This window comes from Paenarthrobacter nicotinovorans (genome assembly GCF_007670255.1).
GTDB classification, from domain to species: domain Bacteria; phylum Actinomycetota; class Actinomycetes; order Actinomycetales; family Micrococcaceae; genus Arthrobacter; species Arthrobacter nicotinovorans_B.
In genome coordinates this window covers 1-56,524 of record NZ_SZVS01000003.1, presented here as the reverse complement: position 1 = coordinate 56,524, position 56,524 = coordinate 1, and the positions used below count along the sequence as shown (strand labels likewise).

Annotated in this window: 55 protein-coding genes, 1 pseudogene and 1 riboswitch (1 of these 57 cut by a window edge); of the genes and pseudogenes, 25 read left to right on the top strand and 31 right to left on the bottom strand. The window is 63.7% G+C overall.

The window, feature by feature from the left end; genetic code table 11:
* The 3 genes in view from FDP28_RS05635 to FDP28_RS05625 are tightly spaced (each overlapping or abutting the next) and all read right to left on the bottom strand, a layout consistent with a single transcriptional unit that may run on beyond the window.
* A protein-coding gene (locus tag FDP28_RS05635; RefSeq protein ID WP_144659745.1) for an ATP-dependent helicase crosses the window boundary here: on the bottom strand, positions 1–804 show its beginning. 2,703 nt of this gene lie to the left of the window's left edge; the window shows 804 of its 3,507 coding nt (coding positions 1–804); it begins with the start codon at positions 802–804; its stop codon lies beyond the left edge, outside the window.
* Complete coding sequence (locus tag FDP28_RS05630; RefSeq protein ID WP_144659744.1) at positions 801–4,130, bottom strand: ATP-dependent helicase; 3,330 nt, start codon at positions 4,128–4,130, stop codon at positions 801–803. The genes FDP28_RS05635 and FDP28_RS05630 overlap by 4 nt, the downstream gene beginning before the upstream one ends.
* Complete coding sequence (locus tag FDP28_RS05625) at positions 4,127–4,543, bottom strand: MGMT family protein (RefSeq protein ID WP_144659743.1); 417 nt, start codon at positions 4,541–4,543, stop codon at positions 4,127–4,129. Before FDP28_RS05625 ends, FDP28_RS05630 begins: the two co-directional genes overlap by 4 nt.
* Before the next feature lie 66 nt (positions 4,544–4,609).
* Between FDP28_RS05625 and FDP28_RS05620 the strand changes: the two genes are divergently transcribed.
* The 4 genes from FDP28_RS05620 to FDP28_RS05610 all read left to right on the top strand — a co-directional run bounded on the left by FDP28_RS05620 (position 4,610) and on the right by FDP28_RS05610 (position 8,101).
* Entirely contained in the window at positions 4,610–5,320 is a 711-nt protein-coding gene (locus FDP28_RS05620) for a 3'-5' exonuclease (protein WP_144659742.1), read from the top strand.
* Between the two features lie 316 nt (positions 5,321–5,636).
* On the top strand, positions 5,637–6,590 hold the full coding sequence (locus tag FDP28_RS20650) for an ABC transporter substrate-binding protein (protein WP_222120617.1): 954 nt from the start codon (positions 5,637–5,639) through the stop codon (positions 6,588–6,590).
* 12 nt (positions 6,591–6,602) lie between these two features.
* Entirely contained in the window at positions 6,603–7,367 is a 765-nt protein-coding gene (locus tag FDP28_RS20645) for an amino acid ABC transporter permease (protein WP_222120616.1), read from the top strand.
* Positions 7,364–8,101, top strand: coding sequence for an amino acid ABC transporter ATP-binding protein (locus FDP28_RS05610; RefSeq protein WP_144659741.1), 738 nt, complete (start codon positions 7,364–7,366; stop codon positions 8,099–8,101). Before FDP28_RS20645 ends, FDP28_RS05610 begins: the two co-directional genes overlap by 4 nt.
* A 95-nt stretch (positions 8,102–8,196) precedes the next feature.
* Here FDP28_RS05610 and FDP28_RS05605 read toward each other — a convergent pair whose 3' ends face one another.
* The 10 genes from FDP28_RS05605 to hemE all read right to left on the bottom strand — a co-directional run bounded on the left by FDP28_RS05605 (position 8,197) and on the right by hemE (position 19,466).
* Positions 8,197–9,465, bottom strand: a complete 1,269-nt coding sequence (locus FDP28_RS05605; protein ID WP_144659740.1) for a glycoside hydrolase family 3 N-terminal domain-containing protein — start codon at positions 9,463–9,465, stop codon at positions 8,197–8,199.
* 120 nt (positions 9,466–9,585) lie between these two features.
* Positions 9,586–10,899, bottom strand: a complete 1,314-nt coding sequence (hemL, locus tag FDP28_RS05600) for a glutamate-1-semialdehyde 2,1-aminomutase (protein WP_144659739.1) — start codon at positions 10,897–10,899, stop codon at positions 9,586–9,588.
* Between the two features lie 59 nt (positions 10,900–10,958).
* Positions 10,959–12,035 (bottom strand): LLM class flavin-dependent oxidoreductase, encoded by a 1,077-nt coding sequence (locus FDP28_RS05595; protein WP_144659738.1) that lies wholly within the window; start codon positions 12,033–12,035, stop codon positions 10,959–10,961.
* Positions 12,035–13,015, bottom strand: a complete 981-nt coding sequence (gene hemB / locus FDP28_RS05590) for a porphobilinogen synthase (protein WP_144659737.1) — start codon at positions 13,013–13,015, stop codon at positions 12,035–12,037. The genes FDP28_RS05595 and hemB overlap by 1 nt, the downstream gene beginning before the upstream one ends.
* Entirely contained in the window at positions 13,012–13,935 is a 924-nt protein-coding gene (locus FDP28_RS05585; RefSeq protein ID WP_313955641.1) for a uroporphyrinogen-III synthase, read from the bottom strand. Before FDP28_RS05585 ends, hemB begins: the two co-directional genes overlap by 4 nt.
* Positions 13,922–14,905 carry a hydroxymethylbilane synthase gene (gene hemC, locus FDP28_RS05580; RefSeq protein ID WP_144659736.1) on the bottom strand — a complete coding sequence of 328 codons (984 nt, stop codon included), beginning with the start codon at positions 14,903–14,905 and terminating at the stop codon, positions 13,922–13,924. The genes FDP28_RS05585 and hemC overlap by 14 nt, the downstream gene beginning before the upstream one ends.
* Entirely contained in the window at positions 14,902–16,125 is a 1,224-nt protein-coding gene (locus FDP28_RS05575; protein WP_144659735.1) for a ferrochelatase, read from the bottom strand. The genes hemC and FDP28_RS05575 overlap by 4 nt, the downstream gene beginning before the upstream one ends.
* The gene (gene hemQ, locus FDP28_RS05570) at positions 16,122–16,823 is read right to left on the bottom strand and encodes a hydrogen peroxide-dependent heme synthase (RefSeq protein WP_144659734.1); all 702 of its coding nucleotides are present in this window, start codon (positions 16,821–16,823) and stop codon (positions 16,122–16,124) included. The genes FDP28_RS05575 and hemQ overlap by 4 nt, the downstream gene beginning before the upstream one ends.
* A 72-nt stretch (positions 16,824–16,895) precedes the next feature.
* Positions 16,896–18,344: a protoporphyrinogen oxidase gene (hemG, locus tag FDP28_RS05565; RefSeq protein ID WP_144659733.1), complete on the bottom strand. Its 1,449-nt coding sequence runs from the start codon at positions 18,342–18,344 to the stop codon at positions 16,896–16,898.
* Positions 18,345–18,350: 6 nt separating this feature from the next.
* Entirely contained in the window at positions 18,351–19,466 is a 1,116-nt protein-coding gene (gene hemE / locus FDP28_RS05560) for a uroporphyrinogen decarboxylase (protein ID WP_144659732.1), read from the bottom strand.
* A 158-nt stretch (positions 19,467–19,624) separates the two neighbouring features.
* On the opposite strand from hemE, the gene FDP28_RS05555 reads away from it, so the two are divergent.
* Positions 19,625–20,947 (top strand): glutamyl-tRNA reductase, encoded by a 1,323-nt coding sequence (locus tag FDP28_RS05555; RefSeq protein ID WP_144659731.1) that lies wholly within the window; start codon positions 19,625–19,627, stop codon positions 20,945–20,947.
* Positions 20,948–20,959: 12 nt separating this feature from the next.
* Here the strand turns inward: FDP28_RS05555 and FDP28_RS05550 are convergent, their stop codons facing one another.
* Together FDP28_RS05550 and moeB are read right to left on the bottom strand one after the other, a co-directional pair.
* On the bottom strand, positions 20,960–21,949 hold the full coding sequence (locus FDP28_RS05550) for an SDR family NAD(P)-dependent oxidoreductase (RefSeq protein ID WP_144659730.1): 990 nt from the start codon (positions 21,947–21,949) through the stop codon (positions 20,960–20,962).
* A gap of 39 nt (positions 21,950–21,988) precedes the next feature.
* Positions 21,989–23,191 (bottom strand): molybdopterin-synthase adenylyltransferase MoeB, encoded by a 1,203-nt coding sequence (gene moeB, locus FDP28_RS05545; protein ID WP_144659729.1) that lies wholly within the window; start codon positions 23,189–23,191, stop codon positions 21,989–21,991.
* A gap of 6 nt (positions 23,192–23,197) precedes the next feature.
* Between moeB and FDP28_RS05540 the strand changes: the two genes are divergently transcribed.
* From FDP28_RS05540 to FDP28_RS05530, 3 genes are read left to right on the top strand one after another with little or no spacing between them, the layout of a single operon-like run.
* Positions 23,198–23,932, top strand: coding sequence for a TetR/AcrR family transcriptional regulator (locus FDP28_RS05540; RefSeq protein WP_144659728.1), 735 nt, complete (start codon positions 23,198–23,200; stop codon positions 23,930–23,932).
* 50 nt (positions 23,933–23,982) lie between these two features.
* Positions 23,983–24,207, top strand: coding sequence for a DUF3107 domain-containing protein (locus FDP28_RS05535; RefSeq protein WP_144659727.1), 225 nt, complete (start codon positions 23,983–23,985; stop codon positions 24,205–24,207).
* A 33-nt stretch (positions 24,208–24,240) separates the two neighbouring features.
* Positions 24,241–24,543 (top strand): hypothetical protein, encoded by a 303-nt coding sequence (locus FDP28_RS05530; RefSeq protein ID WP_144659726.1) that lies wholly within the window; start codon positions 24,241–24,243, stop codon positions 24,541–24,543.
* An 86-nt stretch (positions 24,544–24,629) separates the two neighbouring features.
* Here FDP28_RS05530 and FDP28_RS05525 read toward each other — a convergent pair whose 3' ends face one another.
* From FDP28_RS05525 to thiO, 3 genes are all read right to left on the bottom strand, one after another.
* A complete protein-coding gene (locus FDP28_RS05525) occupies positions 24,630–25,427 on the bottom strand; it encodes a thiazole synthase (RefSeq protein ID WP_144659725.1) in 798 nt (265 codons plus the stop codon).
* Positions 25,428–25,430: 3 nt separating this feature from the next.
* On the bottom strand, positions 25,431–25,667 hold the full coding sequence (gene thiS, locus FDP28_RS05520; protein WP_144659724.1) for a sulfur carrier protein ThiS: 237 nt from the start codon (positions 25,665–25,667) through the stop codon (positions 25,431–25,433).
* Positions 25,668–25,734: 67 nt separating this feature from the next.
* Positions 25,735–26,946: a glycine oxidase ThiO gene (thiO, locus tag FDP28_RS05515; RefSeq protein WP_144659723.1), complete on the bottom strand. Its 1,212-nt coding sequence runs from the start codon at positions 26,944–26,946 to the stop codon at positions 25,735–25,737.
* Positions 26,938–27,058, bottom strand: a riboswitch (TPP riboswitch). Its footprint overlaps the gene before it by 9 nt.
* Before the next feature lie 27 nt (positions 27,059–27,085).
* Here thiO and thiE point away from each other — a divergent pair.
* The 5 genes from thiE to FDP28_RS05490 all read left to right on the top strand — a co-directional run bounded on the left by thiE (position 27,086) and on the right by FDP28_RS05490 (position 33,278).
* The gene (thiE, locus tag FDP28_RS05510) at positions 27,086–27,769 is read left to right on the top strand and encodes a thiamine phosphate synthase (RefSeq protein ID WP_144659722.1); all 684 of its coding nucleotides are present in this window, start codon (positions 27,086–27,088) and stop codon (positions 27,767–27,769) included.
* Positions 27,770–27,859: 90 nt separating this feature from the next.
* On the top strand, positions 27,860–28,810 hold the full coding sequence (locus FDP28_RS05505) for a TM2 domain-containing protein (RefSeq protein ID WP_144659721.1): 951 nt from the start codon (positions 27,860–27,862) through the stop codon (positions 28,808–28,810).
* A 117-nt stretch (positions 28,811–28,927) separates the two neighbouring features.
* Complete coding sequence (locus FDP28_RS05500; RefSeq protein ID WP_144659720.1) at positions 28,928–30,418, top strand: RNB domain-containing ribonuclease; 1,491 nt, start codon at positions 28,928–28,930, stop codon at positions 30,416–30,418.
* A 275-nt stretch (positions 30,419–30,693) separates the two neighbouring features.
* The gene (locus tag FDP28_RS05495; protein ID WP_144659719.1) at positions 30,694–32,385 is read left to right on the top strand and encodes a DEAD/DEAH box helicase; all 1,692 of its coding nucleotides are present in this window, start codon (positions 30,694–30,696) and stop codon (positions 32,383–32,385) included.
* Positions 32,386–32,393: 8 nt separating this feature from the next.
* A complete protein-coding gene (locus FDP28_RS05490) occupies positions 32,394–33,278 on the top strand; it encodes a DNA-methyltransferase (RefSeq protein WP_144659718.1) in 885 nt (294 codons plus the stop codon).
* Between the two features lie 49 nt (positions 33,279–33,327).
* Here the strand turns inward: FDP28_RS05490 and FDP28_RS05485 are convergent, their stop codons facing one another.
* Both FDP28_RS05485 and FDP28_RS05480 read right to left on the bottom strand, forming a co-directional pair.
* A complete protein-coding gene (locus FDP28_RS05485; protein ID WP_144659717.1) occupies positions 33,328–33,936 on the bottom strand; it encodes a MarC family protein in 609 nt (202 codons plus the stop codon).
* Between the two features lie 31 nt (positions 33,937–33,967).
* Positions 33,968–34,813, bottom strand: coding sequence for a PHP domain-containing protein (locus FDP28_RS05480; protein WP_144659716.1), 846 nt, complete (start codon positions 34,811–34,813; stop codon positions 33,968–33,970).
* 80 nt (positions 34,814–34,893) lie between these two features.
* Between FDP28_RS05480 and FDP28_RS05475 the strand changes: the two genes are divergently transcribed.
* Positions 34,894–36,468, top strand: coding sequence for an aminopeptidase P family protein (locus tag FDP28_RS05475; RefSeq protein ID WP_144660003.1), 1,575 nt, complete (start codon positions 34,894–34,896; stop codon positions 36,466–36,468).
* Positions 36,469–36,552: 84 nt separating this feature from the next.
* On the opposite strand, the gene FDP28_RS05470 is transcribed toward FDP28_RS05475, so the two are convergent.
* Positions 36,553–37,356 carry a YflT domain-containing protein gene (locus FDP28_RS05470; RefSeq protein ID WP_186313519.1) on the bottom strand — a complete coding sequence of 268 codons (804 nt, stop codon included), beginning with the start codon at positions 37,354–37,356 and terminating at the stop codon, positions 36,553–36,555.
* A gap of 76 nt (positions 37,357–37,432) precedes the next feature.
* Between FDP28_RS05470 and FDP28_RS05465 the strand changes: the two genes are divergently transcribed.
* From FDP28_RS05465 to FDP28_RS05455, 3 genes are read left to right on the top strand one after another with little or no spacing between them, the layout of a single operon-like run.
* On the top strand, positions 37,433–38,716 hold the full coding sequence (locus FDP28_RS05465; RefSeq protein ID WP_144659714.1) for a magnesium transporter MgtE N-terminal domain-containing protein: 1,284 nt from the start codon (positions 37,433–37,435) through the stop codon (positions 38,714–38,716).
* Positions 38,697–39,428, top strand: coding sequence for a DUF1003 domain-containing protein (locus FDP28_RS05460; protein ID WP_144659713.1), 732 nt, complete (start codon positions 38,697–38,699; stop codon positions 39,426–39,428). The genes FDP28_RS05465 and FDP28_RS05460 overlap by 20 nt, the downstream gene beginning before the upstream one ends.
* Positions 39,429–39,433: 5 nt before the next feature.
* Positions 39,434–40,561, top strand: a complete 1,128-nt coding sequence (locus FDP28_RS05455) for an Mrp/NBP35 family ATP-binding protein (protein WP_144659712.1) — start codon at positions 39,434–39,436, stop codon at positions 40,559–40,561.
* 44 nt (positions 40,562–40,605) lie between these two features.
* Here FDP28_RS05455 and FDP28_RS05450 read toward each other — a convergent pair whose 3' ends face one another.
* The 3 genes from FDP28_RS05450 to sigE all read right to left on the bottom strand — a co-directional run bounded on the left by FDP28_RS05450 (position 40,606) and on the right by sigE (position 42,575).
* Positions 40,606–40,998: a twin-arginine translocase TatA/TatE family subunit gene (locus FDP28_RS05450; protein ID WP_144659711.1), complete on the bottom strand. Its 393-nt coding sequence runs from the start codon at positions 40,996–40,998 to the stop codon at positions 40,606–40,608.
* Between the two features lie 31 nt (positions 40,999–41,029).
* On the bottom strand, positions 41,030–41,857 hold the full coding sequence (locus FDP28_RS05445) for a hypothetical protein (protein WP_260842349.1): 828 nt from the start codon (positions 41,855–41,857) through the stop codon (positions 41,030–41,032).
* A gap of 94 nt (positions 41,858–41,951) precedes the next feature.
* On the bottom strand, positions 41,952–42,575 hold the full coding sequence (gene sigE / locus FDP28_RS05440) for an RNA polymerase sigma factor SigE (RefSeq protein WP_144659710.1): 624 nt from the start codon (positions 42,573–42,575) through the stop codon (positions 41,952–41,954).
* 235 nt (positions 42,576–42,810) lie between these two features.
* Here sigE and FDP28_RS05435 point away from each other — a divergent pair, with 235 nt between their 5' ends.
* Positions 42,811–43,443, top strand: a complete 633-nt coding sequence (locus FDP28_RS05435; protein ID WP_144659709.1) for an O-methyltransferase — start codon at positions 42,811–42,813, stop codon at positions 43,441–43,443.
* Positions 43,444–43,512: 69 nt separating this feature from the next.
* Here the strand turns inward: FDP28_RS05435 and FDP28_RS05430 are convergent, their stop codons facing one another.
* The 4 genes from FDP28_RS05430 to FDP28_RS05415 all read right to left on the bottom strand — a co-directional run bounded on the left by FDP28_RS05430 (position 43,513) and on the right by FDP28_RS05415 (position 46,357).
* Positions 43,513–43,680 (bottom strand): DUF3117 domain-containing protein, encoded by a 168-nt coding sequence (locus tag FDP28_RS05430; RefSeq protein ID WP_064721643.1) that lies wholly within the window; start codon positions 43,678–43,680, stop codon positions 43,513–43,515.
* 227 nt (positions 43,681–43,907) lie between these two features.
* Positions 43,908–45,083 carry a hypothetical protein gene (locus FDP28_RS05425; protein ID WP_144660001.1) on the bottom strand — a complete coding sequence of 392 codons (1,176 nt, stop codon included), beginning with the start codon at positions 45,081–45,083 and terminating at the stop codon, positions 43,908–43,910.
* 77 nt (positions 45,084–45,160) lie between these two features.
* The gene (locus tag FDP28_RS05420) at positions 45,161–45,502 is read right to left on the bottom strand and encodes a DivIVA domain-containing protein (RefSeq protein WP_144659708.1); all 342 of its coding nucleotides are present in this window, start codon (positions 45,500–45,502) and stop codon (positions 45,161–45,163) included.
* Positions 45,503–45,520: 18 nt separating this feature from the next.
* The gene (locus FDP28_RS05415; protein ID WP_186313518.1) at positions 45,521–46,357 is read right to left on the bottom strand and encodes an LOG family protein; all 837 of its coding nucleotides are present in this window, start codon (positions 46,355–46,357) and stop codon (positions 45,521–45,523) included.
* Between the two features lie 163 nt (positions 46,358–46,520).
* Between FDP28_RS05415 and FDP28_RS05410 the strand changes: the two genes are divergently transcribed.
* The 4 genes from FDP28_RS05410 (at position 46,521) to FDP28_RS05395 (ending at position 49,811) form a co-directional block, all read left to right on the top strand.
* Positions 46,521–47,276 (top strand): amino acid ABC transporter ATP-binding protein, encoded by a 756-nt coding sequence (locus tag FDP28_RS05410; protein WP_144659707.1) that lies wholly within the window; start codon positions 46,521–46,523, stop codon positions 47,274–47,276.
* A gap of 54 nt (positions 47,277–47,330) precedes the next feature.
* Positions 47,331–48,209 carry a glutamate ABC transporter substrate-binding protein gene (locus FDP28_RS05405; RefSeq protein ID WP_144659706.1) on the top strand — a complete coding sequence of 293 codons (879 nt, stop codon included), beginning with the start codon at positions 47,331–47,333 and terminating at the stop codon, positions 48,207–48,209.
* Positions 48,210–48,303: 94 nt separating this feature from the next.
* Entirely contained in the window at positions 48,304–48,954 is a 651-nt protein-coding gene (locus FDP28_RS05400) for an amino acid ABC transporter permease (RefSeq protein ID WP_144659705.1), read from the top strand.
* Positions 48,951–49,811, top strand: a complete 861-nt coding sequence (locus FDP28_RS05395) for an amino acid ABC transporter permease (protein ID WP_144659704.1) — start codon at positions 48,951–48,953, stop codon at positions 49,809–49,811. The genes FDP28_RS05400 and FDP28_RS05395 overlap by 4 nt, the downstream gene beginning before the upstream one ends.
* Positions 49,812–50,879: 1,068 nt before the next feature.
* Here the strand turns inward: FDP28_RS05395 and dapE are convergent.
* The gene (gene dapE, locus FDP28_RS05390; protein ID WP_144659703.1) at positions 50,880–52,010 is read right to left on the bottom strand and encodes a succinyl-diaminopimelate desuccinylase; all 1,131 of its coding nucleotides are present in this window, start codon (positions 52,008–52,010) and stop codon (positions 50,880–50,882) included.
* A gap of 85 nt (positions 52,011–52,095) precedes the next feature.
* On the opposite strand from dapE, the gene dapD reads away from it, so the two are divergent.
* A complete protein-coding gene (gene dapD, locus FDP28_RS05385; protein ID WP_144659702.1) occupies positions 52,096–53,121 on the top strand; it encodes a 2,3,4,5-tetrahydropyridine-2,6-dicarboxylate N-succinyltransferase in 1,026 nt (341 codons plus the stop codon).
* 13 nt (positions 53,122–53,134) lie between these two features.
* Positions 53,135–53,977, top strand: coding sequence for a transglycosylase SLT domain-containing protein (locus FDP28_RS05380; RefSeq protein WP_144659701.1), 843 nt, complete (start codon positions 53,135–53,137; stop codon positions 53,975–53,977).
* Between the two features lies 1 nt (position 53,978).
* On the opposite strand, the pseudogene FDP28_RS05375 reads toward FDP28_RS05380, so the two are convergent.
* Together FDP28_RS05375 and FDP28_RS05370 are read right to left on the bottom strand one after the other, a co-directional pair.
* Positions 53,979–54,590 (bottom strand): annotated as a pseudogene (locus FDP28_RS05375) (hypothetical protein).
* 131 nt (positions 54,591–54,721) lie between these two features.
* Positions 54,722–55,345: a TetR/AcrR family transcriptional regulator gene (locus tag FDP28_RS05370; RefSeq protein ID WP_144659700.1), complete on the bottom strand. Its 624-nt coding sequence runs from the start codon at positions 55,343–55,345 to the stop codon at positions 54,722–54,724.
* An 80-nt stretch (positions 55,346–55,425) separates the two neighbouring features.
* Between FDP28_RS05370 and galE the strand changes: the two genes are divergently transcribed.
* A complete protein-coding gene (gene galE / locus FDP28_RS05365; RefSeq protein ID WP_144659699.1) occupies positions 55,426–56,442 on the top strand; it encodes a UDP-glucose 4-epimerase GalE in 1,017 nt (338 codons plus the stop codon).
* Positions 56,443–56,524: the final 82 nt, after the last annotated feature.

The window sequence follows — 56,524 nt, the reverse complement described above, 5'->3', positions numbered from 1 at the left end:
GGCTTCCTGGTACCGGACCACCATGTCCGCCACGCTGGCGCGGGTCCGCAGCATGGCGGACAGATCTCCCGCCGCCTGGGTGGGATTCTTCTTGGCCCCCGCCGTATACGGAAGCTCTTCAAAGCCCTGGACCCGTTCAAGTACCCATTCACGCACCAGCGCTGGATCCTGGAGATGTTCGGCGCACTCCCCCGCCAGCTGGATAACACCATTGACCAAAGTGGACTTCGCCGCGGTGAAGTGCTCGTAATCGCCGTCGTAGGCCTCCACCACCTCGCTGGCCAACTGCCAGGACTGCGCGCCACCCAGCAATACGACGTCGCGCTCGATCCCCAACCGAAGGCCGTAGTCGGACACGATTCCGCTGGCGTAGGAATGGTAGGTGGACACCCTGGGCTCCAGGTCATCGGCACCAAGCAGTCCCTCCGGGAATCCGATCCTGCCATCGTCCTCCGCGGCCACGCGCTGCAGCGTTGCAAGCTTGCTCCGGATGCGGCTGGCCAGCTCTCCTGCGGCCTTGCGCGTGAACGTTACGCCCAGCACTTCTTCCGGGCGAACCCAGCCGTTGGCCACAAGCCACACCACTCGGTCGGCCATCGTGGCAGTCTTGCCCGAACCAGCCCCAGCAATGACCAGGCGCGGCGTCAAAGGAGATGCAATGATGTCGGACTGTTCGGCGGTGGGACGGTTCTTCTCGCCCAGGATGCCCGCCAGTTCCGAGGGGCTGAAGCGGGGTTCCGGGAGGTCCGCGGCAACGACCGAAGAAGTAAGGCCTCCAAGTCCGTCAAGAACTTCGGTACTCATTCGGTGACCTGCTTTCCTCGGGCGCACAGCGGGCAAATGTCCGGCAGCCGGCAACCATGCCCGCCGTGGCTTCCCTTGCCGGGGTCGTGCCTTGCCTCGAACGTTGCCCCGGCCATCAATATGGCAGCCTCATTGACGAGGCCTTCTGCCCAGTTGTCCTCGGGGTCCAAGGGATCCTGCTGCTGAACAGCGGGACTCTTGGTCTTGGTCCCCAGCTGGGCCAACACGGCACCGCCAGGGACAAGGGATGTGCCGGGCTGAGCGCCTGCATCTTGCTCCGCGGGCAAGGCGTCCCTGAACGCCCCCTTCAAAACCGCAGCCTGGTAGGCCCCCAGCTGGGGATGGTTGGCGACCTCCGCCTTGCCAGGCTGCCTCTTGCCTGTTTTGAGATCGACAATGACAAGTCTTCCCTCGTTGTCGATCTCCAGGCGGTCCACCTGGCCGCGCAGGACGGCATGGCGCCGAGGAGTTTCAGAATCAGCGTCTCCGGCGCCCGTTTCCAGGTCCACGTCGGGAAGTTCGACGTCGAAGTCGTGCTCAACCGCCAACAGGCTCCTACCCTCGCTGCGCATGATGATGACATACTGGGCCAGCTTTCGGACCATCAACTCAGCCCGCTGGTAGTCCAGCTTCCCCTCCCAGTTGTCTTTCATGCCCAACGTGGGCCAGCGGCGGACCAGCTCGGCCACGTACTCTGCACCCGAGGCTTCAGGCAGGTCCTGTGCGATGCTGTGGACCAACGTGCCCAGGCTTCGGGCGAAGTCTGTGGCGGCTTCACCTCCGGCTGCCTGGACAAACCAGTCCAGCGGGGATTTGTGCACGGCCTCGACCTTGGACGGTGAGACCGAGACTGTACCTCCGGGCCGTACCACTGGCTCGGTGGAACTCAGGGGGGCCAGTCCCCACCACGTATCCGGGTTTGCCCCCGGCACCGGAGGCTCCGTACTGGCAAGCCTGGCCAGAATCCTCGCAGCCTCTTGGGTGGTTTGGAGCTCCTGGCCCGAAGAATCATCCAACTGGACATGCTGACGGAGTTCGGCCACCAGGGCGCGCAGCGTCATGGGGCGGTCCACGGGGGTGTAGCCGCGCTTGTACTCCCCCTGGTCCAAGGGAGCCACGTAGTCGAGGAACGCAGACGGTTGCTCATCCTCGGAGGAAACAGCAGTGCAGACCAGGACTTCGCGTGCGCGGGATACCGCGGTGGAGAAACTCCGGAGTTCGTCGTAGCGAATGTCCCGGAGCCTGCTGAGCGGCCCCCGGCCCAGGGCATACCCCACGCCGTGTTCGACGGCATCCGCATACACCGTGCTGCCCAGCAGTTCACCGCGCAGGCGGGTATTCGGCCAGACACCTTCCTGAAGGCCGGCGACAATCACCATCGGCCATTCGCGTCCGGCTGCGCTGGCCGGAGTCATGATTTCCACACAATCCTCAAGTTGGGCGCGCGCTGCCAAGGTGTCCATGGGCAGCTCTTGGTTCAACAAATAATCCAGGAACTGTTCAGGGCCGGAACCTGGTAGCTGGTCCACGTACCGCTCTGCGGTGTGGAACAGCGCCATCATGGCATCAAGGTCCCGATCAGCGCGGGCCCCGCCGGCACCGCCTTCCAAAGCTGCTTCAGCCCATCGCGAGGACAAACCCGTTGCCTGCCACAACGCCCAGAGGACGGACTCGGCGTTGGCCCCGGGCTCCGCCGCGGCTGCAGCGCCGGCCGCAATCATGCGGGCAAGCCTGCGCGCCGCGCTCCCCTCTATTCCCAGTGAGGCCAATGCCCCGGGTTCCAGCAGCGCCTCGACCAGCAGTGAGTCACTGGACCGGCCGCCACCACCGAGGAGTTCCTCACGCCGCAGGGACTGCCGGAGTCGTCGCAACTCGATGGCGGTGGCCCCGCCGATGCGTGAGGTCAGGAGGGAGACAGCCGTCTCGGGAGTGAGCTTGGCTGGATCCAGAACCACGGCAAACGCTTCAAGGAGGGGTCGGACGGCAACTTCGTCGCGAACCGCGGAGTCGGCCACGGGAACCCGCACCGGTATGCCTTGTCCGCCGAGATAACGCTGCAGCTGCGAGATTTGCCCGCCATTGCGGACAATCACCGCGATGTCGCTGAACTCGCGGCCTTCCCGCAGCTGCGCTTCGAGAATCCGCTGGGCCACATAGCGCAGTTCATGGACGGCAGAAGGCAGTACATGCCCTTCAACCCGCCCTTGAGCCACCGGGGTCGGGCTGGCATCGGCGGAGTGCACAGGCTGTTCCATTTGCCGGGCCAGCTGACCCCCGGAACGCTGGGAAATGCGCGCCGCCACCCGTGTCCAGGCTTCAGCGATTGCAGGGGCGTGGCGGTGGGTAATGGACAAGGGACGCTCCAGGACCACGCGCTGCGGACCGCCCAGCAGGGACGGCAACTCCGCAACGAGATCGGGCCGTGCGCCACGGAAGCCCTGCACGACGGTATCCGGCGAGTAGGTCACCACGGCGTCCTTGCCCTCAGCCACGTCAGCCAGGAGTTCGAACACGGCCGGATTGGCCTCCTGGGCGTCGTCCACCAGGAACAGCTGGAGGCGTTGCCTTTCCGCCGCCAGGAAGTCCGGAGATTCCTGGAAGATCTGCCGCGCGGTGGTGATGATTCCGGCGGGGTCGAACGCCTCCGGCATCCGCAGGTCAAGAACGTCCCTGTACTCACTGTAGAGTTCGGCAGCAGCCATCCAGTCGGGCCTGCCGCATTCGTAGGCCAAGCCAACGAGATCGTCCGCTGTGCGTCCGGATTCGATGATGCGGTCGAACAGCTGGCGGATCTCATGGCGGAAACCGCGGGTAGGAAGGGCTGCGGCGAGGTCGTCCGGCCATGGCAACTGAAAGCCCGGACGGGCGTGACCCTCCAGCAGCTCCTTGATGATCAGGTCCTGTTCAGGTCCCGACAGCAGCTTCGGTGGCCGCGCGAGCGGCAGGACACCTTCTGCTTTGGCGCGTCGGATGATATCGAAAGCGTACGACGCCCAGGTGCGGGCCGGCGTCGTACTGAGGCTGCGGTCCAAGCGACCCGTAAAGGTGTCCCGCAAGGCCGCCGCGGCGTGGCGCCCGGGGGCAAGAATGAGTATTTGTTCAGGGTTCAGGCCATCGCGGACACGGCGGACAGCAGACTCCACGAGGACAGTGGATTTGCCGGTTCCCGGGCCACCGGGAACGAGGATCGGTCCACTGCCCTGGGGCAGCGAGACCACAGCGTCCTGGTCGGGCGAGAGGATGGGGGCCGCGTAATGGGTTTCGCGCGGCGGCAGCAGCCGAAGGGCTGCGGATGCTTGGCGTATTTTTGCAGGAGTCGCGGTCACACAGTCATTTCATCATCGGGCACCGACAATATATGGAGTTGACGCTCCAACTGGTCGGAGATCACATCAAGTCGGTCAAAATCGTCGTCCGTGGGGGCCCACCGGGCCAGGGCAAGGTCCACGCGCCAGCGGCCTTCGCCGGTCAGCATGAAGGCCTGGTACGCGCCATGCAGCGGAGTGGCTTCTTCCAGATAGTGCCGCAGCGCGTCGGCCTCATGGCCAGCAGGTGCTTCACCGCTTGCGCGCAGGACGCGCCACCATGCAACGGCACTTCCGTAGTGACTCATGACGGCGCCAACCTGCCGGGGACCACCCGCGCCGAGGAGCTCGGCAACGTCGCCGTACGACACTGCCGCACCGGGCGGAACGAGGTCCACGACGGCCAGGACCGCCGTCACGTACTCCATCCGCATGTGTTCAGCCTAACGGCAGGAGTGTCGTACCCAATACTGTCGGAGCCAGCCGGTAGCGTGAAAACCATGAGCTCCTGGAACACCCTCTCCCGCGCCGCATTCGATCTCGAGACCACCGGGAAAAACTCCCGCTCGGCCCGCATCGTCACCGCGTCCATCACTGTCGTGGATGCCCAGGGGGAGCTCATCGCGGAGCACGAATGGTTGGCAGATCCCGGCGTCGAGATCCCCGCCGAAGCCAGCGAGGTCCATGGAATCACCACGGAAAAGGCGAGGGCCGAGGGGCGGCCGGCCGCGGAGGTAACGCGCGAGGTCGCGGGGGTACTTCAGGAACTGTTCGACGCCGGGACTCCGGTTATCGCTTTCAACGCCAGTTACGATTTCACGGTGTTGGCCGCTGAATCCGCCCGCCATGGCGTCCCGCAGCTGAGCCGCTTCCCCGTTCTGGATCCCTACGTCATGAACAAGCAGGTGGACCGGTACCGCAAGGGCAAGCGGACACTGACTGCCTTGTGCGAGGAGTACGGGGTCGATCTGACCAACGCGCACACCTCAGCCGCGGATGCCCTTGCCACCCTCCGGGTCCTGGATGCCATGGCCGGTAAGTTCCCCAAGCTCCAAATGCCCGCCTCCACGCTCCACCAGCTCCAAGTAGACTGGGCGGCGTCGCAGGCTGCCGATTTCCAGCAGTATCTGCGCCGCAGCAAGCCTACGGCCGTCATCGAAGGTGAATGGCCGGTGCTGCCTCCCGTGGACGCGAGCCGCGGCGGCTTCTAGGCCTCATCCCGGAAGGAATCCCTGCGACGCAAGTCACAGGATTTTCGGGAACCACGATTGCCCGGGGAGTTCAGGCGCGGATTTCCCCACAGCAGCGACTCCCGGAACACACAAGCCACCATACGACTTTCAATGGAACATAGTTCGGAAAAATTGAGGGTGGGCACCCATTTATTCGATTCACCCCGACTCAGTGGGCTGGTGACATAATTAAGTTTGGCGGGTTGAAGTCTGCTAGGACAGCCAACCTTTGTAGTGCTGCCGTTTCCCCGCCCACCGCGAAACGTCTCCATGACCCGATGAAAGTGATTTCTTCATGAAATTCAAAGCCCCTAAGTGGCTGTCTGTTGCCCCTGTGGCCGCAGCCTTGGTGATTTCCCTGGCAGCATGCGGCGGAGGAAGCTCGCAGCCCAGCAGCTCTGCTTCTACGGACGCCCTTGCGGGCAGCGACCAGCAGACGCTGGACAAGTACACCACCGCTGAGGTCACCCCGATCGACAAGATCGACAAGTCCAAGCTCGGCCTCATCACCGACGGCACCCTCCGCGTAGGCACCCTGTCCGACGCTCCCCCGAACATCTTCATTGACGGCTCGGGCAAGTTCACCGGCTACGACAACGAGCTCCTGCGCGCCATCGGCGACAAGCTGGGCCTCAAGGTCGAGTTCGCCTCCACCGACTTCTCCGCCCTGCTCTCCCAGGTGGCGAACAAGCAGTTCGACGTCGGATCCTCCTCGATCTCCACCACCGACGCCCGCCGCAAGACGGTTGGCTTCACCAACGGCTACGACTTCGGCTACATGGCTGTAGTGACCAAGAACGACGCGAAGGTCACCGGCTTTGCCGACCTCAAGGAAGGCGTTCGTATCGGCGTTGTCCAGGGCACGGTGCAGGACGACTACGTCACCAACACCCTCAAGCTTGAGCCGGTCCGTTTCCCCGACTACAACACCGTTTACGGCAACGTGAAGAACGGCCAGATTGACGCTTGGGTTGCTCCTTCCCAGCAGGCCAGCGGCCAGGTCAAGGATGGCGACAACACCAAGATCGCCGAAAAGGTCGTCAACACCCAGAACTTCACTGCCTACGCGGTGAACAAGGACAACCAGCCGCTGATCGATGCCCTGAACTCCGGACTGGACGCCGTGATCGCCGACGGCACGTGGGCAAAGCTCACCTCCGAGTGGTACAAGGACCGTCCGACGGCTGCCGAGCAGACCCCCCAGGGTTGGAAGCCGGGCAGCAAAGCCGTCCAGCTCCCGGCCAAGTAATCCGGAGGTTCCATGGATATCCTCAAGCAACTCTCAGATACCTTCCTTGACTGGGAGGCGATGGGCGAAGTCATCCCAAAGATGTTCGCCGTTGGCCTGCCGAACACGCTGGTGCTCGCTGTCATCTCCGGCATCATCGGGACATTGCTGGGCATGGCCCTTGCCCTCATGGGGATTTCCCGGAACCCAGTGGCGCGGTGGATCGCCCGTGTCTACACGGACATCCTCCGTGGCCTCCCCCCGGTATTGACCATCCTGGTGATCGGGTTCGGCTTTGGTCCCATCATCCGCGAACTCACCGGCTCAACCAGCCCCTATCCGATGGCCGTCGCCGCGCTGTCCCTGATGTCCGGCGCGTACATTGGAGAGATTTTCCGTTCCGGTATCCAAAGCGTGGACAAGGGACAGCTTGAGGCTTCCCGGGCCCTGGGGTTCGGCTATGGCGCTTCGATGCGCTTGGTCGTCGTTCCCCAGGGCATCCGGCGGGTGCTTCCGGCGCTGGTGAACCAATTCATTGCGCTGATCAAGGAATCGTCCCTGGTGTTCCTGCTGGGCCTTGTGGCCACCGAGCGTGAGATCTTCCAGATCGGAAAGGACGCGGCGGCCAACACGGGCAACCTCTCCCCGTACGTTGCAGCGGCAGTCTTCTACCTGGTCCTCACGATTCCTTTGACCCACTTCGTGAACTGGATTGATGCCCGCCTGCGTTCAGGCCGGCCGGAAAAGAAAGAACCGGACGACGCCGCGGCAGTCGTCGGGAAGGGAGCCCAGGCATGAGTGAATTCGCTTCAGGTTCGCTGACCGCCAAGAACATCCACTTGTCGTTCGGCAGCAACCACGTCCTGCGCGGAATCGACCTGCACGTGGAGAAGGGCACCACGGCCTCGGTCATCGGCCCCTCGGGCTCGGGCAAGTCGACGCTCCTTCGCGTGATGAACCGGCTCATCGAACCCGACCAGGGCGACATCCTGCTCGACGGCAAGTCCGTCCTGAAGGACAACCCTGACGAACTCCGCCGCCGCATCGGCATGGTGTTCCAGCAGTTCAACCTGTTCCCGCACAAGACCGTGGCCGAGAACATTTCCCTGGCGTTGCGCAAGCTCCGCGGCATGTCCAAGGATCAAGCCCGCGAGGAGGCCCTGGCGCAGCTTGACCTGGTGGGCCTGAAGCACAAGGCTGATTCACGTCCGGCAAACCTCTCCGGAGGGCAGCAGCAACGTGTCGCCATCGCCCGCGCGCTGGCCATGAAGCCCGAGGTCATGTTCTTCGATGAAGCAACGTCGGCCTTGGACCCTGAACTGGTCAAGGGCGTCCTCGCCCTCATGACCGATCTTGCCCAGGGAGGCATGACCATGGTGGTGGTAACCCACGAGATGGGCTTCTCCCGCAACGTCTCCGACGTCGTGACCTTCATGGACGCAGGTGTAGTGGTTGAATCCGGCCCCCCGGAGCAACTGTTCACCAACCCGCAGACGGAACGCCTTCAGGGCTTCCTCTCGGACGTTCTTTAGCTCTTAGGCAGTCTCGGCCCAAGGCTGCACAGAAGCCCCGCCCTCCCGGACGGTCATGTGAATGACCGATCGTGGGAGGCGGGGCTTTCTTACGTCTATTGTCCGTTCTTGACCCGCAGCACGGTAAGGGCCGCGGCATCGACCTTGGCACGGAAGGCCGGATCGGCCAGGGCCTTCTTCACCACTGCCTGGTGCATCGCGGGAATGCTGGTGGCATCAGCGCAGACCAGCATGGTTCCCCCGGCAGTGAAGAAGTTCACTGCACGATCGGCATCGGACCAAGCCTCCAATTGCGCGGCGCTGCAGACGTCATCGGAGAGGATAATGCCGGTGAATCCGGCATCTCCCCGCAGCATGGTGTCCATGATCGCGGGGGAAAAAGGAGCAATGTTGGCTGGATCGATTTTGTCGTAATAAGCATTGGAGACCATGACCCATTGAGCCCCCGACGTGATGGCCGCTTTGAAGGGCTCCAGCGCGGGATCCGTCCGGGTGGTGGCGGTGTCGCGCACGTGACTGGTGACATCGGTGTTGGGTACCACGCGCCCCAGGCCGGGAAAGTGCTTGACCACCGGGGCCACCCCCGCGTCCTTCATGCCTGCGGCGAAAGCATTTCCAAGTTCCGAGACCGTGTCAGGCGCAAAGCCGTACTCACGCTGGAAATGGCCGATTGGACCGTTGGAGGGTGCGAACTGCGCGCTGGTCACTGTATCCAGCACCGGGGCGAGGTTGACGTTGACCCCGACGCTGCGCAGTTCCTTGCCCCAGACGGCGGCATCTGAACGGAGCTTGGCAGCTCCCGATGATGCCTGGACCAGCGCGGCGGGGATGGTGGAGAATCCGGGTCCGGAGAGAACCTGGACAAGTCCTCCCTCCTGGTCTGTGGCCACGAACAGCGGCACACCGCCTGTTGTGGCAGGCGAAACCGTCCCGGTCAACGATGAAACAACCGTCGCAGTAGCAGTCGTTCCCGCCTTGCTTCGGCCGCTGAGGTACACATTTCCGATGTGGTACTTCTTCAGCGCCTCCATGGTCGCCGGCTCGGCGCCGGTCGCTTTGGCAGCCACCATGAACAGCTGCCCAACCCGCTGCTCAACGCTCAGGGCAGCGAGCTGTTGCCCTGCCGCGGACGCAGTGGACGTGGCAGGTGCAGGTACCGAAGGTGTCGAAGGCGCGGTAGCGGAAGGAGGGGTGCTCGCAGGCGCGGCGGACGCAGTGGGCTGCGACGACGACGGCGACGCCCCTTCCGCAGCGGATGGACCGCCGGATGCCGACCCGGCCGAGCAGCCTGACGCCATGGCGATCAAGGCTCCAGCGGCGGCGATGCTCATGCTGAGGGATGCAATGGTGTTGGACTTGCGCATGGTAAACCGTGAGTTCGTTGGGGGTTGGGTTTCCACCTACGAGCCTACCCTGATCGGAGACGACAATGCCCAGGACGCCGACACCGGGCAGTGTCGCCGTCCTGGGCAGGGGACGATACGCTAGGCCGAAGCCGCGGCCTTGGCGGCAGCCGGGAGGGCTTCGATGATGCGGTTCATCGCAGCGTCGTCATGGGCCGCCGAAAGGAACCAGGCCTCGAAGACCGACGGAGGCAGGTAGACACCGGAATCCAGCATGGAATGGAAGAACGGCGCGTAGCGGAAGCTTTCCTGCCCCTGGGCGTCGTCGTAGTTGTGCACGCCGTTGGCCGACGTCCCGAACGCAACCGAGAAGAGGTTCCCTGCCCGCTGGATGGAGTGGTCCACTCCTTCGGCATCAAGGGCGGAGGAGAGTGCGGCCGAAAGCTCAAGCGAACGGGCATCCACGTAGGCATAAACGTCGGGCGTTGCGTTGCTCAGCGTGGCGACGCCCGCGGCCATGGCCACCGGGTTTCCGGACAGGGTACCTGCCTGGTAAACCGGACCAACGGGAGCGAGGTAGTCCATGACGTCGGCGCGGCCGCCGAGTGCCGCCGTCGGCATTCCGCCGCCGATGACCTTGCCGAACGTGAGCAGGTCCGGAGCCCAGCCTTCCTGGCGGCCGGTCAGGCCCCAGTAGCCCGCGTAGCCCGTGCGGAATCCGGTGAGGACCTCGTCGAGGATCAGGAGGGCGCCGTGTTCCTTGGTGATGCGGGACAGTCCGGCGTTGAAGCCCTCCCCCGGAGTGACGACGCCCATGTTGGCCGGGGCGGCTTCAGTGATGACGGCTGCGATGTTCTTGCCGTGCGCCGCGAAGGCAGCCTCAACGGCGTCGAGGTCGTTGTAGGGCAGCACCAAGGTCTCGGCCGCGGTGGCTTCCGTGACCCCGGCTGAACCCGGCAACGCCAGGGTGGCGACACCGGAGCCTGCAGCGGCAAGCAACCCGTCCAGGTGGCCGTGATAGCAGCCCGCGAATTTGATGATCAGGTTGCGGCCGGTGTACCCACGGGCGAGGCGCACAGCCGTCATGGTCGCTTCCGTGCCCGTGGACACCATGCGCAAGCGTTCGACAGCGGAGACGCGTTCCTTGACGATCTCCGCCAGGTTCGCCTCGTCAGGGGTGGAGGCACCGAAGGACAGGCCGCGGTCCACGGCTGCGTGCACGGCCTCGAGCACGGCGGGGTGGGCGTGGCCGAGGAGCGCCGGGCCCCAGGAACACACGAGGTCCACGTATTCCTGGCCGTCAGCGTCCGTAAGGTAGGCGCCCTTGGCCGAAACCATGAATTTCGGGTTTCCTCCCACGGAACCGAAGGCACGCACCGGCGAGTTCACGCCGCCGGGCATCAGGGACCGAGCACGGTCGAAAAGCTGGTCGGACACAGGGGTGTTTGACGTCATGGTACCTATTCTTTCAGTGTTTCCAGGGCGGGCCTGCCGCCTGGCAGTAACGAGGGCCGTCAGGCCGAAGCCAGCAGCTCGGCAACCCGCGGAGCCACCTCGGTGCCGTAGAGCTCGATGCAACGCATCATGGATTGGTGGGGCAGCGTGCCGTTGCTGTACTTGAGGTCGAAGCGGTCCACTCCAAGGTTCCGCTTGAGCAGCGCGATTTTCTGCGCGACAGTCTCCGGCGAGCCAACGTAGAGCGCACCTTCAGGACCACACATGGCATCGAATTCGCCCCGGTTTCCCGGACCCCAACCGCGTTCGGCGCCGATTCTGTTCCGCTGCTCAAGCCAGTGCGGGAAGAGTTCCTCGCGGGCGGCCTCGTCGGTCTCGGCGATGAAACCCGGCGAGTGCGTTGCTATCTGGCGCATCGGGTGACCGTACTTAGCCATCCCTTCACGGTAAAGGTTGACCAAGGGCGCGAAGCGGCGGGGCTCTCCCCCGATGATCGCGAAGATGATGGGGTAGCCGTATTCAGCGCAGCGCAGCACTGATTCCGGCGTGCCGCCCACTCCGATCCAAGCCGGCAGCAAGTGGTGCTGCAGTTTCGGATACACCTGCAGGCCGCTGACGTTCGGCCGCGTGCGTCCTTCCCAATGCACCGGCTTTTGCGCCCGCACCTTGTCGAAGAGTTCCAGCTTCTCTTCGAAGAGGACCTCGTAGTCCGCCAGGTCCAGGCCGAACAGCGGGAAGGACTCGATGAACGATCCCCGCCCGAGCATCACTTCGGCCCGGCCATTGGAGATGGCGTCAACAGTGGCGAACCGCTGGAACACACGGATGGGATCGTCCGAACTCAGGACAGTCACGGCCGAGCCAAGACGGATCCGGGAGGTCACAGCGGCCGCGGCCGCCAGGAAGACCTCGGGCGCGGACACCGCAAAGTCTCGGCGGTGGTGTTCTCCCACGCCAAAAGCATGGATTCCGACGGCGTCAGCCAGCTTCGCTTCCTCCAGCAGCTCACGCAGGACTTGCGCGTGCTCCTTGGGATTCCCCTCGGCGTCGAGCCCGGCGTCGCCGAAAGTGTTCAGCCCGAGGAGGATCTGGTCGGCGGGAACGGGCGCCGTGGGATCGGAGGGAACGGATGTCATCAGGACTCCTTCAGCCAGCCTGCCAGTTCGGAGGCCCAATAGGTCAGGACGGTATCGGCTCCGGCACGCTTGATACCGAGCACCGATTCGGTGATGGCACCGCGCCTGTCGATCCAACCGTTGGCGGCAGCCGCTTCGATCATGGCGTACTCCCCCGAGATTTGGTAGGCCGAGACCGGGACCGGGCTCATTGCAGCAACGTCGGCCAGGATGTCGAGGTAGCTCATGGCCGGCTTGACCATCACCATGTCCGCACCCTCCTCGAGGTCCAGTTCAACCTCCAGGATGGCTTCGCGGCGGTTGGCCGCATCCATCTGGTAGGTGCGCCGGTCACCCTTGAGCTGCGAATCGACGGCCTCACGGAACGGACCGTAGAAGGCCGAAGCGTACTTGGCGGCGTACGCCAGGACCGCGGTGTTCTTGTGTCCTGATTCCTCCAGGGCCTGGCGGATGACGGCAATCTGGCCGTCCATCATGCCCGAGGGCCCCAGCACGTGGGCACCCGCGTCGGCCTGCGCCACGGCCATTTGTCCGTAGATTTCCAAGGTTGCGTCGTTGTCGACGTAGCCCTCGGCGTCAAGCACTCCGCAGTGGCCGTGATCGGTGAACTCGTCGAGGCAAACGTCGCCCATGATGACAAGCTCGTCGCCAACTTCGGCCTTGACGTCCCGGATGGCCTTGTTGAGGACGCCGTCCGGGTCAAGGGAGGCGGTGCCGCGGGCATCGCGCACCGCCGGGACGCCGAAGAGCATGATGCCACCCACACCCAGCTCGACAGCTTCGGCGGCTGCCCGCTTCAAGGACTCGGTGGTGTGCTGGACGACTCCGGGCATCGAGCTGATGGGGCTCGGTTCCGTGAGGCCCTCACGGATGAAGGCGGGGAGGATCAGATCGGCGGGGGCCAGCCTGTTTTCCGCGGTGAGCCTGCGCATGGCAGGAGTGGTGCGCAAGCGGCGGGGACGGTGGTTTGGAAAGCTCATTGCGGGTTCCCTTCGTTGGCGAAAACAGATTCCAGGGCGGCCACGATGCCGTCCGGTGTTGGTTCTTGGGCCGTGGCTGCCACCGTGATGCCGAGCCGGGAAGCTTCAGCCGCCGTCGGTCCTCCGATGGCGATGAAGCGGCTCCTACCCAGGGTCGGGAGGATGGCCGCCAGCCGACGCGCGGCACTGGGTGAGGCGGCCACGACGGCGTCGACTGTTCCGGCGTCGAACGCCTTCCGGGCCTCGGCGGGGTCGAGGACTGGAGGAGTATCGCCACCGGAGTTCACGACGGCGGCAGGAACTTCCGCTCGGAGGCGGAATTCCTCGCGGGCCGGGTAATCGACGGTGTGGTAGGCAACGACTGTGGTGACGTCCGCGCCCTTGGCAGCCAAGCCTTTCCTCAGGCCGGGCGCTGCGATATCGGCCTGCGGCAGGAACACCCGCGAAGGTGCTGCTTCCCAGACTTCCACCAGGCCTTCGGCGGACTGGGCACCGGACGGTACCAAGTCAACGGCGAGGCCAAGGGTTTCGAGGACGCGACGGGACGACGTTCCAATGGTGGCCACCTTGGTTCCGGCGGACAGTAAGTCCGGCAGGGAGACACCACGTTCGGCGGCTTTCTCCACAAGGACCCTTACCGTGGTGACGCTGCTGATGACCAGCCAGTCAAAGCCGCCGGCGGAGAGCCGGTCCAGTCCGGCACCGATGGCGGCTTGGTCCTGGGCCTTTTCAAAATCGATCAAAGGCAGGACCAAAGGCTCCGCCCCCAAGCCGCTGAGGAGGGCGGCCAACGGACGGGCCCGGTCGGCGCTCCTGGTGATCAGGATCCGCCGACCGGCCAAACCAGTTGGCTTGGCCTGCCCGGCGCCGGCGTGCCGGGCAATCGCCTGCCCGGCATTCGCTTGCTCAGGACGCTGCAAGATCCGCGATCTCCGCGGCGCCGGCAGCCAGCAGAAGTTCGGCAACTTCAATGCCCAGCAGCGTGGCGCCCACTTCAGTCAAACCGTCGGTGGCTTTCTTTTCGCGGACGGTCTTGGTGCCATCGACTGCGCACACCACGGCCTCCAGGTGCAGCATGCTGCCCTTCCGGAAGGCGTAGGCCCCAACAGGGGCCGCGCACCCGGCTTCGAGCCGGGCCAGGACCGCACGCTCAGCCGTCACGGCAAGGCGCGTGTCGTCGTCGTTCAGTGCTGCAAGCGCCTGTGCCAGCACGCCGTTCGAACCCTGCGCAGGTGCGTCCTCTGTACGGCATTCGATGGCCAACGCGCCCTGCCCGGGTGCGGGCAGCATCACGTCGGTGCCGAAGTACTCGCTGACTGTGTCCCGTCGATCGATTCTCTCCAGGCCGGCGGCGGCAAGCACCACGGCATCGAGGTCGCACGACTTGCCGGGGACAACCTCATCCGTCGCATTTCCAGGAAGCCCGGGGACGCGGCCGAGGCGGGTATCGACGTTGCCGCGGATGTCCAGAACCTCGATGTCCGGGCGGGCCGCCCGCAGTTGTGCAGCACGCCGGGGTGAACCGGTGCCCACTTTGGCGCCCGCAGGCAGTTCGGCCAGCGTCATGCCGTCACGGGCGCAAAGTACGTCCCGGACGTCCACCCGCTGGGGGGTGGCGGCGATGGACAGGCCGAGCGCCGACCCCGTGGGCAGGTCCTTGAGGGAATGCACGGCGACATCGCAGGTATCGGCCAGCAAGGCATCCCGGAGGGCGGCAACAAACACACCGGTACCGCCCATTTGGGAGAGGGACCCGGTTTTGACGTCGCCCTCTGTCTTGATGTGCACCAGCTCCACGGGGAAGCCACCCACTGCAGCCAGCTTGTCCGCAGTTTGCTGGGTCTGCGTCAGGGCAAGCTTGCTCGCCCGGGTTCCGATGCGGACAGTCACTTGGCTGCCTCCGAAGCAGGGTAGGCATCGTGGCGCGTTCCGATAGTGGTGCCAACTTCCGCGATGACCGGCTTGGCACCCCGGAAGTTCTCACAGCAGTTCGGGCGGCAGACGTCGTACCACGGGCCGAGGTCCGTGACGTGGGGACGGTCCGCGATGTTGTTATCGACGGTCCGCTCGCAGATGAGGTCCACGAGTCCGGCAACGAAAGCCGCGTGCGTGCCCGGCGTCGGGACGCGGGTTGCTGCGATGTCGAGGTTCTTGCAGGTTTCCAGGGCCTCGGTGTCGAGATCCCAGGCAACTTCCATGTGGTCGCTGACGAAGCCAAGGGGAACAATGACCACGCCGCGAACGCCCTGCGGAGCGATCTCTTCAAGGTGGTCGTTGATGTCCGGTTCCAGCCACGGAATGTGGGGCGCACCCGAGCGCGACTGGTAGACCAGGTCCCACGCGACGTTCGGCGCCACGACGTCCATGATGGCCTGGGCGTTGGCAAGGTGCTGGGCAGCGTAGGCGGAGCCTTCGGCGAATTCGCGGGGCTCGTCTTCCGAACGGCCCGCGGCTTCAGCGTCCCGTGTCGGGATGGAGTGCGTGGCGAACAGGACCCGGATCTTGGAGTCCGGGTCAGCTTCACCTGTGGCGGCAAGCTTGCCACGGATCTCTTCCAGACCGGCAGCAGTGCCCTCGAGGAACGGCTGGACCACGCCCGGGTGGTCGAAGTACTGGCGGATCTTGTCCACCTGCAACTTGCCGTCCAAACCTGTTTCGGTCAGCGCGATGCCGATGTCTTCGCGGTACTGGCGGCAGCTGGAGTAGCAGGAGTAGATGCTGGTGGTGAGCATCAGGATGCGGCGGTGGCCGGCGTCGTAAGCGTCCTGCAGGACCGGGGCGATGTAAGGGTCCCAGTTGCGGTTGCCCCACAGGACCGGCAGGTCGATGCCGCGCGTGGCAAGTTCGGCCTCGATGGCGGCTTTCAGTTCGCGGTTCTGCTGGTTGATGGGGCTGATGCCGCCAAAAGCACGGTAGTGGTGCGAGACCTCTTCGAGGCGCTCGTCCGGGATCCCACGGCCACGGGTGACGTTGCGCAGGAAGGGAATAACGTCTTCCTGGCCTTCAGGACCACCGAAGGACGCCAGCAGCACGGCATCGTAGTTTTGGGGCGCCTGGCGGCCGCGCTCGGTCACTTCGTTCAGTTCGGTGGAGACAATCGGTGCGCTCACGCGAGGACCTCGGCAATCTCGGCTGCGGTGACCCGGCGGCCGGTGTAGAAGGGAATTTCTTCACGGACGTGGTTGCGGGCATCGGTGGCGCGGAGGTGGCGCATGAGATCCACGAGGTCCACGAGCTCGGGAGCTTCCAGGCCGAGGATCCATTCCCAGTCGCCCAATGCGAAGGAGGAGACGGTGTTGGAGATGACCTGCGGGAACTCGCGGCCCAGCATGCCGTGCTCGCGGAGCATGGCGCCACGCTCTTCGGCGGGCAGGATGTACCACTCGTAGGAGCGGACGAAGGGGTAGACGCAAAGCCACGTGCTGGGTTCGACGCCGCGGGCGTACGCCGGAACGTGGCTCTTGGCGAACTCTGCTTCGCGGTGCACACCCATGGCCGACCAAACGATTTCGGTTCCGGCGAAGAGCTTGCTCCGGCGGATGGAGCGGACCGCTGCCTGCAGGTCCTCAGGCTTGGCTCCATGGAGCCACACCATGATGTCGGCGTCGGAGCGCATTGCCGAGACATCGTAGCTGCCGCGCAGGACTACTCCGTCAGCGGCAAGCTTTTCCACCAGGGCTTCGAACTCCTGGGCAGCATCGCCGCTGCGCAGAACGTCGGCCGAGCGCTTGAAAACAGTCCAGAGCGTAAAGAACTGCTCTTCGGTTTCAGCAGTTTTAGTGACAGATTCGACAGAAGTGTGGCTCATGGTTCAAGTTTGCCCCGTGCCGGCCCCTAAGTCGAAACGGATCAGTTCTACATGGCGTAGAAGTGACGTAAATCACGGAATCGTTGCTTCGTCGCCGCTTCCCTGGGCGAGTTGCCGCCGGGTGTCAGCCACGACGGCCGCCAAGCCGTTTCCGGCCAACCAACCGCCTACCACCACCAAGCCATCGGCAGCGGCACACACCTTCCTGACCTCTGCTACGCGCTGTTTATGACCGACGGCGGCGAAGGGCAAGGCTCCCGCCCACCGGACGACATCCCAACCGACAACGTCACTGCCGGAGACCGGCACAGTCAGCAACTTCGACGCATCCTCCAACGCTGCGGCCAGGAGTGCGTCGTCGTCCAAGACCACATCCGCTCCCCCGCCCGCTTCCTCGCGACGGCCATACGAAAGGCGCACCACATGCGTCCCGGGGCCGGCCTCCTCGGCCAGCCAGTCCCATTTGGCCGTTGCATGGGTCAAAGCCTTGGCCGTGATACCGGGCGTTTGCGGCGCCACCAGGATTCCGGTTCCGCGCGGCCGGACGTCCAGTTCAGGCAGGTCCACAACGAGGGTCACCAAGCTCACCAGGGGTCCAGGCGCGGGACGCAGGGCAGCCAGCGCGGGCAAGGACTTCTCCAGCAGCCCGACGGCGGCCGGACCGTCCAGCGCGACCACCAGCCGGTCGGCGTCGTACGCGGAACCACCGGCGGTGACCCGCCAGCCGTGCCGGGTCTTCGCTACGTCTTCGGCGCGTTTGTCCGTCAACAGCCCTACGCCACGGTCCCGGAGATCCGCCAGCAGCGCGGTGACCAATGTGTTCATGCCACCGTTCAGGCCGGCGACGGCGGAACCCGCCTTCGCCGGGCCGGCGCCGGCTTTCCGCTGCGCCGCCACCGCGGCGGCAAGCGAACCATGCTTGCGGATTCCGGCACGCAGTCCGGGAGCCACCATGTCCACATCGAGAAGGCCGGGATCAGCGGAATGGACACCGCCGACCACAGGGGAAACGAGCCTGTCGAGGACCTTCTTCCCCATCCGGGCACGGACCAACGACGAGACACTCGTGACCTCGGAGGAGGTCCCTACGGTTGCCGGCAGCCAACGGTCAAAGGAAGCCCGCAATGCCCCCGCGAACCCGAGTGAACGCCTCACTTCGGGATCCCATGGGTTGGCAGGAATCCCCAGGACACCGGTTTTGGGCAGTTCCTGCGGGCCATCGGGCAACTGGACCCAGGCACCGCCTGGGTGGGGAGCGACGATCTGCTCCCCCAGGCCGAGTTCGACTGCGAGGTCGGCTACAGCCGGGGACCGCGTGGCAAAAGACTCCGCGCCGCTGTCCAGGCGCAAACCGGCAACCACATGGCTCCCAACGCACCCTCCCCACGATCCTGTTGCTTCCAGCACGGTGACTCCAGCCCCCGCCATGGCCAATTCCCGCGCGGCCAGAAGACCAGAGATGCCACCGCCCACCACCACTGCGGTGATTGTTGGCTTGTGCGTTGCGTGTCCGCCGCGCATGGGCCCCTACTTGGCGGGGATCGAGTGGATGAGTTCCACAACGCGCGTGAGCACTGTGGGATCGGTTTCCGGCGGCACTCCATGGCCAAGGTTGAGCACGTGGCCCGGGGCAGCGGAGCCGGCGGCGATGACGTCGCGGACATGCGCCTCAAGGACTTCCCAGGGGGCGGAGAGCAGCGCGGGGTCGATGTTGCCCTGCAAAGGAACCGTGCCACCGAGGCGCCGGTTGGCTTCATCCAGCGGCAAGCGGTAGTCGACGCCGACGACGTCCACCCCGACGTCGCGCATCGCCACGAGGAGTTCGGACGTTCCGGTGCCGAAGTGGACCAGCGGAGCGCCAAGTCCACGGACGTGGTCCAGAGCGCGGGCCGAGGCGGGTGCAACGAACTTTGTGTAGTCGGCCAGGCCCAGGGAGCCAGCCCACGAGTCGAAGAGCTGGCCGGCGGATGCGCCGGCTTCGAGCTGGGCCTGAAGGAACAGCCCCGATGCATCGGCGGCCCAGTTGGCCAAAGCAGTCCAGGTCTCCGGGTCGGCGTGCATCATGGTGCGCGGGCCGAGATGATCGCGGGAAGGCCTGCCCTCCACCATGTAGGCGGCCAGCGTGAACGGTGCTCCGGCGAATCCGATCAACGGGGTGCTGCCAAGTTCGGCAACCGTGAGCCGGACAGCTTCGCGAATGGGCTCCAGCGCTTCCCACGTCAAGGTCGGAAGGGCCGCCACATCCTCGGCAGTCCGGACCGGCTTGTCCAGGACGGGACCGACACCCGGAACAATGTCGACGCCGACACCTGCCAGCTTGAGGGGAATGACAATGTCCGAGAAGAAAATGGCGGCATCGACGTCGTGGCGGCGGACGGGCTGAAGCGTGATTTCAGAAGCCAGCTCCGGGCGCAAGCACGAGTCCAGCATGGCAACGCCCTCACGGACTTTGAGGTACTCGGGCAGCGAGCGGCCCGCCTGGCGCATGAACCACACGGGCCTGCGGGACGGCGTGCCACCGCGGTAAGCAGTGATCAGCGGTGAGTCCGAAGTGCGGCCGTCATTCAACGGGTGGTTGGCGTCGAGGCTACCCGCCGGGGAGTTGGAGGCCGTACTCTTGGATGCTGCCGAGCTAGAAGTCATGCCTTTGATTGTGCCGAAAATCCAGGCCAAAAGATAACGACAAGCTGTCATGTACCGCCCATCCGGGGGCGGTGTGGCGCGGATCACCGGAGTCCGTGGGGAGACCCACGGTGCCATATTGTTCTACCGGGCTACGAAAAAGCTATGATTGGGGTGCTGTGGTTCTTTTCTCATTGGTGGCTACACACGCCGACATCGACCTCGAAACCGTCGCTCAGTTGAGCAACGGTTCCTCCGGGCTTGCCTCTTCGGCCCTCACAGAATCCCCCGTGGTGTCCGGAGCGGTGGTCCTCGCCACCTGCAACCGCTACGAGGTATACGGCGAAACGGCCAACGGTGATGACCTTGAAGCAGCCCGCTCCGCCCTCATTTCCCGGATCAGCGAGCTGAGCGGCCTCAACGAACAGCTTGTTTCGCGTTCCTTCGCGACCCACACCGGCCCCGAGGTCACCCGCCACCTCTTCGCAGTCAGCTCCGGTCTCGACTCTGCCGTGGTGGGCGAGCGTGAAATCGCCGGACAGGTACGCCGCGCACTTATTACGGCCCAGCAGGAAGGGACTGCCAGCTCAGGCCTCGTCCGTCTCTTCCAGGCCGCGTCCAAGACAGCCAAGGATGTCGGCGCCCAAACAGCGCTCGGCTCACGCGGGTTGTCCATCGTCTCAGTTGCCCTGGACCTCGCCACAGACCTTGCCGAGAACGAGGACTGGTCCACCAAGAAGGTCGTGGTCTTCGGAACGGGAGCCTACGCAGGCGCCACCATGTCCCTCCTGCGGGAACGCGGTTGCACGGATATCTCCGTCTACTCTTCCTCCGGCCGGGCGGAAGCTTTCGTCGCCACACGCGGCGGTACCGCGCTCGACGCCGACACCCTCCCCACCGCTGTGGCCGAAGCTGACGTCATGATCGGCTGCAGTGGCTCAGACAACCGGGTGGAAGCCGCGGACCTTGAACGCGTCCGGGCCAACTCGGGCAAGCCATTGATCGCCATCGACCTCGCCCTGACCCACGACTTCGATCCCGCCGTAGGAGAACTCGACGGCGTGGAACTGCTGACCCTCGAGTCGGTACGGCTCGCCGCACCCCAGGAACAGGCAGAATCGCTGTCCCAAGCCAGCGCGATTGTCACCGGAGCCGCTGCCTCTTTTGAGTCCGAACGTGAGGCCCGTTCCGTGGACACGGCCATCGTGGCCCTGCGCCGCCACACCATGAACGTCCTCGACGCCGAGATGGAGAAGGTCCGCGCCCGTCATGGCTGCACGGCCGCCGCCGAGGAAGTGGAGTTCGCGCTTCGCCGCATGGTCAAGCAACTGCTCCACATTCCCACCGTCCGCGCCCGTGAGCTTGCCGCCAACGGACAGCAGGACGACTACGTCGCAGCCCTCGAGGCACTGTACGGAATCCAGGTGGAGCAACCACAGGCAGCTGCCGCGGCCCCGGAATGCCCCGTGGACCACCAGCAGCTCCGTTCTGAAAGCGCCTAGGCTCTCCCGGACCTAGGCAAAGGCGTTCACCCCGGTCAGTTCCGCCGACAACGCCCACAACCTGGCCGCATCCTCTTTATCGACGGCATGGGCATCCACACCCTGGTAGCGCGCCAGCGGAGAGTCCTTGTCGGTCGGCTTGGCAATGTCACAGTCTTCGCAGTAGACGCCGCCCATGCCGTTCAGGGCCGGTGAGGTCGCTGCCCACACCGACGTCGCGGCACCTTGTTCGGGAGTCTTGAATCCTTCGCGGACGTTGCCCGCGGCGTCCATCCAGCCCGCGGCCACCATTTCCTCTTTGGGAAGACGCCGCTGCAACTCTGTCATGATCCCGCCCGGGTGGACTGCGAACGCGCGCACGCCCGATTCCCTGCCCAAATGGTCGAGTTCAACGGCAAACAGGGCATTGGCCGTTTTTGCCTGCCCATAGGCCTTCCACTTGTCGTAGCCGCCGGTGAAGTTGATGTCGTCGAAACGGATCGGAGAGAGCTTGTGTCCGGTCGATGACAATGAGACGACCCGCGCATTCCCGGACGCCTGCAACGCTGGCCACAGCGTGTTGACCAGCGTGTAGTGCCCCAGATGGTTGGTGGCGAACTGGGCTTCCCATCCTGGCCCAACGCGTTGCTCAGGGCTGGCCATGATGGCGGCGTTGTTGACCAGGATGTCCAGCGTGCCGTGGTCCTCCAGGAAACGCCTCGCAAACCCTTTCACGCTCTCCTGGTCGGCCAGGTCCAGCTGTTCCACCCGGACCGATTCGGACAAGCCGGCATCGGCAAGGACCGAACGGGCGTGTTCGAGCCGGCGCGCAGGAACCGTCACCTCGGCCCCGGCCGAGACCAAGGCCCGCACGGTCTCCAGCCCCAAGCCCGAGTAGCCACCGGTGACGATTGCCGTCTTGCCTCGCAGGTTGATGCCGTCAATGACCTCCAACGCTGTGGAGCCGTGCCCGAATCCGGAGCCGATGGGGCGTTGTTCTGTTTCAGTCCGTTCTGCGCTCATGCTTGAGCTTCCCAGACAAGCCTGAAAGCAGGCAATGAATCAGTAAACGGGCTTGCTTGGCTCCACTTGCCGCACCCAGGCGAGAATGCCGCCGTCGAGGTGTTTGACCCGGCTGTAGCCGGCCTTACGTGCCGCTTCCAGCACCGCTGCCGAACGCGTTCCGGCCTTGCAGTGGAACACGATGTCCTTATCCTGCGGCAGCTCAACCCAGGCTTCGCCGGAAAGGATGCGGCCCTGCGGAATCAGGACCGAACCGTCGATGCTCACGATGCTGTGCTCTCCGGATTCGCGGACATCCACCAGCTCGAAGTCCCGCTCCCCCGAGTCCCGCTCAGCAAGCATCCGGGCCAGCTCCGTCGCGGTGACCGTGTGGTCCTGGTCGGTTGCGGCAACCGGAGTCACTCCGCAGAATGCCTCGTAGTCGGTCAGTTCCGTGATGGGCTCCGCTTCAGGGTCCTTGGAAACCTTGATTTCCCGCCAGCTTCCGCCCAAAGCGTCGAACAGCGCCACTCGCCCCAGCAAGGAACGTCCGACGCCGGTAATCAGCTTCACGGCTTCGGTCACCATGAGCGAACCCACCGCTGCGCACAGCATGCCAAAGACGCCACCCTCACCGCAGGACGGCACCGAACCAGCCGGAGGGGCTTCCGGGTAGAGGTCCCGGTAGCTGGGGCCGTGCTGGGCCCAGAAGACGCTGACCTGGCCATCAAAGCGGAAAATAGAGCCCCACACATACGGCTTGCCCAGGATGGCCGCGGCATCGTTGACCAGGTAACGGGTGGCGAAGTTGTCCGCACCGTCCAGGATGAGGTCGTACTGGGCGAAGAGCTCCAAGGCGTTGGAAGAATCCAGCCGGAGGTTGTGGAGGACCACGTTCACCAAGGGGTTCAGTTCCGCGATGGCATCACGGGCGGACTCGATCTTGGGCTTTCCCACATCCTTGACGCCATGGATGACCTGGCGCTGCAGGTTGCTGAGGTCGACGTCGTCGTCGTCCACGATTCCGAGCGTTCCCACGCCCGCCGCAGCCAGGTACAGCAACGCGGGCGAGCCCAGGCCGCCGGCGCCGATGACAAGAACCTTCGCATTCTTGAGCCTGCGTTGGCCCAGGGCTCCGATTTCGGGAATGATGAGATGCCGTGAGTACCGCTCCACCTCTGCCGGCGTGAGCCCGGCGGCCGGTTCGACGAGGGGTGGCAGGACTGTGGGCGCGGCGGAGTGGGCAGCAACAATTGAGGCCATACCCCAATGTATGCCTGCCGATGCCGCCGGGTCATATTACCCACCGGTAGAGTGGTCATAACTGCAAAGGAAAGGCGGCAGACTGTGGCTGACGGCACACGGGCAAACGATGAGGCACCCGCAAAGCAGGAACGGGCCGTTGCACCCCGTTCACCAAGGCTGCCCAGGGACGAGCGCCGTGCACAGCTGCTGAACGCCGCCTTGGAAGTCTTCGTTTCCAACGGATTCCATGGCGCAGCGATGGACGAAATCGCTGAAACCGCCCATGTGAGCAAACCGGTGCTGTACCAGCACTTCCCGTCCAAGCGGGAACTCTACATGGCCCTCCTGGACAGTCATCTGGCAACACTGACGGACTTGATGCTGGGCGCCCTGAACTCCACCACGGACAACAAGGAACGCGTCAAGGCGGTCATGCGCGCGTATTATCGGTTCATCGCCGACGACGACCAGGCGCACCGCTTGGTGTTTGAGTCCGACCTCATCAATGATCCCGACGTCAGCTCCCGCTTGGAGACGTTCAACAAGACCTTCGCTGACGCCGTCGCGCACGTGATCGCCGAGGACACCAAACTTCCGCCCCTCGAGGCCCAGCTCCTGGGCCGTGGCCTGGCAGGAATGGCCCAGGTCAGCGCCCGGTATTGGCTGGAAACAGACGGAAACCTGGACCTCGATGTCGCCAGTGATCTGATCTATCGTTTAGCTTGGCGCGGAATCAGTCGATTCCCCAAAGAGTCCTAAGCTACAAATAGAGAACAGACTTAATACTTGATTGGCTTGGAGGCCTTGCTGTGGAAGTAAAGATCGGCATTCAAAACGTTGGCCGTGAAATTGTGCTCGAATCCGCCCTGGATGCTGACGCCGTCGCCAAGATCGTGGCCGAAGCCGTGTCCAAGGGCTCGGAACTGCGGCTGACCGACGAGAAGGGCCGCCAGATCATCGTTCCCGGAAACGTGCTGGGCTACGTGGAGATCGGCGCCGAGGAAGTCCGCCGGGTCGGCTTCGGCGCACTCTGACCCCATCCGCCCAACTGCCGCTAAGGAGTCCCCATGCTTTCCCTCGTCATCGTGGTCCTGGTCACCATTGCCACCGGCTTCATAGTTTGGGCAAACGACAAGCGGCACAGCAGGTATGGAATTGCGTTGCCGGCCGGCGTTTCAGCCGCGGTCGGTGCCCTGAGCTGGGTCGCTTTCATCAGCGCAGGGCTCGGGTACCAGCCGGGTGCAACGTGGATCCCATGGGTCCTGCCGATGGTGCTCGGCACCGCGGCAGCAGCGGGTGTGGTTGTCTATCTTGGTCGCACGCGCACCAAGCACGACACCGAGGCCCTGACCAAGGCGCTGCGTCTCTAGGCTCAAACGTCTCTAGGCCTTAAACAAGGATGACCATCACCGGGAGGTGATGGTCATCCTTGTTTAAGGCCCGGGTTTAAGCCCGGCTAGAGGAACTCTGCCCGGCCTTCCATGGCAGAGGACGCCAGGGCGTGCTCACGTTTCGGAATCCGGCCTGCCTGCTTGGCGAGCCGCCCCGCGATGACGGCATGCTTGAAAGCCTGCCCCATCTGCACGGGGTTCTGGGCGCGGGTGACGGCAGTGGCCAGCAGGACGGCATCGCAGCCCAGTTCCATGGCAAGGGCGGCGTCGGAGGCTGTGCCTATACCCGCATCCAACACCACCGGTACGGAGGCACGGGACACGATGAGTTCAATGTTGTGCGGATTGAGGATCCCCAGTCCGGTTCCAATGGGCGAGCCGAGCGGCATGACGGCCGTGGCACCCAGGTTCTCCAGGCGCAGCGCCAGGACGGGATCGTCGTTGGTGTAAGCGAAGACCTTGAAGCCCCTGTTCACCAGTTGCTCCGTTGCTTCGACCAGCTCCACCGCATCGGGCAGGAGCGTGTGTTCGTCCGCAATGACTTCCAGCTTTACCCAGTCGGTCTCCAAAGCCTCACGGGCGAGTTCTGCCGTCATCACAGCGTCCTTTGCCGTGAAGCAGCCCGCCGTGTTCGGCAGGACACGGATGTTGTTGTCCACCAGGAGCTGGAAGAGCGAACCGGTTTCAGCGGTCGAGTAGCGCCTCATGGCCACTGTTGTGAGCTCGGTTCCCGAGGCCAGGAGCGCGGCTCCCAGGCCGTCAAGGCTGGGCGCACCTCCAGTGCCCATGATCAGCCTGGAGCCCAGTTCGACGCCGTCGATCACCAATGCGTCGGTGCGGACTTCCGTGTTTGCCTGGGTCATCGTTCAGCCTCCCTGTACTGCGGTTACGAGTTCGAGTTCGTCGCCGTCGGCCAGCGCAGTAGCCGCCCATTGGCTCCGCGGTACCACCTCGGAATTGCGGGCGACGGCGACACCCAGCTTCCCGCCGTCGGCCGCCTGTCCCCGGTGGTCCAAGGCGCGGCCGGTGACGGCGGTGACCACACTGCTGACGGAAGCGCCATCGAGCACTTCGTGCACGGCGCCGTTGAGCTTGATGTTCATACTGTTTCCTTGCTGTGAAGAGAGCAACGCGGGGTCACTTATGGCCCCCTGAAGGGGTTTCCATGGGTCATAAGTGACCCCGCGTTGCATTGAAGCGGTCAGGACGGAAGATGGACCAGCGGGGGTCGGTGGAACCACTCAGCAGCTCCCCCACGATCGCGGCGGCTATGGGAGTGAGGAGGACACCGTGCCGGAAGAATCCCGTGGCGATCACGAGGCCTTCAACCTCGCCGGTGGAGTTGCCCACACGGCCCAGCAACGGGGCGTTGTCCGGAGTTCCTGGTCGTGCGCGGGCCGTTGCCTCCAGGAGTTCGAGTTCAGCAACCGCAGGCACGAGAACCTGCGCGTCACGCAGGAGTTGGTAGACGCCACCGGCCGAGACGGCGTTGGATGTCGCGGACAGACTGTCCTCGCGTTGCGTAGCGCCGATCACCACGGTTCCGTCCTCCCGCGGAACGATGTACACGGGCACTCCGCGGACCATTCCCCGGACTGTGGCAGTGACCAGCGGACGGAGGTGGGTCGGGACGCGTAGTCGGAGGATGTCTCCGTAGACCGGCCTGACTGGAAGGCTGAGTCCCTCGGGAAGGCCCTGCAAGTGAGGGGCTCCCAGCCCATTGGCCACGACCGTTTCGGCGGCGTGGACGGTGCCGCCGTGTTCAAGCTCGACACCGGCAACACGGTCCCCGTCCCACAACAACCCGCCGGCGGAGGCCTCAACGGCGAACCCATCCCCGGTCCCCTTCACCCAGCTGCCATCGTCCGGCGAATGCGCGGCAAGGGCCGCCAAAAGGTGGGTCGCCAACTTCCGCGGATCAACTTGGTGATCGGAGGGAATGTCAAAGGCACAGGAAATTTGCGGGCTCAGCAAAGGTTCGCGGTTCCGTGCCTCACGCAAGGACAGCGGCTCAACCTCCAGTCCCGCCGCAAGCTGAGCCGCGCGAAGGTCTGCGAGCGCCCGGCGGTCCGCGGCGTCGGCACCCACGGCGAGGGTCGGCGTCGTGCTGTATCCGGTGGCTTGCGTGGGCTGAGGCAGGCTGCCCACGAATGATGGCCACAATCGGGATGACTCGACCATGAGGTCCAGGAGGTCTTCTTCCTGGTAGTGGAGTTCGCTCACCGGTGCCAGCATTCCGGCAGCCGCAAAGGTAGCGCCGCTGGCCGGCGCCGGGTCGATGAGGGCCACGGAGCGGCCCAGCATCCGTGCTTGATGGGCTATGCCCAGGCCGATGATCCCACCGCCAATGATGGCGACATCTGCGTGAATGGCTGCTGCCATTTGTTTCCTTCCCTACGCCGGTACTAGCCGGATCAGGTCAAGCGGTCGGCTCTTAAGCCCTCTCAGCCGGACGGTCACAATGATGGTCGTCGCGGCTCCCGCGGTACGTGCCCAGTTTAGAGGAACTAGTGTGGTTTCCATGACCCAGCATCATTCCCTCGCCTCGGCCCGCCTCTACCTGTGCACTGACGCGCGCAAACGCCAAGGCGATTTTGAAGACTTTGTGGACGCAGCTTTCCAGGGCGGAGTGGACATCATCCAACTTCGCGACAAGACGATGGAAGCTGCTGAGGAATTGGAATTGCTGGCCGTCCTGCGCAGCGTTGCCGAACGCCACGGACGGCTCTGGGCAGTCAACGACCGGGCCGATATTGCCAGTGTTTCCGGGGCTCCTGTGTTCCATGTGGGCCAAAAGGACCTGCCCCTGGGGGTCGCCCGTACCTTCCTGCCCCACCCTGCCGTCATTGGCCTGTCCACCCACACTCCCGAGCAAGTGAACGCGGCCATCACAGCCTCACCGGGCGACGCGGGATTGGATTACTTCTGTGTTGGCCCGGTATGGGCGACCCCCACCAAGCCCGGCCGTGAAGCCGTGGGAACCGGCTTGGTCACATATGCCGCAGAAGCGATCAAGCGCGCTGAGGAGACCACAGGCGGGGCCGTTGATTTGCCCTGGTTCGCGATCGGTGGAATCGACCTTGGCAACGTAGAAGAGGTACTCGCAGCCGGTGCCAGCCGCATCGTCGTCGTCCGCGCCATCACTGAGGCGGAAGACCCGACGGCGGCAGCGAAGTCGCTGCTCGAAGCCCTCGACGCCGCTTAGAAGCAACTCCGCGGGCCACGCTGCCCGACGGCCGGTCCCCGCCGGTCCGCCATCCAAAACCTCGCACCCGCACCACTGAAGGAAGTCCACGTGAGTTACCCGAATTACCCGCCCGCGCCCGATAACGGACAAGGAGCGGGTGTTCCTCCGGTCCCCAACGCACCTGCCCCTTACGGCAGCCCCTATCAAGGTGGGCCCTACACCGGCTATCAACCCACGCCGGGTTCGGGTTCTTACGGCCCTCCGGGCGGCGATGGAACGGCAAAGTCGTTCGTGGTCACCTGGATCCTGTCCTTGCTCCTGGGCGGACTGGGTGTCGACCGGTTCTACCTGGGCAAGATCGGCACCGGCATAGCCAAGCTCCTGACCGCCGGCGGGTTCGGCATCTGGTCGATCGTGGACCTCATCATCACGTTGACAGGTAATGCCCGTGACAAGCAGGGCCGGCCTTTGGCTGGCTACCCGGAGAACAAGAAGAAGGCGTGGATCATCACCATCGTGGTGTGGCTCGCCGGCCTCATCATCGGCATCATTTCCACGGTGCTGTCCTTGGCGCTGGTCTCTGCCGGGATCCAAGGGCAGAAGGCAGCTGAACCAGCCCGCCCATCGGCGTCCCAGGAAGCCCCCCATCCCTCGCCCGGCACCGCCAGCGATGCGAATTCCTTCACGGTGACGGTGTCCAGTGGCGACACTGTGAAGGTGGGCATTGTGGACACCCTTTACACTACGGAAATTTCGGCCATGCCCTACCTGGAGCCAGCCAATGGAGGGTTCCTGTTGATGGAGGTTTCCTGGCAGACTGCCACGGGAACCAGCTACGCATCAGCCACAAACTTTGAGGCTTACGATGCTGACGGCAAGGAGGGCGAGCTGCTCTTCCTGGAGGAAAAAATGGGGACCTTCCCCTGGGGGGACGTACCGACCGGGAAGACTGTTCAGGGAGTCATAGGCTTTGACATCAAGAAGGGTCCGACCACCATCGTGGTAAACGACCTCAACGGTGAAAAGGCAGCGAGCTTTACGCTGACCCCGGCAGGCTAGCCTTCGGCAACTCAGCAGGGTACCGCCGGCAACAGGCCCGCAGTCGCTTGGCGGCTGCGGGCTTTTGCCTGGTGGGCGTCCAAGACTATCGGCCTGTTTCGGGCTACGCTGACTTTCGTGTCACATCACCGGATAGCGCCCAACGTCGACGATTCCTCGGACCAGCTCGCCGCAGCCCTCGCGGCCCTGCGGACGGAGCTTGAGCTGCCCGGCGAGTACCCCGCTGAGGCCGTGCAGGAGGCGCGTGACGCCGTCGAATCCCTCCGCCTGCCCGGGCGGGACCTCAGGCATGTCACCTTCGTGACCATTGACCCCGCGACCTCCACCGACCTTGACCAAGCGCTGTACATCGAGCGTGCCGGCGAAGGGTACAAAGTCCTTTACGCGATCGCCGATGTTCCGTCCTTCGTAGCACCCGGAGGAGCCCTGGATTCGGAAACGCGGCACCGGGGTCAAACACTCTACGCGCCGGACGGGCGCATTCCCTTGCACCCGGAGATCATCAGCGAAAATGCCGGGAGTTTGCTGGCGAACCAGGACTGCGGGGCCTTCGTCTGGGACTTCGATCTGGACGCCAAGGCGGAGGTGGTGAACGTTTCCGTGGCGCGGGCAACCGTGCGAAGCCGCGCCAAACTCAGCTATGCCGGCGCACAGCAACAGATCGACGACGGAACTGCACCGCCCGTACTTCAGCTCCTCAAGGAAGTTGGACTCAAAAGGGTCGAGCTGGAGCGGCTTCGCGGCGGGGCCAGCCTCAACATGCCCGAGCAGGAAATCGTCCAGGTGACCGACGGAGGGTACAGAATCGTCGCGGCACCGTCCTTGCCGGTGGAGGACTGGAATGCGCAGATTTCGCTCATGACGGGGATGGCGGCAGCACAACTGATGCTCGATGGGAAGATCGGCATCCTGCGGACCATGCCGGCCCCTGACGAGAGGTCGCTGCAGCACTTCAAGCGCCAGACAGCCGCGCTGGGCAAGCCGTGGGACGGCAAGGTCAGCTACGGCGAGTATCTGCGAACGCTGGACGCCTCCGATCCGAAGCAACTGGCGATTCTGCACTCGGCCGGAACATTGTTCCGGGGCGCCGGCTATACCCCTTTTGACGGCGAAGTGCCCGAAACGGTGATCCAGGCAGCCATCGGCGCCCCCTATGCCCACACCACAGCTCCGCTGCGGCGGCTCATTGACCGCTTTGTCCTGGTGATTTGTGAAGCGCTGTGCAACAACAAAGAGATCCCGCGCTGGGCACGCGAGGCCCTGCCCTCCCTGCCCGAGATCATGGGCGCCTCTGACCAGTTGGCCGGACGGTTGGAACGTGCGGCCTTGGACACAGTGGAAGCAGCACTGGCAGCAGGCCATGTGGGCCAGGAGTTCGATGCCGTTGTTATCTCCGGTTCCAAGCCATCGAACGGAAACGGCAACAACGGCAATGGAAGCAGGGGCAACGGCAATGGCAACGGCGCCCCCTATGGCGTTGTCCAGATCGCCGAGCCCGCGGTAACGGCACGGTGTGACGGCGAACTGGAGTCAGGTACCAAGGTGCGGGTACGCCTCGTAAAGGCGGAAATTGCCACCCGGGAGATCCGGTTTGAGCTTCTGGGCTGACGCGCTTCAGTCACCGATCCGGGCTTTATGGCTCCCAGAGGATAGACTGGGCCTGTAGTAATGGATGCCCGGTCGTTGATTCAGTTAATTTTTGAACTCAACAAGCCCGCCCCTACGCGATCTTGAGATGTACCAACTGGTCACCAGTGCCAGTACTTAGATAGCCCGCGATCGGCTTCCACTGGAATTGCTTGCGCGCCCGTTCTGCTCCGGTACGGCTATGCCATCCCGTTGAGCATGCAGCGCCAATGCCTAAATGAATAAGGAAACTCCCTGTGAGTGAATTGCACACCCATGAAGTCCTGACGGACTCCACCGGAACCGAGACCATCGAACCCGAGGAAACGATCACCTCGGACGAGACGCCCCACGAGATCGAAGAAAAGTCGTTCGCCGACTACAACGTCCGCGCGGACATCGTTGAGTCCCTGGCCGACGCCGGAATCACGCACCCCTTCCCGATCCAGGCCATGACGCTGCCCGTGGCCCTGAGCGGCCACGACATCATCGGCCAAGCCAAGACGGGCACCGGCAAGACGCTGGGCTTTGGCATTCCCGCCCTGCAGCGGGTCATCGGCAGAGACGACGCAGGCTACGAGAAGCTTGCCGTTCCTGGCGCCCCTCAGGCCTTGGTCATCGTTCCCACCCGTGAACTTGCCGTGCAGGTTGCCAACGACCTCCAGGCTGCATCCCGGAAGCGCAACGCCCGCATTGCCACCATCTACGGCGGCCGCGCCTATGAGCCCCAGATCGAAGCACTGCAGAAGGGCGTCGAGATCGTCGTCGGCACCCCCGGCCGCCTGATCGACCTCTACAAGCAGAAGCACCTGAGCCTGAAGAACGTCAAGATGGTGGTCCTGGACGAAGCCGACGAGATGCTGGATCTCGGCTTCCTTCCCGACGTCGAAACTCTGATTGCCGGCACCCCCGCGGTCCGCCAGACCCTCCTGTTCTCGGCCACCATGCCTGGCCCGGTCATCGCCATGGCACGCCGTTACATGACGCAGCCCACCCACATCCGGGCCGCCGACCCCAACGATGAGGGCCTTACCAAGCGCGACATCCGCCAGCTCATCTACCGTGCACACAGCATGGACAAGACGGAAGTTGTGGCCCGCATCCTCCAGGCCAAGGGCCGCGGACGCACTGTCATCTTCACCAAGACCAAGCGCACTGCAGCCAAGGTCGCAGAGGAATTGGTGGACCGTGGCTTCGCCGCCGCTGCCATCCACGGCGACCTGGGCCAGGGCGCCCGCGAGCAGGCCCTGCGGGCTTTCCGCAACAACAAGGTGGATGTTCTGGTGGCAACCGATGTCGCCGCCCGCGGTATCGACGTCGAGGACGTCACCCACGTCATCAACTACCAGTGCGTCGAGGACGAGAAGATCTACCTGCACCGTGTTGGCCGTACCGGCCGTGCAGGCAACAAGGGCACCGCCGTGACCTTCGTTGACTGGGACGATGTCCCTCGTTGGGCCCTGATCAACAAGGCTCTTGGCCTCAACGTTCCCGAACCTGTCGAGACCTACTCCTCCTCACCGCACCTGTACACCGACCTCGACATCCCCGAGGGCACCAAGGGCCGCCTGCCCCGTAACAAGCGCGTCCTCGCCGGCGTCGACGCCGAGGTGCTGGAGGACCTGGGCGAGACCGGGAAAAAGAACGGACGTTCGGGCGGTTCCGGCCGTGACGGCAAGCGCGACGGCGGCCGTGGCCGCAGGTCCGGCGACTCCAAGTCAGGCGACTCGCGCGAAAGCAAGGGCGACGGCGGCCGCAACCGCACCCGTCGTCGTCGTACGTCCGAGGGCGAAGCAGCTCCGGCTGCAGGTTCGACCGAAGCCCGGACGGCAACCGCCGACAACGCTGAGAAGCCTGCCCGCACGCGTCGTACCCGTACGCGTCGCCGCAATGGCGAAGTTGTTTCCGGTGAGTCGGCTGCTGCCCAGCCTGGCAACACCGAGGCCTAATACCGTCAATGGCTGAAACTGTTTGGGCGCCGGACGGCGGCAACATGGTGGTGCACGCGGATAACGCGGAATTCCTTCCAACGCTGCCGGACGGCGCCTTCACACTCATCTACGTGGACCCGCCCTTCAACACGGGCCGCGTGCAGCGGCGGCAAGAGACCCGCATGGTCCGCAACGCCGACGGCGACGGCGACCGCGTCGGCTTCAAAGGCCGCTCCTACGACACCATCAAGGGTGCCCTGCACAGCTACGACGACGCCTTCAGCGACTACTGGTCCTTCCTGGAGCCCAAGCTCGTGGAAGCCTGGCGCCTGTTGGCGGACGACGGCACCCTGTACCTGCACCTCGATTACCGCGAGGTCCACTACGCCAAGGTGATGCTGGACGCGATCTTTGGCAGGGAGTGCTTCCTCAACGAGATCATCTGGGCCTATGACTACGGTGCCCGGGCCAAGAACCGCTGGCCCACCAAGCACGACAACATCCTTGTCTACGTCAAGAACCCCACGAAGTACCACTTCGACAACGAGGAAGTGGACCGCGAGCCCTACATGGCTCCGGGCTTGGTGACACCGGCCAAACGCGAGCGCGGAAAGCTGCCGACGGACGTCTGGTGGCACACCATCGTCTCCCCCACCGGGCGCGAAAAAACCGGTTACCCCACCCAAAAACCCGAGGGATTGGTGCGAAGGATCGTCTCCGCATCAAGCCGCAAGGATGACTGGTGCCTGGACTTCTTCGCCGGCTCCGGGACCCTCGGCGCCGTGGCCGCGAAGCTGGGCCGCCGATTTGTGTGTGTCGACCAGAATGAGCAGGCCATCGAGGTCATGCGGAAACGCCTCGGCGCCAAGGCAGTGTTCCACGAGCTGCTGCCCACCGGCCCGCAGGCCTGAGACAGCAGCCCTTCGCCTGCTGTCTGCCGCTGTTCAGGCAACTGCCTGCCTAGGCAGCGCCCTTCACGAACGCCGTCACCGAGTCTGCGATCATCTGCACCGCAATGGCCGACAACAGCAACCCTGCGATCCTGGTGACCAGTTCCACGCCGTTCTCACCAAGGACGCGTTGGACCACGCCTGCGAAGCGCATCGCGAGGTAGAGCGAGGCCAGGACCACAGCGATACCGGTGCCCACGGCGAGGTAGTCTGACAGTTCAGTGGACTGCTGCACGAACACCATCACCGCCACAATCGCACCCGGGCCGGCCATGAGCGGCGTCCCCAGGGGCACAAAGGCGACATTCTTGTACTTGGCCGCGTTTTCCTCGCCGCTGGTGTTTCCGGTCAGCAACTGCAAGGCGATGAGGACCAGAAGCAACCCGCCCGCACCTTGCAAGGCAGCCAACGAGATGTGCATGTAGTTCAGGATCGATTGGCCGAAGATGGCAAACAGCACAATCACGCCGGTGGCAACCAGGAGCGCCTGGAAGGCTGAACGGTTCCTGTCCTTCGCCGACAACTGAGCCGTCAGGGACATGAAAATCGGCACCGTTCCCGGCGGATCCATGATGACGAACAGGGTAACGATCACCGATGCCAGCAGCTGCAGGTCCATCAGTGGGCCCCTTTCACCGGGCGGGCCCCTGTCACCGGACCACCGTGCTGCCCGTTGCCAATTCTTCGATCCGCGCCAAGACCTCCGGCGAAGTCAGGTTCTCACCCAGCAGGTTCGGTTTGCCGGTCCCGTGGTAGTCGGAGGAACCTGTCATCAACAGACCGTGTTCGGCGGCCAGCCCCCGCAGGAACCTCCGCCCCTCTTCAGGGTTGTCCCGGTGTTCGACTTCCACGCCCAACAGTCCGGCATCAATCATGTCCCGGTACGTGGCTTCCCCCACGGTGCGGCCCCTGGACGACGCCACCGGGTGGGCGAAGACAGGAACGCCTCCCGCCGCCCGGACCAGCTCGACGGCGAGGGCGGGGTCGGGTGCGTAGTGCTGCACGAAGTACCGCGAGTGCGAAGTCAGGATGGTGGTGAAGGCTTCGGTGCGGTCCGCCACGACCCCCGCCGCCACCAAGGCGTCCGCGATGTGGGGGCGTCCGACTGTAGCGCCGGGGGCTACGTGGTGGATCACGTCGTCCCACGTCAGCGGATAATCCTCGGACAACAACGTGACCATGTGCTCGGCCCGTGTCAGGCGGGCATCCTTGGACTTCGTGATTTCCTCGAGCAGTCCTGCATGGCCGGGATCGTGGAGGTAGCTAAGGAGGTGGACGCTGATCCCCTTGTCCGTCCGACAGGAGATCTCCATGCCCGGGACGAATGCAATGCCATGTTCCCTGGCCGCGGCTGCTGCCGGTTCCCAACCATCCGTTGAGTCGTGGTCGGTCAAGGCAACGGCGTCCAGCCCCGCGGCCACGGCGGAAACAATCACGCCGGCCGGTGTCTCTGTCCCGTCGGAAACATTCGAGTGCGCATGCAGGTCTATCCTCACTTTCCCAGCCTATGGGATGCATGCCCGCTTGGCCGGTTGCGCCGTTGGCCTCCTCAGGGAACTGGTGGGACGATGTAACGGTGAACGATGCCGAAAACACCCAGATCTCTGTGTCCCAGCCCCTGCAGGAGCGCGTCAACAACCGCTCGCAGCGGCCCACCTCCGATGCCTTCAAGGCATTCATGGCCAGCAACTGGGCGCCCACCCCGCAGGTGACCCCTGCGCGCGACGCCGTAGCTGACCACGCCGCCCGCCGCCGTCGTACCATCTCCGAACTGTTCAAGGGCGAACGGCTTGTTATCCCGGCCGGGCCGCTGAAGGTCCGCTCGAACGACTGCGACTACCGTTTCCGCCCCCACTCCGGTTTCGCCCACCTGACCGGCCTGGGCGTGGACCACGAGCCCGACGCAGTCCTGATTCTTGAGCCGGTAGCTGAAGGAAAGGGCGACGACGGCGGCCACCACACTGCCACGCTTTACTTCCGTCCTCTGGCCGGCCGCGATACGGAACAGTTCTACGCCGATTCCCGGGCCGGCGAGTTCTGGATTGGCGCCCGTCCGACGCTGGCTGAATTCGAAGCCCGTTTGGGACTGCCCACCGCGCACATCGCCGAGCTGGAAATGGCCATCACCAAGAACGTTGGTGCCCCGGAAATCGGTGGCATCTCCATCCGACTGGTCCGCAAGGTCGACGACAACATCGACGCCTTGGTCGATACCGCCCGCTACAACACGGCCAAGGATCCTGAAAACCTGGACCTCGGCGAACTCGATGCCTTGGACGAGAAGCTCAGCGAAGCCCTCTCCGAGCTGCGCCTGATCAAGGACGAATGGGAAATCGAGCAGATGAAGATCGCGGTGGCTGCCACCGTTGAAGGCTTCGCCGACGTCGTCCGTGCCCTTCCCCGCGCCCTGACGCACCCCCGCGGCGAGCGCGTTGTCGAAGGTGCTTTCTTCGCACGGGCCCGTGAAGAAGGCAACGAGCTCGGCTACGACACCATCGCCGCCGCCGGCAACAACGCGACGGTCCTGCACTGGACCCGCAACTCCGGAACTGTCAACGCCGGGGAGCTTCTTCTCCTCGACGCCGGCGTGGAGGCCGACTCCCTCTACACTGCCGACGTCACCCGGACGCTGCCGGCAACCGGTACCTTCACCGACGTCCAGCGCAAGGTCTACGAGGCAGTACTCGACGCCGCCGACGCCGGTTTCGCGGCCGCCCAGCCCGGCGTAAAGTTCCGCGACATCCACACAGCGGCAACAACGGTCCTTGCCGAGCGCCTGGCCGAATGGGGCCTGCTGCCGGTCTCCGTCGAGGAAGCCATCAGCCCCGAAGGCCAGCAGCACCGGCGCTGGATGCCACACGGCACCAGCCACCACCTGGGCCTGGACGTCCACGACTGTGCCCAGGCAAAGCGTGAGCTCTACCTCGACGGGATCCTCACCGAGGGCATGGTCTTCACGATCGAACCCGGACTGTACTTCAAGGATGAGGACCTGGCGATCCCGGAGGAATACCGTGGCATCGGTGTCCGGATCGAGGACGACATCCTGATGACCGCCGACGGTCCCGTCAACCTCAGCGCCGCCCTGCCGCGCAAGGCGGACGACGTCGAGTCCTGGATGGCGGGGATCTACCAGGACGCCCAGGGCTAAGCTGCTCTCCCAGGCAGGCCCATCACGGCAGCAAAAAGGGAAGGCCACCGGTAATCCGGTGGCCTTCCCTTTGTTTTTACGGCGCTACTGCTTGGGCGAGCCGTCAGAACCGGCCTGTTGGGCGTCGTCCTGCGGAGCGTCGGCTTGTCCCTCAGTCACCCGCACACCGTACTGCGGACGGCCATCGGGCAGGTCCGGGTAACGGACGGCTGCCGGAGTCGGGTTCTGCACAGGGTGCTGGGCAGCGGGAGTGCCCTGGCCGTTGGCTGTGTCCTGCGCGGATCCAGGACCGCGTTGACCGTAGGGGTCGTTCCACGTGGTGGGTCGCTCCGGGGCCTGGCCCGGCTGCTGGAACGGCTGGTTCTGTGGGGCGTAGCTGCTCTGGTGCGCCTGCGACGGGTTCATCGGCAGCTGCTGGAGCAGACGCCGTGCCTCATGGGACGCTTCCCGGGCCACAATGACGTCATAGTTCGTGGCCACTACCTGGCTGGTGGAAGTGAAGTCCCGCTTGCCGCGCTGGGTGGCGTAGGTGACGATGCCGAAGAGCATGAAGAATGCCGCACCCATCAGCACCGAGGTGATGATGGAGAACGGACCGCCCGCGGGGGTGAAGAAGGAGAGCATGACGCCGACGAAGAGGCCGAACCACATGCCGCTCAGCGCTCCCGACAACGCCACCCTCGGGTAGCTCAGTCGGCCGGTGACCCGCTCCACCATTTTGAGGTCGTTGCCCACGATGGACACCAGCTGAACCGGGAACTGCTGGTCAGCGAGATAGTCCACCGCCTTCTGGGCATCCAAATAAGAGGTGTATGAGCCCACGGTGTCGCCTTGGGGCACGCTGCGGGATTCCTCGATAGCTTTGGGACCACCAAAAATGTTAGACATAGCCCCATTGTGGCCCATGGACATGTGAAGCGGCTGGAATTCAGCTAAAAGAGAGCAGACTCGGTAGCCTGTAAACATGAGCACACATCCTTCTCGCGTCTTTGTGGCGCGCCTTCTGGGCTTGGACGTCTTCGACCCCCTGGGCGATCGTCTTGGCCGGTTGCGGGACGTCGTGGTGCTCTCCCGCGGGACCCGTGGCGCACCGCATGTCGTAGGCATCGTCGTCGAAGTCCCGGGCAAGAAACGCGTCTTCGTCCCCATGACCCGGATCACCTCCATCGACCAGACGCAGATCATCTGCACGGGCCTGGTCAACCTGCGCCGTTTCGAACAGCGCGGCGCGGAAACGCTGGTGGTGGCGGAGATGTTCGACCGTCGCGTCACTCTGGCCGATGGCAGTGGAGACGCGACCATTGAAGACATCGCAATGGACCAGCACCGCTCCAAGGACTGGTTCGTCAGCAAGCTGTTCGTGCGTCGCGGACATTCCTTGTCCCCCTTGAGCAGGCTCCGGCGCAACGAGACCCTGATCATTGACTGGGCCGACGCCCAAACCGGAGGCCACAACGAGCCACAGGCGGCCACCCAGTTCGTTGCCACCCACGAGGACCTCAAGCCTGCGGACTTCGCTGAAGCCCTGCAGGAAATGAGCGACAAGCGCCGCTTTGAGGTAGCCAGCGAGCTTCAGGACGAGCGGCTCGCCGACGTCCTCCAGGAGCTTCCGGAGGATGACCAGGTCACCATCCTTTCGGCACTGGATGTCGAACGCGCCGCCGACGTCCTTGAGGAGATGGACCCGGACGACGCCGCCGACCTCCTCGCGGAGCTCCCTTCTGCGCAGGCAGAGGAACTCCTGCAGTTGATGGAACCGCAGGAAGCCGAAGACGTGCGCCGCCTGCTCGAATATGACGAGGACACCGCGGGCGGTTTGATGACCCCGGTCCCGGTCATCCTGCCGCCCGAGGCCACGGTTGCCGAAGCATTGGCCCACGTCCGCCGCGAAGAACTCTCGCCCGCGCTGGCTTCCTCCATCTTTATTGCCCGCCCTCCGCTGGAGACGCCCACCGGTCGTTTCCTCGGGGTGGTGCACATACAGCAGCTGCTGCGCTTCCCTCCCCCGGAACCCTTGGGCAACCTCGTGGATAAGAACCTGGAACCTGTCTCGGACCAGGCCCACATCAGCGAGGTGGCCCGGACCTTGGCTACGTACAACCTGAACTCGCTTCCAGTCGTGGACGACGACGGCCGCCTCGTGGGGGCGGTGACTGTTGATGACGTGCTGGATCACCTGTTGCCGGATGACTGGCGCGCCCACGAGGACGACGCCCCAATAAGGAAGCTTGGAGGCCGAATTGGCTGAGAACAACGCCACCCGACCCACCAGGAACACCTCACGCCAGGGCAGCAGTCTCGATACGCCACTGAGTGGGCGTCAACGGATCCTCCCGAAGTTCTCACCAAACCCGGACGCTTTCGGCAACGCAACCGAGGGTTTCGCCCGTTTCATGGGAACGCCGCAGTTCCTTGTCTACATGACCGTCTTCTGTGTGTTCTGGCTTGGATGGAACACGTTCGCGCCCACGGAGTGGCAGTTCGACCGCATGGAGCTGGGCTTCACGCTCTTGACGTTGATGCTGTCCCTGCAGGCTTCCTACGCAGCGCCCCTGTTGCTGCTCGCCCAAAACCGCCAGGACGACCGCGACCGCGTATCGCTTCAGCAGGACCGCCAGCGCGCTGAACGGAACCTCTCCGACACCGAGTACTTGACCCGGGAACTGGCTTCCCTTCGCATTGCCCTTCGCGAAGTCGCCACCCGTGACTATGTCCGTGCGGAGCTGCGAAGCCTGCTGGAAGACATCATCGACGCCCAGGAAGAACTCCGTGAGAGTGACAACGCCGCGGATGGAGCGGAATCGCCCGGCGAGAAGGTCAAAGAGAAACTGAAGGAGAAGCGGGACAAATCCCGGGGACCGCGCACGCAGCAAATTCCCAAGGTGCGTCCGCCCCGTTCCTCGGGTCCGCAACACTCCACCGCCAAGCCTTCCCCTGACACCCCTGAAAGCCGGTCCTGAACCTTATGAGCACCGCTACTGCCGAGGCACTGCAAGCTGCCCTGGCAACGGTAATTGATCCCGAACTCCGCCGCCCCATCACGGAACTGGGCATGGTGGAATCGGTGTCCGCCGATGACAACGGCAGGGTGCACGTCGCCGTCCTGCTGACCATCGCCGGTTGTCCGCTGCGGGAGACCATCACCCAGGACGCCACCACAGCTTTGATGCGGGTCGACGGCGTCGCCGGCGTGGACGTGGAGCTGAAGGTGATGACGCCTGCCCAACGGGAGGCGCTGAAGGAACAACTCAGGGGTCCGGGCGGACAGCGTGGTATTCCTTTCACCAAGCCCGGTTCACTGACCAAGGTCTACGCGGTCGCCAGCGGAAAGGGCGGTGTAGGCAAGTCCTCGGTTACGGTCAACCTTGCCACTGCCTTGGCCGCCCAAGGACTCAGGGTGGGCATCGTTGACGCCGATGTGCACGGTTTTTCCGTGCCGGCACTGATGGGCATCACGCAGAAGCCGACCCAGGTGGATGACATGATCCTGCCTCCTGTGGCCTACGGGGTGAAAGTCATTTCCATCGGCATGTTCGTTGCAGGGAACCAGCCGGTTGCCTGGCGTGGCCCCATGCTGCACCGCGCCTTGGAACAGTTCCTCACCGATGTCTATTTTGGCGATCTCGATGCCCTCTTCCTCGACCTGCCTCCAGGCACTGGCGACATCGCGATCTCCGTGGCCCAACTGCTGCCCAATGCCGAGATCCTGGTGGTCACCACGCCGCAGGCGGCAGCCGCCGATGTCGCCGAACGTGCGGGAACTATTGCCACGCAAACCGGCCAGAAGGTGGCTGGCGTGATAGAGAACATGTCGTTTCTGGAAATGCCCGACGGCGATCGCATGGAACTGTTTGGAAGCGGCGGCGGTGCCATCCTGGCTGAGCGGTTGAGCGCCGCCGTTGGCAGCGACGTTCCGCTGTTGGGTCAGATCCCCCTGGACATCCGGCTGCGCGAGGGAGGCGATGCGGGAACGCCTGTGGTACTGGCAGCTCCCGACTCCGCTGCGGCCAAGGCCATGGCACAGATAGCGGCAACCTTGGCCTCGCGGCCGCGGGGACTATCGGGGTTGTCGCTGGGCATCGAGCCCCGCTAAGGCCTGCCGACACCCTTCAGCAGGGAACCGGGCCGGGCAGCGGCTTAGGTAGCCTCGGTGTCGAAGGGAGCGGCTTCGCCCTCGGCGAGCCGTTCAATGACCCGCGCAGGCGGCTTCGGCTGGGTAGCGGCAACCGCAGCCGTGGCCGCCACAGCCGGAGCACCGGCGCTGACCGGCTTGGTGTCATCATCCAGCAGGGCGTCTTTGATGATGCGCCGGGGATCGTACTGCCGGGGGTCGTATTTCTTCCAGTCGACTTCATCGATGTCGATGCCGACTTCTTCTTTGATCTGCTCGCGGGCACCTGAGGCCATACGGCGCACTTCCTTGACCAGGTTGGCGAGCTTTTGAGTGTATTCGGGCAAACGGCTGGGACCGATGACGAGTACGCCGATAATCAGAAGGAGTATGAACTCCGGGCCGTTGATTCCAAGCACGCTACGAAGATTACCTTGTCTGTGGTGCCGCTCATAAACCAGCGGGGCGAAGAAGGGTCTGAAGGCCGCGGAGCAGCCTGGGGTACCAAGCTTCGGATCCCCCGGTGCCCTCAGCCTCGGTCAGGGACTCGCCTGCCCGGACTATTTCCGGAACGGCGTCATCCGCAGTCTCAGCGGGGAGATCGGACGCGTAGCTGATCACGGCTGCCGGCGTTGAGTAGACAGCCTTCCATGGGTTGCCCTGGGTGACGGAGAGCTGCGGCTGTGTCGAAGCCCCCGGGGAGTTCTGCCCGCCAATACGGTGTTCCTCCACGATGGTGGCGAAGTGCCCGTTCCTCTCCAGGTGGAGCTCAACAGCCGGATGGTCATCAACCATCCTGGCGTGGGCAGAGACAACCTTGAAACCTGCTCCGGACAGTTCGGGACATGCCCACCCTTCCTGCCGGAGCCCATCCAGTTGGGAAGCGTTCAGGGTAACGGTGCTGCCGGCTTGGAAGGCGGGTGCGACCGCCGACTCCGATGCGCCGCCAGTCCAGACGCCAGCGAGGAGTCCGGCGTCGTTGGTTTGCACAAAGGCCTGCGGTTCTTCTTCCCCGGCCACAATGTACGCCGAGCCGGCCAGGGCGCCGGCTGAGACCACCAAGGTGCCGGCGGCGACTGCAGTGATCCGAAGGCCACGCTGGATCCGGTTCCGGGTGGGCGGGGGTTCCCAAGGCTGCGGAGAATGGTTGGCAAGCCGTTCGGTCTGCTGAATCAGCCTCGCCGTGAGATCCTGGCTCGCTTCAGGCACAGCAGCACTTCGCAGGCGTTCAAGGTACTGCCGTTCCTGGCGCAGCAAAGCACGGCACTTGACGCACACTTGCACATGCTCGGGGCTTCGGGAATGGCGCAGCGAAGCCAACTTACGCCGGGACAGAGGTCCCGGGCGGTCAGAACGTCGGGGCATTGACGGCCTAAAGGATGCTGGCGATGCGGGGCATCTTCAAGCGCGGCTTGCGGGCCTCGGCCGGACGCGGATCGCGGTGGGCCAGTTTCTCGCGCAGCATGGTGCGGCCACGGTGGATCCGGGACCTGACGGTCCCGAGCTTTACGCCCAAGGCCTCGGCGACTTCGTCGTAGGACAGACCCTCGAGATCGCACAGCACGACGGCGGCGCGGAAGTCGGGCGGGAGCTCCTCCAGGGCCCGCTGGACGTCAAGGTCGAGATTGTTGTGCTCGAAGCTCTGCTCGGGACCGGGCTCACGCCCGGGCAGGCGGGACTCTGCGTCCTCGGCCAGTGCGTCAAAGCGGATCCGGCTCTTTCGGCGGGCCTGGTCCAGGAACAGGTTGGTGGTGATGCGGTGCAACCAGCCGTCCAGTGTTCCCGGCTTGAAGTTCTCCAGCGAGCGGAAGACCCGGACGAAGACCTCCTGGGTGAGGTCCTCGGCGTCGAACTTGTTGCCGGTCAGGCGGTAGGCGAGGCGGTATACCTTGGCGGAGTGGTTGGACACCACTTCCTCCCAGCTGGGCATGACCCAGTCGGTAGCGGCCTCAGGGCCTTCTGATGCAAGGACTGGCGCAGCATGGGATGCCGGCATCGTCCACTCCCCTCAAACTGTGGTTCACCGTTAATTCGGTGCCGCCCACCTCGTGGATGACCGGAGCAATATCATCCCAAGTTTGTCTGGGAATTACCTGACTGGACATCGTTTTTCGTGCACGGCTGAAAAGCCGGGCTGACACAGGGCCCAAGGCACTTCCAACAGCGGGTTTACCGGGGCGGACACAGTAGTCTGGTACAAACACCCCTACCCGCGGAAAGCGAATCCCTTCATGAGTGCCGACAAGTCAAGCAGCTGGTCCTACGCAGAAGATCTGCCGGCTGAGGATGACGTGATGTTGCGCGCCCGCGAGCGTTCGTTCGAGTTGGGTGTGACGCCCATCAGCCCCGGTGTTGGCGCCGTCTTGACGGTGCTTGCCGCAGCGTCCAAGGCGCAGACTGTAGTGGAGGTCGGCTCCGGAGCCGGGGTTTCGGGCGTCTGCCTGCTGCGCGGGATGGGACCCCAGGCGGTCTTGACCACCATCGACGTCGACGTCGAGCACCTCAAGGCAGCGCGCGAGGCCTTCCTCGAATCCGGCAGCCCCGCCAACCGCACCCGCACCATCTCAGGTCGCGCGGCAGATGTCCTGCCCAGGCTGACCGATGCGGCCTATGACCTGGTGTTCATCGACGCCGATAAACCAAACTTTCCCAAGTACGTGGAACAGGCCATCCGCCTGCTGAAGTCCGGGGGCACGCTGGTCATCAACGACGCACTGGACAAGGATCGGGTTTCCAACCCGGCAGCACGTGACTCCACCACCGTGGTACTGCGCCAGATCGGCAAGGCCATCCGCGACGACGAACGGCTCGCCTCGGCCATGTTGCCCACCGGGGACGGCCTTTTGGTGGCCGTCAAGAAGTAGGTGCCCGCCGCCGTCGGGCGTTAAACAAAAAGCAGGGCCCCGGCTGATGCCGGGCCCTGCTTCGTAACTCTATTCGGTCACGCCTACGAGGCATTCCTTGAGGTTTTCCGCTTCGGCGGCATTGAGCTCGACCACAAGCCGGCCTCCACCTTCGAGCGGCACACGCATGATGAGGCTGCGTCCCTCTTTGGTAACTTCCATAGGGCCGTCGCCAGTACGTGGTTTCATAGCCGCCATTAGGAAAATCCCCTCCATTTGTCCCAAGTCACGCCAACCCGGCCGGGCTGGTTCCGCGTCGCAATTGCAGCCGGCGGCACTGCTTGGAGGCCGCCATGGCCGGGCACTGTTAGGTGCTTTGTCCCTGCTCTTGGGTCCATTATCCCGTACTTACCCGCCCGTAGCGAAATCAGCGGCCTGTTTGTGCGGGCTTTGTACAAATTGGCGGTCGGGGACAAAGGTCCACGTCAGGGCGGATAGTCGCCACCTCCGGGCAGCTGGGCCCACGCCCACAGCCACACAACCCAGACAATCTGCAGGAGGACGAACATCACCACAACGGTCCCCCGGTAGGCCTTGGACTTTGACAGGGCAGCAGCCCCGAGCGCCAGGGGGAACAACGGCAGCAGCATCCGGAAGGTACTGGTCTGCGGGTGCAGGAACACCAGGAGGTAGCCCATGTAGCAGGCGCACCAGAGCCGCAGTTCCGGCCCGAGCCGCTTCACCGGGGCGGACATCATCACCAATACGAAGAGTGCCGTAAACACAAAGGGAGCCAAGACGCCGAGTACCGGTCCGAACAACATCCGCCCGGTATCGAACCAAGGCTTGAAAGGCACCAGGTCATGTCCGCGCCAAGCTGTCTCGGTCCGTGTGTAGGCGGCCGGATCGCCCGTGACGGCCCAGGCAATGGCGGGCCAGGCGAGGGCTCCGATCCCGGTTGCCACCACCAGTGCTCCCAGGGATACGAGGCTCCGGGTGGACGTGGGTTCGGTTGTTGATGGCCGCCTGAACCGTTCCCAAAGGCGCCAGAGCAGCAACAAACCGACCATGGCAGCGAAAGGTACCCCGGTGGGCCTGGACAGGCACATCAGCAGGACTACGGGAATGGCCGTCAGGTACCGTCGCCTGACCACCAAGAGCAGTGATGCGGCCAGCAGCAGCAGGTTCAGGGACTCGGCATAAGGGACCTGCAGGATCGGCGACACCGGAAACGTGGAAACGAAAACGACGCCCAAGAGGGCTGTGCGCTTGCCTGCGAATTCCCGGAAGAGTTTGTAGATCACCAGGGACGCGCCCAACCCGGCCAGCATGGCGATCATCGTGAGGGCTTGCAAAGTGCCCAGGCCGGTCATCGCCGCGACACCCCGCCCCAGGAGCGGGAAGAGAGCGTAGAAGGCCCAGGCGTTCTCCTTGACCACGCCGTTGGCGTCCACCGGCAGGACTGATGGATAACCGCTGTCGGCAGCTTGCTGGTACCAGCGCCCATCCCAGATGGTGATGAAGTTCCAGTAATCGGGGGCCGGCGGGAACCATGGGTTGGTGCCCTGTTGGAGCGCCGCTGCCATGAAGATGCAGGCACTGACAAGGCGGGCGGCGACAAAGATCAGTGATACTTGCAGCCACCAAGGCCAGCTGGCCATTCGTGATCCGGCAGCCGCCACGGCGCGGGAAAGCCGGGCCGCAGCTCCTTCGCCGTGCCGGGCCGGAGCCTGGACGGTCACTGTGGGGTCCGGCCGGTTTCGTCGCCTCCGGACTTTTGCTCCGCCAACGCCCCCAGCCTCGCAATTTCAAGGTCCTTGGCCCGCAACTGGTCCCTAAGTTCATCGAGAACCTGGTCCACCTGGTCCATCCGGTAACCGCGCAACCCGAGCGCAAAACGCACGGAATCGACGTCGGACGGCCGCGCCTCGGCCGGCAACAGCACCGGGGGCAGGTTGGGAAGGGGGTCGTCAAGACCCGCTCCCATCGTGCGCCCCCGGACTATTCCGGCGCCGAAAAACAGTGCCGCGCCTACCAGGACAATCGCGAGGAATACCAGAAAGAAGCTCACACTGTCCATCGTGCCAGAAACACCCGGCTACTCGGGGCGTTGTTCCCCTGTTGGTGTGGGAAGAGGCGCACCGTGGAGCACCCTGTGGACTGCGTCAGCCGGGTCATCCACCAGCTGGATCAAGTCGAGGTCCTTTTCGGAGACCATGCCTTCGGCAACCAGGGTTTCCCGGATCCACTCGATCATTGGGCCCCAGAAACGGACGCCGAGGAGAACGATGGGGAACGAGGTCACCTTTCGGGTCTGGACCAGGACCATGGCTTCGAAGAGCTCGTCAAGGGTTCCAAGTCCGCCCGGCAGCACCACAAATCCCTGCGCATACTTGACGAACATGGTCTTGCGGGCGAAGAAGTACCTGAAGTTGATGCCCAGATCCACCCATTGGTTGAGCCCCTGCTCGAACGGCAGTTCGATGCCCAGCCCCACGGAGACTCCGTTGCCTTCGACAGCGCCTTTGTTCGCTGCCTCCATGGATCCTGGTCCCCCGCCGGTAATGACTGCCACCCCGGACTCTGCCAGTTTGCGGCCCACTTCAACGGCCATTTCGTAGTACTCGCTGCCGGGCTTGGTGCGGGCCGAACCAAAGACACTGACGGCCGGGCCGAGGTCGGCAAGCGCCCCGAACCCTTCCACGAACTCGCTTTGGATCCGGAGGACGCGCCAGGGATCAGTGTGAATGAACTGCCCGGCACCGCTGGTATCCAGCAAATGCTGGTCCGACATTCCCGTGTCCGCCTGTTTGCGTCGAAGCTCCAAGGAACCCTTGTGCTTGGCGGGCGCGATCTCCGAAGGCAGGGGTACGTGGGTGGTCCTGCCGTTGCCGTTGGCATCCGGGTTGGGAATTGAGTGCTGGCTGATGCTCATTGCCCAAGGCTAGCGCCTCCTGGCGCCGGCTCCATCGCAGCGACCCGCTTCTTGCATTGCAGTCTGGTATATGCCTGGGGAGCAGGTTTCTGTTCAGTCACGATCTTCACGAAGTTGCCGTGACCGTGGTCATATTTGCTTCTTTGTTCGCTAGATTCTTCGTATGACTACTCAAGCGTCCGGCGATGCCCTCGTCTCCCTGAATGGCGTCAACAAGCACTACGGTCAACTGCACGTCCTCAAAGACATCAACCTCCAGGTTCGGAAGGGTGAAGTCGTGGTAGTTATTGGACCTTCCGGTTCCGGTAAGTCCACGCTGTGCCGTGCGATCAACCGTTTGGAAACGATCGACGACGGCGATATCGCCATCGACGGGAAGAAGCTTCCCGAAGAAGGCAAGGATCTCGCCCACTTGCGGGCCGACGTCGGAATGGTCTTCCAGTCCTTCAACCTGTTTGCCCACAAGACGATTCTTGAGAACGTCACCCTCGGGCCCATCAAGGTCAAGAAGGTGGCCAAGGGAACCGCGGACAAGGAAGCCATGGCGCTCCTTGAGCGTGTCGGCGTCGGACACCAGGCCCCAAAGCTTCCCGCGCAGCTCTCCGGTGGACAGCAGCAGCGTGTGGCAATTGCCCGCGCCCTTGCCATGAAGCCGAAGGTGATGCTGTTCGACGAGCCCACGTCCGCGTTGGACCCGGAAATGATCAACGAAGTCCTGGACGTCATGATCCAGCTGGCCAAGGAAGGCATGACCATGATCGTGGTAACCCACGAGATGGGCTTTGCCCGCAAGGCTGCTGACCGTGTGGTGTTCATGGCCGACGGACAGATCGTGGAGGACGCGAGCCCGGAAGAGTTCTTCACCAACCCGAAGAGCGACCGTGCCAAGGACTTCTTGTCCAAGCTTTTGACCCACTAGCTCCTTACCGCCCGCACCCCGGCCGTAAGGCGGCCATCCAATGAAAGGAACATCATGAAGTCTCTTATTACCCGGAGGAAGTCACTCCTGGTGGCCGCTTCTGCTGCTCTTGCCCTGTCGCTGAGCGCATGTGGTGGCGGCGGAAGCTCCACCACTCCCCCCGTTGCTTCCGCGAGCTTCGAAGCCGGCACCACCATGGAGAAGCTGAATAAGGCGCAGAAGATCACCATTGGCACCAAGTTCGACCAGCCGCTTTTCGGCCAGAAGGGCCTTGACGGCAAGCCTGTCGGTTTCGACGTGGAGATGGGCAAGGCTATCGCCGCCAAGCTGGGTATCCCCGCCGATAAGATCGAATGGGTGGAGACTGTGTCCGCCAACCGCGAACCATTTATCGAACAGGGGCGCGTCGACCTTGTCATCGCGACTTACACCATCAATGACTCCCGCAAGGAAAAAGTGTCCTTCGCCGGACCGTACTACGAAGCTGGCCAGGCCCTTTTGGTAAATAAGGACGACAACTCCATTACCAAGCCGGAGGATGTCAAGGGCAAGAAGGTCTGCTCTGTCACGGGGTCCACCCCTGCCAAAACCATCGTCGACAAGTACGGCGCAGAACTCGTTCCTGCTGCCAACTACACTGCCTGCCTGGAGCCGCTGCGCAACAAGCAGGTTGTCGCCGTGACCACTGACAACGTCATCCTCGCCGGCTATGTCGATAAGGAACCGGACGCCTTCAAGCTCGCCTCGGACCAGACCTTTACGAAGGAGCCCTACGGCATCGGCCTGAAGAAGGATGACACTGTCTTCCGCAACTGGATCAACGACCAGCTTGAGGGATTCGCAAAGGACGACACCTACAAGAAGGCCTGGGAAGCAACCGCAGGCAAGGTCATCAAGACGGTCCCCGAGCTTCCGAAGATCGACCGTTACTAATTAGAACCGGTGGCTGTCGCCGTTCCGTACCGGAGCGGCGACAGCCTTTCATCTTTAGGATTCAGTCCTTTTCCCGGCATAGACGAAGGAAGCCATGGACGCCATTTTCGAGAGCCTTCCCCAATATTGGGATGGATTTCTCCGAACCCTGTTTCTAGCTGTTGTTTCGGGCGTCATCGCCCTGATCTTTGGTACCCTGCTGGCCGCCATGCGCGTCTCTCCCGTCGCCGCACTGCGGGGGTTCAGTACGTTCTACGTTGAGGTTGCCAGAAACACTCCCCTAACCATCATTTTCTTCTTTTCCGCAATTGTGCTTCCCCGCCTTGGGGTCAAATTTGAACAGTTCGAAGTCGCGGCAATTATTGCCCTCAGCAGTTACACCGCGGCCTTTGTCGCAGAGGCTGTACGCTCGGGCGTTAACAGTGTCCCTGTGGGACAAGCGGAAGCAGCACGCAGCGTCGGCATGACATTCACACAGGTCCTGGGGCTGGTTGTTCTTCCCCAAGCACTCCGTACCGTGGTTCCCCCTTTGATTAACATCATGATCGCCTTGGTCAAGAACTCATCCGTTGCCGGCGCGTTCTTTGTCCTCGAACTCTTCGGCTACGGCCTCCAGTTGTCCAACAGCCGAGGTGACGCGGTGATGTGGATCCTGATCGGGGTGGCATTCTTCTACCTCCTGATCACCGTTCCGCTCGGACTTCTTGCTCACTTCGTCGAGAAAAAGGTGGCGATCGCCCGATGACTTCGGTTCTCTATGACGTTCCCGGGCCCAAGGCCAGGCGCATGTCCCTCGTCGCCTCCGTGATTGGCGCGCTCATCATCCTCGGTGGGGTTATCGGCGCCATCGTGATCCTGTCATCCCAAGGCATCTTTAGTGCCTCCAGATGGGAAGTCTTTGTCAACGAGTCCGCCAAAGATGTCTGGACGCAGCTTGGCTTGGGTCTGCTGGCCACATTGCAGGCCGCTGGTGTCGCCGCAGTGATTGCGTTTCCTTTGGGCGTTGCCCTCTGCCTGCTGCGGATCTCCCTGATTCCATGGGTCCGTGTTCCCACCCAAGTGGTTCTTGAATTCCTCCGCGGTATGCCGGTCGTCCTGATGATCCTGTTCGTGCTCCTGGTGTTTGCCACGAGCCCGTTCGTGGCGGTTGTCAGCGGCCTTGTGTTGTACAACGCCGCCATTTTCGCTGAGATTCTGCGCGCCGGTATCCAGTCGCTGCCCAAAGGACAACGCGAAGCCGGTCTGGCTATTGGTCTTCGCAGTTTCCAGTCGCGAATGAGCATCGAGTTTCCGCAGGCAATCCGGCGAATGCTGCCATCACTCGTAGCCCAATTGGTGGTGCTCCTGAAGGACACGTCCCTGGGATACATCGTGGCGTACGAAGAGCTCCTTCGTAAGGTGAAGTTGATTTCGGATCTCGAACCGAGTCTCCTGTTCTCCGCGTTCTTCGTGGGGGCCGCCATCTACATCCTGATCAATCTTTCGGTATCCCGGCTGGCGATCTGGATCGAGCGCCGCGGTTCCAAGAAAGCCGCCGGTGGCACTGCGCCTGCAATCAAAACGGTAGATTTGGAGGTCAACGCACCGGGTGCTGGCAAGTAAAAACCCGCGGCGTTGACAAAGCCCCAACGACAAAATTGAGACGCCCATTCCCGACGGGAATGGGCGTCTCAGCTTATGCCATGAACTAAATAGTTACGCAGGGCCTGGAACTTATGCTTTCAGGACCCAGTCCACTTGATACGTAGATGTTGATCTGACCACAATACGTACCAGCACCATTCATCGGTACGGCAAACCCGTTCCCTGAATACCAGGTTCCTGGCGTCGGCGTCGTCCACTGGTTGCCACCGTTGCTCGGGAACGTTGCCATCGACACTGAGCCCGTTTGCTGGTAGCAGACGAAGCTTGGGTAGAAGATTATTACACCGTGATAGCCATCCACCTCCGACCACGAGCTCAACTCGCAACTTGCGGCCGCGTGCCCCGGTCCCGCCGAAGCAACCAGAGACGCCGTCGCCAGCACAAGGACTGCCGCATGGCTAAGCATTCTTTTCACGATGTTCATCACGGGCACCCTGCTCCGGTGCTTGAGGCCGATTGTTGGAACTTTCCGGTTCCGGGCTCGATATAGTCAATAAGGACCCGCGAACACCAGTTTCCCGAAGCATAGGCGGAAGTCACGTTTATGCCCTGACAGTCTCCGCCGCCGGAGGACAGAGAACAGCTCGTATACGAGTCATTTACGTACCACCCATTGTGATACAAGGTAACAGCCACACCCAGTGTCAATGGCGGCGTGTACATGCAGCGACCAAACCCATAGGCAGTAATGGAACTGCCCACCGCCAATCCAGGACTTGCGAAGCAGTTGGGTGTGGCGACCGTCGAAGCGGACGCATCTCCCGCCACTTGCGTGGCTGCGGAGTCCGAAGCTACAGCAGGACCCATGAATCCAAGTGAAAATAGCGCAATGCTGATCGATGCAGCTGCTTTCAATCTAAATCTCATACTTCCCCCAACTAAGTAGTCATTAATTGACAAATCTTGACAAGAATTGTCATGCGAGTCTACATGCTGCGTCTAATGAGGCAATAGGGAAGAGTCGGCGATCATAAAGGAGGCCCGCAGCCACCTGGCTGCGGGCCTCCTTCGCGCTATGGAGCAGGTCTACGCCGACGGCGCCAGCCACGTCCGGAGTGCACGCAGGCACTCGCGGATGGCATCGGCGTCGACGTGTTCGTTGTCCTTGTGCGCCAGCAGCGGATCGCCGGGGCCGAAGTTCACCGCCGGGATGCCCAGCTCGCTGAAACGCGCGACGTCGGTCCAACCGTATTTGGGCTTGGGCTCAGCACCCACGGCGGCAACAAAGGACGCGGCGGCGGGGTGGTTGAGGCCGGGACGCGCCCCGGCTGCCGCATCGGTACGTACGACGTCGAAGCCCTCCAAAAGTTCCCGGACATGCGCCTCTGCGTCATCCGGGGTCTTGTCCGGAGCGAAGCGGTAATTGATCTCCACCACGCAACGGTCCGGAATGACATTGCCCGCGGTGCCGCCGTTGATCTTCACGGCATTGAGGCTTTCACGGTAGTCCAGGCCATCAACGTTGATGGTCTTGGGCTCGTAGGCGGCCAAGCGCTCAAGGATCGGGGCAGCGGCGTGGATCGCGTTGACGCCCATCCATGCACGTGCTGAGTGGGCTGTTTCGCCGAAAGTGGTGGCCTCAAAGCGGCTGGTTCCGTTGCACCCGCCTTCAACAGTGCCGTGCGTCGGTTCCAGCAAAATCGCAAAGTCGCCAGTCAGCAGCTCCCCGTGGTTGCGGACCAGCCGGCCCAATCCGCTCTTGACCGCTTCCACTTCTTCGTGGTCGTAAAACACGAAGGTGACGTCCTTGTCCGGTTGCCGTCCGCCGTCGAACAGTGTTGCCGCCAGCGCGAGCTGAACCGCAACGCCGCCTTTCATGTCCGTGGTGCCGCGGCCATAGAGCACGCCCTCCCCCGGGGTGCCCGATTCCCACGTTGCCGGGACGGTGCCCAACGATCCTTCAACAGTTGGCAACGGAACAGTATCCAGGTGGCCGGCCAGGATGACGCGCTCAGGGCGTCCAAGTTCTGTCCGGGCAATGATGGCATCGCCGTCGCGGACCACCGTGTACGCCGGAATGGCGCGCAGGGCAGCCTCAACGGCGTCGGCCAGTTCGGTCTCGTTGCCGGAGACACTGTTGAAGTCGATGATCGCTGCCGTCAGGAGGGCAACGTCCTGGCGCAGGTCAAGGAGGGCGGGAGCGGGGTTCAGGGTCACCCCTTCAGCTTAATGCCAACAAATGCGACTTCTGAGGCGTGGGACGGGTTTCAGACGACCTCCGCCTGCTGGATAGACTTGGCCCATGACTGAAACTGCTTCCTCCACTGCGCCCGCAGACGCGCCCGCCAACGATCGATCAGCTTACGGATTCGGCCTCGCCACCATAGCCACTTCGGCCTCAGGGGAAGCAACCGTTCTGGACGTGTGGTTCCCGGCCCCCTCGCTCGGCGTTGCGGCCGAGACCCTGCGCGACGTCGAAAACGCCGATCCCGCACTCAGTGCCCTGGCGGAAGAAAGCAAGGATGCCGACCGCGGCACCGAGCAGAAGGTGGTCTTCGCACAGATCGACCTCGACGCCGCCCCGGCGGACACTGCCGACGCCTACCTTCGTCTGCACCTGCTCTCCCACCGCTTGGTCAAGCCGAACAGCATCAACCTTGACGGCGTTTTCGGAAAGCTCCCCAACGTGGTCTGGACCAACTTTGGCCCCGCTGCGGTTGAGGGCTTCGAACTGACCCGTGCCCGCCTGCGCAAGCGCGGCAACGTGGTTGTCTACGGCGTGGACAAGTTCCCGCGCATGGTTGACTACGTGGTTCCCACCGGTGTGCGAATCGCCGACGCCGACCGCGTCCGCCTGGGTGCGCACCTCGCCGAAGGCACCACTGTGATGCACGAAGGCTTCGTCAACTTCAACGCCGGAACCCTGGGCACCTCCATGGTTGAGGGCCGCATCTCGGCCGGTGTCGTAGCCGGTGACGGTACCGACGTCGGTGGCGGCGCGTCCATCATGGGCACGCTCTCCGGTGGCGGCAAGGAAAAGATCGCCCTGGGTGAGCGCGTACTGCTCGGCGCGAACTCCGGTGTGGGCATCAGCATCGGTGACGACTCCGTGGTCGAAGCCGGCCTCTACGTCACCGCCGGTACCCGCGTCCGCGTGCCGGGCCCGAAGGACGAGAACGGCGAAGACACCAGCCAGATCATCAAGGCCGTGGAACTCTCCGGCGTTCCCAACCTGCTGTTCCGCCGCAACTCCACCACTGGTGGCGTGGAAGTCCTTCCGCGCAAGGGCCAGACCGTGGAGTTGAACGAGGCACTTCACGCCAACTAGCAGGAGGACATCCGTGCGCCGGTTCCGCCGCGCCATCGTAGCGGTGCTGGCCTTGTCCTTGGTAGCAGGCGCCATCTACGCGATCGTGGCTGTACTGCAGCGCTCTGAGACCCTTGTCACGGAGCGCTGCACCGCCGTCGTGGGTTCTGAAAGCCACGAGTTGGCCACGGACCAGGCCGCGAACGCATCGCTCATCACGGCAATCTCCGTCAAGCGGGGGCTGCCGCCCAGGGCCGCCAGCATCGCCTTGGCCACAGCCATGCAGGAATCCCGGCTGCGCAACATCAACTACGGTGACGAAGCCGGCCCCGATTCCCGGGGGCTGTTCCAACAGAGGCCGTCGCAGGGCTGGGGCACCGAGGCGCAGGTCATGGACCCCGTCTACGCCACCAACGCGTTCTACGACGGACTGGTCAAAATCCCGGGCTACGAGACCATGGAAATCACGCAGGCGGCGCAGGCAGTCCAACGCTCGGCCTTTCCCCGCGCGTACGCCCAACATGAGCCGATGGGCCGGGCCTTCGCCTCAGCACTGACCGGGCACTCGGAATCCTCGCTGAACTGCGAACTGCGCATGCCTGAAGCGGCAGGTGACCCTGCCGTCGTCGTCGATGAACTCACGACGGCGTTCGGCACCCAGCCTGCCTCGGTCCAGGGCCGCTCGGTGCAGCTGGAGGTGACCGGAACCCAGGCGTGGGCCGTGGCACACTGGGCGGTGGCAAATGCGAAGGCCTTGGCCATTACCCAGGTGGATGTGGCGGGGCAGACGTGGAACCGGGAGAAGCGCGATGGCTGGCACGCCGCCACCGCTCCCTCAGAGACCGTCACGATCACGGTCTCCGCTCCCCCCACCTGAGTCAGGCGAGGAGCTCCACCACGGGTTGGACGTAGCTGCGGAAGGCATCCGGTTGGGACATCAACCGGTGGCTCATGATCATGGTGTTGGGCTCCAAGTACCAAGCGCGGGGTCCTTTGAGCGGCAGCTCGATGATGGTGAGATCAAAATCCCGCGAGCTGCGCCCAACCTCCAGCAGCCTGTCCTCCACCATCTCGCTTAGAAGCTCGGTCATGCCGCTCGCTGCCCGTTCGGCCTCAAGACGGGCATATTCGTCGATCCTGTCCGTAGCCCATCCCAAGGCGGAGCCAAAGTGGGCCTGCAGGACCCTCTGCAAGGCAGGCTAGTTGCCGAACGCCTTGAAACTCGGCGGCGCCAGCTCCGTCACCGGGTTGGGGTAGGACTTCAACAGCCTCTCCCACCAGGCTTCCCACTCCGTTTTGAGGGCACTGATGCCGCCAACATCCGAGGTGAGGTGGCTGTGGTCGGCATGCCGGACTTTGGGATCGGCGTGGGACAGGCTGGGTCTTCCCGCACCATCCAAGCCAGCGACGTCGCGCAAGTACAGTGCAATGAGCATCGGTCCGGACGTGTCCATGGTGATACGCCACCCTTGGCCGTCTGATACGTGCATCCCAAGACCTCCCGCAGCAGGATACCGACACCATCCAGTCTATTCCTGATCAGCGACCCTGTCCCTTGCCCGTGCTGGAGGTCCCTTGCCAGCGCTGGAGGTCCCTTGCCGGCGCTACGGGGCTTCAGGCGCTAGGGGGCTGCCAGCTCCCGCAGCGACCTCAGGTGGGCCGTGAGGACATCGCTGCACACTTCGGCCGTCATCCACTCCGGTTGCAGCAAAGCGTGCATGCTCAGCCCATCCATGGTGGCCAGGAGCCGCTCAGCCTCGGTGACAAGATTCTGCTGGTGGTCAGCCTGGGCTGGGTTCAGGAGAAGGATCAGGCGGCCCACGATCGCAGCCACCGCCCTGTGGCTCCGCTCTGCTTCCGGGGCCAGGACCGGCTTGATGCGGGCAGCGTGCCGGAAAGCCATCCACACGCAGGCGTCGACGGCGAGTTCCTCGTCCAGGGGCAAGAGCTGGCCCAGGAGGTTCAGGACGGCAGCGTCTTGTTCCGGGGTGCCGAGGACTTCCTGCTCTACCGCCGCAAGGGCGGATTCAAGCCGTCCGGCAATGCGGTCTATCACTGCCCCGAAAGAGAAGACGAGTAGTTCATCGCTGCTGGCAAAATAGTGACGCACAGAGCCCACAGCCAACCCGGCCTCATCCGCTACCTCCCTGAGGGAGGCCCGCTCCAAGCCATCACTGGCGATGATCCTGAATACGGCGTGGACGACTTCCTGGCGCCGGGCTTCGGCATCAACAATTTTGGGCACTAATCGTTTTTAGCACGAACGTGCTTCCACTCCGCTCAACACGGAGCGGCGTGCCCTCGATTTCCGATAGCGTAGGGACCATGAAAATTCTTGTCACGGGTGGCACCGGCTACATCGGCTCCCACACCGTCTTGTCCCTTCAGGAAGCCGGCCACGACGTCGTCGTGCTGGACAACCTGGTGAACTCCAGCGAGGAGTCACTCCGCCGCGTGTCCGAGCTGACCGGCAAGACCGCCGCCTTCCACAAGGTCGACCTGGTGGACGAGCCCGCTGTTGAGGCCGTGTTCGACCAGCACCAGATCGACGCCGTCATCCACTTCGCGGGTTTGAAGGCAGTTGGCGAGTCCGTCCAGGAACCCCTCGCGTATTACTACAACAACATTGTGGGCACCCTGAACCTGCTCCGCGCGATGGACAAGCACGATGTCCGCTCCATCGTCTTCAGCTCCTCGGCAACGGTGTACGGCGAGCACAACCCGATCCCCTACATCGAGAAGATGGAAATCGGTGCCAACAACCCCTACGGCCGCACCAAGGAACAGATCGAGGACATCCTCTCCGACCTGGGCAACGCGGACGACCGCTGGCACATAGCACTGCTGCGCTACTTCAACCCCGTGGGAGCGCACCCGTCCGGCCGTATCGGCGAAGACCCCCAGGGCATTCCGAACAACCTCGTTCCGTTCATCGCCCAGGTAGCCGTTGGACGCCGCGAGAAGCTAATGGTCTTCGGCGGTGACTACGACACCCCGGACGGCACGGCACAACGTGACTACATCCACGTGGTGGACCTTGCCGAGGGCCATGTAGCAGCCCTGAGCTACATCGCCAACCGCGCTGGCGTCCGCCGGTGGAACCTGGGCTCAGGCCGTGGCTCTTCCGTGCTGGAGGTACTCCGTTCCTTCGAAAAGGCTGTGGGCCAGCCGATCCCTTACGAGATCACGGGACGCCGTGCAGGCGATCTCCCCGCTTTCTGGGCCGACGCTTCTTCGGCTTTGGCCGACCTTGGCTGGTCGACCACCAAAACAGTGGACCAGATGTGCGAGGACCACTGGCGCTGGCAGAAGAACAACCCCTACGGCTACAACGCTTCCTGAAGCAACGACGGCGGCCGCCGACGTGTTCGCCATCTGGATCCGGCCCAGTGGCCGGGTGGACGGCAGGTTCGCCAGCTGGCTC

Bases quoted from the DNA above. Each gene is read 5' to 3' on its own strand.
- FDP28_RS05605 (WP_144659740.1), bottom strand. From the start codon at position 9,465: ATGCGCAAGTCCAACACCATTGCATCCCTCAGCATGAGCATCGCCGCC.
- FDP28_RS05540 (WP_144659728.1), top strand. From the start codon at position 23,198: ATGTATGCCTGCCGATGCCGCCGGGTCATATTACCCACCGGTAGAGTG.
- thiO (WP_144659723.1), bottom strand. From the start codon at position 26,946: ATGGCAGCAGCCATTCACGCAGATGTCGCCATCATTGGCGGTGGGATC.
- FDP28_RS05395 (WP_144659704.1), top strand. From the start codon at position 48,951: ATGACTTCGGTTCTCTATGACGTTCCCGGGCCCAAGGCCAGGCGCATG.
- FDP28_RS05550 (WP_144659730.1), bottom strand. From the start codon at position 21,949: ATGAGCGCAGAACGGACTGAAACAGAACAACGCCCCATCGGCTCCGGA.
- FDP28_RS05595 (WP_144659738.1), bottom strand. From the start codon at position 12,035: ATGACATCCGTTCCCTCCGATCCCACGGCGCCCGTTCCCGCCGACCAG.
- FDP28_RS05415 (WP_186313518.1), bottom strand. From the start codon at position 46,357: ATGAGCATCAGCCAGCACTCAATTCCCAACCCGGATGCCAACGGCAAC.
- FDP28_RS20650 (WP_222120617.1), top strand. From the start codon at position 5,637: ATGAAATTCAAAGCCCCTAAGTGGCTGTCTGTTGCCCCTGTGGCCGCA.
- FDP28_RS05530 (WP_144659726.1), top strand. From the start codon at position 24,241: ATGCTTTCCCTCGTCATCGTGGTCCTGGTCACCATTGCCACCGGCTTC.
- FDP28_RS05430 (WP_064721643.1), bottom strand. From the start codon at position 43,680: ATGGCGGCTATGAAACCACGTACTGGCGACGGCCCTATGGAAGTTACC.
- FDP28_RS05420 (WP_144659708.1), bottom strand. From the start codon at position 45,502: ATGGACAGTGTGAGCTTCTTTCTGGTATTCCTCGCGATTGTCCTGGTA.
- thiS (WP_144659724.1), bottom strand. From the start codon at position 25,667: ATGAACATCAAGCTCAACGGCGCCGTGCACGAAGTGCTCGATGGCGCT.
- FDP28_RS05620 (WP_144659742.1), top strand. From the start codon at position 4,610: ATGAGCTCCTGGAACACCCTCTCCCGCGCCGCATTCGATCTCGAGACC.
- FDP28_RS05425 (WP_144660001.1), bottom strand. From the start codon at position 45,083: ATGGCCAGCTGGCCTTGGTGGCTGCAAGTATCACTGATCTTTGTCGCC.
- FDP28_RS20645 (WP_222120616.1), top strand. From the start codon at position 6,603: ATGGATATCCTCAAGCAACTCTCAGATACCTTCCTTGACTGGGAGGCG.
- FDP28_RS05490 (WP_144659718.1), top strand. From the start codon at position 32,394: ATGGCTGAAACTGTTTGGGCGCCGGACGGCGGCAACATGGTGGTGCAC.
- FDP28_RS05465 (WP_144659714.1), top strand. From the start codon at position 37,433: ATGAGCACACATCCTTCTCGCGTCTTTGTGGCGCGCCTTCTGGGCTTG.
- FDP28_RS05525 (WP_144659725.1), bottom strand. From the start codon at position 25,427: ATGACCCAGGCAAACACGGAAGTCCGCACCGACGCATTGGTGATCGAC.
- FDP28_RS05625 (WP_144659743.1), bottom strand. From the start codon at position 4,543: ATGCGGATGGAGTACGTGACGGCGGTCCTGGCCGTCGTGGACCTCGTT.
- FDP28_RS05405 (WP_144659706.1), top strand. From the start codon at position 47,331: ATGAAGTCTCTTATTACCCGGAGGAAGTCACTCCTGGTGGCCGCTTCT.
- FDP28_RS05485 (WP_144659717.1), bottom strand. From the start codon at position 33,936: ATGGACCTGCAGCTGCTGGCATCGGTGATCGTTACCCTGTTCGTCATC.
- hemQ (WP_144659734.1), bottom strand. From the start codon at position 16,823: ATGAGCCACACTTCTGTCGAATCTGTCACTAAAACTGCTGAAACCGAA.
- dapD (WP_144659702.1), top strand. From the start codon at position 52,096: ATGACTGAAACTGCTTCCTCCACTGCGCCCGCAGACGCGCCCGCCAAC.
- sigE (WP_144659710.1), bottom strand. From the start codon at position 42,575: ATGCCGGCATCCCATGCTGCGCCAGTCCTTGCATCAGAAGGCCCTGAG.
- hemE (WP_144659732.1), bottom strand. From the start codon at position 19,466: ATGACTTCTAGCTCGGCAGCATCCAAGAGTACGGCCTCCAACTCCCCG.
- FDP28_RS05610 (WP_144659741.1), top strand. From the start codon at position 7,364: ATGAGTGAATTCGCTTCAGGTTCGCTGACCGCCAAGAACATCCACTTG.
- FDP28_RS05435 (WP_144659709.1), top strand. From the start codon at position 42,811: ATGAGTGCCGACAAGTCAAGCAGCTGGTCCTACGCAGAAGATCTGCCG.
- FDP28_RS05400 (WP_144659705.1), top strand. From the start codon at position 48,304: ATGGACGCCATTTTCGAGAGCCTTCCCCAATATTGGGATGGATTTCTC.
- hemL (WP_144659739.1), bottom strand. From the start codon at position 10,899: ATGACGTCAAACACCCCTGTGTCCGACCAGCTTTTCGACCGTGCTCGG.
- hemG (WP_144659733.1), bottom strand. From the start codon at position 18,344: ATGCGCGGCGGACACGCAACGCACAAGCCAACAATCACCGCAGTGGTG.
- FDP28_RS05470 (WP_186313519.1), bottom strand. From the start codon at position 37,356: ATGTCTAACATTTTTGGTGGTCCCAAAGCTATCGAGGAATCCCGCAGC.
- galE (WP_144659699.1), top strand. From the start codon at position 55,426: ATGAAAATTCTTGTCACGGGTGGCACCGGCTACATCGGCTCCCACACC.
- FDP28_RS05410 (WP_144659707.1), top strand. From the start codon at position 46,521: ATGACTACTCAAGCGTCCGGCGATGCCCTCGTCTCCCTGAATGGCGTC.
- hemB (WP_144659737.1), bottom strand. From the start codon at position 13,015: ATGAGCTTTCCAAACCACCGTCCCCGCCGCTTGCGCACCACTCCTGCC.
- FDP28_RS05455 (WP_144659712.1), top strand. From the start codon at position 39,434: ATGAGCACCGCTACTGCCGAGGCACTGCAAGCTGCCCTGGCAACGGTA.
- thiE (WP_144659722.1), top strand. From the start codon at position 27,086: ATGACCCAGCATCATTCCCTCGCCTCGGCCCGCCTCTACCTGTGCACT.
- moeB (WP_144659729.1), bottom strand. From the start codon at position 23,191: ATGGCCTCAATTGTTGCTGCCCACTCCGCCGCGCCCACAGTCCTGCCA.